Origin of the sequence: Cytobacillus sp. FSL R7-0680 (genome assembly GCF_038009245.1) — a bacterium.
Classification (GTDB): Bacteria; Bacillota; Bacilli; order Bacillales; family Cytobacillaceae; genus Cytobacillus; species Cytobacillus kochii.
On record NZ_JBBPAO010000002.1, the window covers coordinates 1 to 57,671 of the forward strand.

The 57,671-nt window shown below is 35.6% G+C and carries 62 protein-coding genes and 1 riboswitch; of the genes, 22 read left to right on the top strand and 40 right to left on the bottom strand.

All coding sequences use genetic code 11. The features are described from left to right. Window positions 1-276, bottom strand: a 276-nt coding sequence (locus MKY26_RS22065; protein WP_341099249.1) for a hypothetical protein, incomplete at its 3' end; no start/stop codon positions are given. Window positions 277-567: 291 nt separating this feature from the next. Continuing rightward, the gene (locus MKY26_RS22070; RefSeq protein WP_251162903.1) at window positions 568-1,191 is read right to left on the bottom strand and encodes a DedA family protein; all 624 of its coding nucleotides are present in this window, start codon (window positions 1,189-1,191) and stop codon (window positions 568-570) included. A 618-nt stretch (window positions 1,192-1,809) separates the two neighbouring features. On the opposite strand from MKY26_RS22070, the gene MKY26_RS22075 reads away from it, so the two are divergent. Both MKY26_RS22075 and MKY26_RS22080 read left to right on the top strand, forming a co-directional pair. After that, window positions 1,810-3,348, top strand: a complete 1,539-nt coding sequence (locus tag MKY26_RS22075) for an AbgT family transporter (RefSeq protein ID WP_095370225.1) — start codon at window positions 1,810-1,812, stop codon at window positions 3,346-3,348. A gap of 48 nt (window positions 3,349-3,396) precedes the next feature. Further along, the gene (locus MKY26_RS22080; RefSeq protein WP_095370226.1) at window positions 3,397-4,605 is read left to right on the top strand and encodes a M20 family metallopeptidase; all 1,209 of its coding nucleotides are present in this window, start codon (window positions 3,397-3,399) and stop codon (window positions 4,603-4,605) included. 46 nt (window positions 4,606-4,651) lie between these two features. On the opposite strand, the gene MKY26_RS22085 is transcribed toward MKY26_RS22080, so the two are convergent. The 4 genes from MKY26_RS22085 to MKY26_RS22100 form a co-directional block, all read right to left on the bottom strand. Further along, window positions 4,652-5,026 (bottom strand): VOC family protein, encoded by a 375-nt coding sequence (locus MKY26_RS22085; RefSeq protein WP_095370227.1) that lies wholly within the window; start codon window positions 5,024-5,026, stop codon window positions 4,652-4,654. Between the two features lie 54 nt (window positions 5,027-5,080). Next, the gene (locus MKY26_RS22090) at window positions 5,081-5,311 is read right to left on the bottom strand and encodes a hypothetical protein (protein WP_322909995.1); all 231 of its coding nucleotides are present in this window, start codon (window positions 5,309-5,311) and stop codon (window positions 5,081-5,083) included. Between the two features lie 355 nt (window positions 5,312-5,666). Continuing rightward, window positions 5,667-6,905 carry an MFS transporter gene (locus MKY26_RS22095; protein ID WP_095370229.1) on the bottom strand — a complete coding sequence of 413 codons (1,239 nt, stop codon included), beginning with the start codon at window positions 6,903-6,905 and terminating at the stop codon, window positions 5,667-5,669. Between the two features lie 359 nt (window positions 6,906-7,264). After that, the gene (locus MKY26_RS22100; protein ID WP_307318676.1) at window positions 7,265-7,501 is read right to left on the bottom strand and encodes an Lrp/AsnC ligand binding domain-containing protein; all 237 of its coding nucleotides are present in this window, start codon (window positions 7,499-7,501) and stop codon (window positions 7,265-7,267) included. Between the two features lie 234 nt (window positions 7,502-7,735). After that, window positions 7,736-7,780: riboswitch (PreQ1 riboswitch) on the top strand. 52 nt (window positions 7,781-7,832) lie between these two features. Here MKY26_RS22100 and queC point away from each other — a divergent pair. From queC to queE, 3 genes are read left to right on the top strand one after another with little or no spacing between them, the layout of a single operon-like run. After that, entirely contained in the window at window positions 7,833-8,492 is a 660-nt protein-coding gene (queC, locus tag MKY26_RS22105) for a 7-cyano-7-deazaguanine synthase QueC (protein WP_328199613.1), read from the top strand. Beyond that, window positions 8,489-8,965: a 6-carboxytetrahydropterin synthase QueD gene (gene queD / locus MKY26_RS22110; protein WP_340978149.1), complete on the top strand. Its 477-nt coding sequence runs from the start codon at window positions 8,489-8,491 to the stop codon at window positions 8,963-8,965. The genes queC and queD overlap by 4 nt, the downstream gene beginning before the upstream one ends. After that, entirely contained in the window at window positions 8,958-9,674 is a 717-nt protein-coding gene (gene queE, locus MKY26_RS22115; RefSeq protein WP_095370231.1) for a 7-carboxy-7-deazaguanine synthase QueE, read from the top strand. The genes queD and queE overlap by 8 nt, the downstream gene beginning before the upstream one ends. Before the next feature lie 421 nt (window positions 9,675-10,095). Here queE and MKY26_RS22120 read toward each other — a convergent pair whose 3' ends face one another. Further along, window positions 10,096-11,838: a helix-turn-helix domain-containing protein gene (locus tag MKY26_RS22120; RefSeq protein WP_341099253.1), complete on the bottom strand. Its 1,743-nt coding sequence runs from the start codon at window positions 11,836-11,838 to the stop codon at window positions 10,096-10,098. A gap of 109 nt (window positions 11,839-11,947) precedes the next feature. On the opposite strand from MKY26_RS22120, the gene MKY26_RS22125 reads away from it, so the two are divergent. After that, window positions 11,948-12,559: a DUF3298 and DUF4163 domain-containing protein gene (locus MKY26_RS22125; RefSeq protein WP_341099255.1), complete on the top strand. Its 612-nt coding sequence runs from the start codon at window positions 11,948-11,950 to the stop codon at window positions 12,557-12,559. A gap of 68 nt (window positions 12,560-12,627) precedes the next feature. Here MKY26_RS22125 and MKY26_RS22130 read toward each other — a convergent pair whose 3' ends face one another. Further along, window positions 12,628-13,398, bottom strand: a complete 771-nt coding sequence (locus MKY26_RS22130; RefSeq protein WP_307318596.1) for a sulfotransferase family 2 domain-containing protein — start codon at window positions 13,396-13,398, stop codon at window positions 12,628-12,630. Between the two features lie 158 nt (window positions 13,399-13,556). Between MKY26_RS22130 and cysC the strand changes: the two genes are divergently transcribed. Together cysC and sat are read left to right on the top strand one after the other, a co-directional pair. Beyond that, window positions 13,557-14,153, top strand: coding sequence for an adenylyl-sulfate kinase (cysC, locus tag MKY26_RS22135; RefSeq protein WP_322909990.1), 597 nt, complete (start codon window positions 13,557-13,559; stop codon window positions 14,151-14,153). Between the two features lie 16 nt (window positions 14,154-14,169). Then, complete coding sequence (sat, locus tag MKY26_RS22140; RefSeq protein ID WP_341099257.1) at window positions 14,170-15,312, top strand: sulfate adenylyltransferase; 1,143 nt, start codon at window positions 14,170-14,172, stop codon at window positions 15,310-15,312. A gap of 243 nt (window positions 15,313-15,555) precedes the next feature. Here sat and MKY26_RS22145 read toward each other — a convergent pair whose 3' ends face one another. Beyond that, window positions 15,556-16,476 (bottom strand): LysR family transcriptional regulator, encoded by a 921-nt coding sequence (locus MKY26_RS22145; protein ID WP_341099258.1) that lies wholly within the window; start codon window positions 16,474-16,476, stop codon window positions 15,556-15,558. Window positions 16,477-16,604: 128 nt separating this feature from the next. Between MKY26_RS22145 and MKY26_RS22150 the strand changes: the two genes are divergently transcribed. Both MKY26_RS22150 and MKY26_RS22155 read left to right on the top strand, forming a co-directional pair. After that, on the top strand, window positions 16,605-17,651 hold the full coding sequence (locus MKY26_RS22150; RefSeq protein WP_322909987.1) for a 2,3-butanediol dehydrogenase: 1,047 nt from the start codon (window positions 16,605-16,607) through the stop codon (window positions 17,649-17,651). 199 nt (window positions 17,652-17,850) lie between these two features. Continuing rightward, entirely contained in the window at window positions 17,851-18,717 is an 867-nt protein-coding gene (locus MKY26_RS22155; RefSeq protein WP_095370240.1) for a sulfite exporter TauE/SafE family protein, read from the top strand. A gap of 47 nt (window positions 18,718-18,764) precedes the next feature. Here MKY26_RS22155 and MKY26_RS22160 read toward each other — a convergent pair whose 3' ends face one another. After that, a complete protein-coding gene (locus MKY26_RS22160; RefSeq protein WP_095370241.1) occupies window positions 18,765-19,526 on the bottom strand; it encodes a kanamycin nucleotidyltransferase C-terminal domain-containing protein in 762 nt (253 codons plus the stop codon). A 665-nt stretch (window positions 19,527-20,191) separates the two neighbouring features. Between MKY26_RS22160 and erm the strand changes: the two genes are divergently transcribed. Beyond that, complete coding sequence (erm, locus tag MKY26_RS22165; RefSeq protein ID WP_224935020.1) at window positions 20,192-21,049, top strand: 23S ribosomal RNA methyltransferase Erm; 858 nt, start codon at window positions 20,192-20,194, stop codon at window positions 21,047-21,049. A 266-nt stretch (window positions 21,050-21,315) separates the two neighbouring features. Here the strand turns inward: erm and MKY26_RS22170 are convergent, their stop codons facing one another. From MKY26_RS22170 to MKY26_RS22200, 7 genes are all read right to left on the bottom strand, one after another. After that, window positions 21,316-21,444, bottom strand: a complete 129-nt coding sequence (locus tag MKY26_RS22170) for a hypothetical protein (protein ID WP_263624095.1) — start codon at window positions 21,442-21,444, stop codon at window positions 21,316-21,318. A gap of 84 nt (window positions 21,445-21,528) precedes the next feature. Next, the gene (locus tag MKY26_RS22175; protein ID WP_341099260.1) at window positions 21,529-21,984 is read right to left on the bottom strand and encodes an N-acetyltransferase; all 456 of its coding nucleotides are present in this window, start codon (window positions 21,982-21,984) and stop codon (window positions 21,529-21,531) included. Between the two features lie 136 nt (window positions 21,985-22,120). Next, entirely contained in the window at window positions 22,121-22,576 is a 456-nt protein-coding gene (locus tag MKY26_RS22180; protein ID WP_095370246.1) for a DinB family protein, read from the bottom strand. Window positions 22,577-22,602: 26 nt separating this feature from the next. Then, the gene (locus MKY26_RS22185) at window positions 22,603-23,298 is read right to left on the bottom strand and encodes a DsbA family oxidoreductase (protein WP_322909986.1); all 696 of its coding nucleotides are present in this window, start codon (window positions 23,296-23,298) and stop codon (window positions 22,603-22,605) included. Between the two features lie 15 nt (window positions 23,299-23,313). Next, on the bottom strand, window positions 23,314-23,895 hold the full coding sequence (locus MKY26_RS22190) for a TetR/AcrR family transcriptional regulator (protein ID WP_322909985.1): 582 nt from the start codon (window positions 23,893-23,895) through the stop codon (window positions 23,314-23,316). Window positions 23,896-24,141: 246 nt separating this feature from the next. Continuing rightward, window positions 24,142-25,068 carry an AEC family transporter gene (locus tag MKY26_RS22195; protein ID WP_322909984.1) on the bottom strand — a complete coding sequence of 309 codons (927 nt, stop codon included), beginning with the start codon at window positions 25,066-25,068 and terminating at the stop codon, window positions 24,142-24,144. 87 nt (window positions 25,069-25,155) lie between these two features. Next, entirely contained in the window at window positions 25,156-26,052 is an 897-nt protein-coding gene (locus MKY26_RS22200; protein WP_322909983.1) for a LysR family transcriptional regulator, read from the bottom strand. Window positions 26,053-26,176: 124 nt separating this feature from the next. On the opposite strand from MKY26_RS22200, the gene MKY26_RS22205 reads away from it, so the two are divergent. Next, entirely contained in the window at window positions 26,177-26,842 is a 666-nt protein-coding gene (locus tag MKY26_RS22205) for an O-methyltransferase (RefSeq protein WP_095370251.1), read from the top strand. 64 nt (window positions 26,843-26,906) lie between these two features. Here the strand turns inward: MKY26_RS22205 and coaA are convergent, their stop codons facing one another. The 6 genes from coaA to MKY26_RS22235 all read right to left on the bottom strand — a co-directional run bounded on the left by coaA (window position 26,907) and on the right by MKY26_RS22235 (window position 31,715). After that, complete coding sequence (gene coaA / locus MKY26_RS22210) at window positions 26,907-27,857, bottom strand: type I pantothenate kinase (RefSeq protein ID WP_095370252.1); 951 nt, start codon at window positions 27,855-27,857, stop codon at window positions 26,907-26,909. A gap of 365 nt (window positions 27,858-28,222) precedes the next feature. Continuing rightward, a complete protein-coding gene (locus tag MKY26_RS22215) occupies window positions 28,223-28,939 on the bottom strand; it encodes a hypothetical protein (protein WP_095370253.1) in 717 nt (238 codons plus the stop codon). Between the two features lies 1 nt (window position 28,940). Next, the gene (locus tag MKY26_RS22220; protein ID WP_095370254.1) at window positions 28,941-29,816 is read right to left on the bottom strand and encodes an ATP-binding cassette domain-containing protein; all 876 of its coding nucleotides are present in this window, start codon (window positions 29,814-29,816) and stop codon (window positions 28,941-28,943) included. Then, complete coding sequence (locus tag MKY26_RS22225; RefSeq protein WP_095370255.1) at window positions 29,809-30,177, bottom strand: GntR family transcriptional regulator; 369 nt, start codon at window positions 30,175-30,177, stop codon at window positions 29,809-29,811. Before MKY26_RS22225 ends, MKY26_RS22220 begins: the two co-directional genes overlap by 8 nt. Before the next feature lie 176 nt (window positions 30,178-30,353). Beyond that, entirely contained in the window at window positions 30,354-30,776 is a 423-nt protein-coding gene (locus tag MKY26_RS22230) for a CotD family spore coat protein (protein WP_233435294.1), read from the bottom strand. A gap of 108 nt (window positions 30,777-30,884) precedes the next feature. Next, a complete protein-coding gene (locus MKY26_RS22235; RefSeq protein WP_095370256.1) occupies window positions 30,885-31,715 on the bottom strand; it encodes a class I SAM-dependent methyltransferase in 831 nt (276 codons plus the stop codon). An 88-nt stretch (window positions 31,716-31,803) separates the two neighbouring features. Here MKY26_RS22235 and MKY26_RS22240 point away from each other — a divergent pair, with 88 nt between their 5' ends. Together MKY26_RS22240 and MKY26_RS22245 are read left to right on the top strand one after the other, a co-directional pair. Next, window positions 31,804-32,385: an LOG family protein gene (locus MKY26_RS22240; protein WP_322909981.1), complete on the top strand. Its 582-nt coding sequence runs from the start codon at window positions 31,804-31,806 to the stop codon at window positions 32,383-32,385. Between the two features lie 98 nt (window positions 32,386-32,483). Beyond that, window positions 32,484-32,918: an organic hydroperoxide resistance protein gene (locus tag MKY26_RS22245; RefSeq protein ID WP_095370258.1), complete on the top strand. Its 435-nt coding sequence runs from the start codon at window positions 32,484-32,486 to the stop codon at window positions 32,916-32,918. Between the two features lie 36 nt (window positions 32,919-32,954). Here the strand turns inward: MKY26_RS22245 and MKY26_RS22250 are convergent, their stop codons facing one another. From MKY26_RS22250 to MKY26_RS22260, 3 genes are all read right to left on the bottom strand, one after another. Then, window positions 32,955-34,400, bottom strand: a complete 1,446-nt coding sequence (locus tag MKY26_RS22250; protein WP_095370259.1) for an MDR family MFS transporter — start codon at window positions 34,398-34,400, stop codon at window positions 32,955-32,957. Between the two features lie 367 nt (window positions 34,401-34,767). After that, complete coding sequence (locus tag MKY26_RS22255; RefSeq protein ID WP_251162892.1) at window positions 34,768-35,607, bottom strand: YitT family protein; 840 nt, start codon at window positions 35,605-35,607, stop codon at window positions 34,768-34,770. A gap of 250 nt (window positions 35,608-35,857) precedes the next feature. Continuing rightward, window positions 35,858-37,315 (bottom strand): SulP family inorganic anion transporter, encoded by a 1,458-nt coding sequence (locus tag MKY26_RS22260; protein WP_322909980.1) that lies wholly within the window; start codon window positions 37,313-37,315, stop codon window positions 35,858-35,860. A gap of 189 nt (window positions 37,316-37,504) precedes the next feature. Between MKY26_RS22260 and MKY26_RS22265 the strand changes: the two genes are divergently transcribed. Further along, window positions 37,505-38,044 (top strand): recombinase family protein, encoded by a 540-nt coding sequence (locus MKY26_RS22265; RefSeq protein ID WP_095370261.1) that lies wholly within the window; start codon window positions 37,505-37,507, stop codon window positions 38,042-38,044. A gap of 108 nt (window positions 38,045-38,152) precedes the next feature. Next, complete coding sequence (locus MKY26_RS22270; protein ID WP_095370262.1) at window positions 38,153-38,479, top strand: hydrolase; 327 nt, start codon at window positions 38,153-38,155, stop codon at window positions 38,477-38,479. Between the two features lie 39 nt (window positions 38,480-38,518). On the opposite strand, the gene MKY26_RS22275 is transcribed toward MKY26_RS22270, so the two are convergent. Genes MKY26_RS22275 through MKY26_RS22285 form a run of 3 tightly spaced genes read right to left on the bottom strand, consistent with a single transcriptional unit; the run spans window position 38,519 to window position 40,997 of the window. Next, window positions 38,519-39,598 carry an LLM class flavin-dependent oxidoreductase gene (locus MKY26_RS22275; RefSeq protein WP_341099266.1) on the bottom strand — a complete coding sequence of 360 codons (1,080 nt, stop codon included), beginning with the start codon at window positions 39,596-39,598 and terminating at the stop codon, window positions 38,519-38,521. After that, entirely contained in the window at window positions 39,598-40,542 is a 945-nt protein-coding gene (locus MKY26_RS22280) for a ring-cleaving dioxygenase (protein WP_095370264.1), read from the bottom strand. The genes MKY26_RS22275 and MKY26_RS22280 overlap by 1 nt, the downstream gene beginning before the upstream one ends. Before the next feature lie 11 nt (window positions 40,543-40,553). Beyond that, on the bottom strand, window positions 40,554-40,997 hold the full coding sequence (locus tag MKY26_RS22285; protein ID WP_095370265.1) for a MarR family winged helix-turn-helix transcriptional regulator: 444 nt from the start codon (window positions 40,995-40,997) through the stop codon (window positions 40,554-40,556). Between the two features lie 153 nt (window positions 40,998-41,150). On the opposite strand from MKY26_RS22285, the gene MKY26_RS22290 reads away from it, so the two are divergent. Further along, window positions 41,151-42,038, top strand: a complete 888-nt coding sequence (locus tag MKY26_RS22290; protein WP_307318637.1) for a diacylglycerol/lipid kinase family protein — start codon at window positions 41,151-41,153, stop codon at window positions 42,036-42,038. Window positions 42,039-42,107: 69 nt separating this feature from the next. On the opposite strand, the gene MKY26_RS22295 is transcribed toward MKY26_RS22290, so the two are convergent. Then, complete coding sequence (locus tag MKY26_RS22295; protein WP_095370267.1) at window positions 42,108-42,704, bottom strand: isochorismatase family protein; 597 nt, start codon at window positions 42,702-42,704, stop codon at window positions 42,108-42,110. 268 nt (window positions 42,705-42,972) lie between these two features. Here MKY26_RS22295 and MKY26_RS22300 point away from each other — a divergent pair, with 268 nt between their 5' ends. Then, window positions 42,973-43,134 carry a hypothetical protein gene (locus MKY26_RS22300; protein WP_157733771.1) on the top strand — a complete coding sequence of 54 codons (162 nt, stop codon included), beginning with the start codon at window positions 42,973-42,975 and terminating at the stop codon, window positions 43,132-43,134. 389 nt (window positions 43,135-43,523) lie between these two features. On the opposite strand, the gene MKY26_RS22305 is transcribed toward MKY26_RS22300, so the two are convergent. From MKY26_RS22305 to MKY26_RS22320, 4 genes are all read right to left on the bottom strand, one after another. Next, on the bottom strand, window positions 43,524-44,738 hold the full coding sequence (locus tag MKY26_RS22305) for a Bcr/CflA family efflux MFS transporter (protein ID WP_095370268.1): 1,215 nt from the start codon (window positions 44,736-44,738) through the stop codon (window positions 43,524-43,526). Next, window positions 44,728-45,435 (bottom strand): YjjG family noncanonical pyrimidine nucleotidase, encoded by a 708-nt coding sequence (locus MKY26_RS22310; protein WP_322909977.1) that lies wholly within the window; start codon window positions 45,433-45,435, stop codon window positions 44,728-44,730. The genes MKY26_RS22305 and MKY26_RS22310 overlap by 11 nt, the downstream gene beginning before the upstream one ends. A gap of 20 nt (window positions 45,436-45,455) precedes the next feature. Further along, entirely contained in the window at window positions 45,456-46,142 is a 687-nt protein-coding gene (locus MKY26_RS22315) for a Crp/Fnr family transcriptional regulator (RefSeq protein ID WP_095373514.1), read from the bottom strand. A 208-nt stretch (window positions 46,143-46,350) separates the two neighbouring features. Beyond that, window positions 46,351-47,250 carry an NAD(P)/FAD-dependent oxidoreductase gene (locus MKY26_RS22320; RefSeq protein WP_341054591.1) on the bottom strand — a complete coding sequence of 300 codons (900 nt, stop codon included), beginning with the start codon at window positions 47,248-47,250 and terminating at the stop codon, window positions 46,351-46,353. Between the two features lie 417 nt (window positions 47,251-47,667). On the opposite strand from MKY26_RS22320, the gene MKY26_RS22325 reads away from it, so the two are divergent. Together MKY26_RS22325 and MKY26_RS22330 are read left to right on the top strand one after the other, a co-directional pair. After that, window positions 47,668-49,632 (top strand): bifunctional 2',3'-cyclic-nucleotide 2'-phosphodiesterase/3'-nucleotidase, encoded by a 1,965-nt coding sequence (locus tag MKY26_RS22325; RefSeq protein WP_445293145.1) that lies wholly within the window; start codon window positions 47,668-47,670, stop codon window positions 49,630-49,632. A gap of 91 nt (window positions 49,633-49,723) precedes the next feature. Further along, window positions 49,724-50,776 (top strand): ATP-binding protein, encoded by a 1,053-nt coding sequence (locus MKY26_RS22330; protein ID WP_095370272.1) that lies wholly within the window; start codon window positions 49,724-49,726, stop codon window positions 50,774-50,776. A 37-nt stretch (window positions 50,777-50,813) separates the two neighbouring features. On the opposite strand, the gene MKY26_RS22335 is transcribed toward MKY26_RS22330, so the two are convergent. The 4 genes from MKY26_RS22335 to MKY26_RS22350 form a co-directional block, all read right to left on the bottom strand. Continuing rightward, window positions 50,814-51,107, bottom strand: a complete 294-nt coding sequence (locus MKY26_RS22335) for a MazG-like family protein (protein ID WP_095373515.1) — start codon at window positions 51,105-51,107, stop codon at window positions 50,814-50,816. A 14-nt stretch (window positions 51,108-51,121) separates the two neighbouring features. Next, window positions 51,122-51,604 (bottom strand): tetratricopeptide repeat protein, encoded by a 483-nt coding sequence (locus MKY26_RS22340; RefSeq protein ID WP_095370273.1) that lies wholly within the window; start codon window positions 51,602-51,604, stop codon window positions 51,122-51,124. A gap of 87 nt (window positions 51,605-51,691) precedes the next feature. Further along, on the bottom strand, window positions 51,692-52,549 hold the full coding sequence (locus tag MKY26_RS22345; RefSeq protein WP_095370274.1) for a putative RNA methyltransferase: 858 nt from the start codon (window positions 52,547-52,549) through the stop codon (window positions 51,692-51,694). Window positions 52,550-52,584: 35 nt separating this feature from the next. Further along, window positions 52,585-53,217: a class I SAM-dependent methyltransferase gene (locus MKY26_RS22350; protein WP_095370275.1), complete on the bottom strand. Its 633-nt coding sequence runs from the start codon at window positions 53,215-53,217 to the stop codon at window positions 52,585-52,587. Between the two features lie 350 nt (window positions 53,218-53,567). Here MKY26_RS22350 and MKY26_RS22355 point away from each other — a divergent pair, with 350 nt between their 5' ends. Beyond that, window positions 53,568-54,347, top strand: coding sequence for a PhzF family phenazine biosynthesis protein (locus MKY26_RS22355; RefSeq protein WP_341099272.1), 780 nt, complete (start codon window positions 53,568-53,570; stop codon window positions 54,345-54,347). Between the two features lie 179 nt (window positions 54,348-54,526). Here MKY26_RS22355 and MKY26_RS22360 read toward each other — a convergent pair whose 3' ends face one another. Next, a complete protein-coding gene (locus tag MKY26_RS22360; protein ID WP_095370277.1) occupies window positions 54,527-55,288 on the bottom strand; it encodes an SDR family oxidoreductase in 762 nt (253 codons plus the stop codon). Between the two features lie 189 nt (window positions 55,289-55,477). Here MKY26_RS22360 and MKY26_RS22365 point away from each other — a divergent pair, with 189 nt between their 5' ends. After that, window positions 55,478-56,083, top strand: coding sequence for a TetR/AcrR family transcriptional regulator (locus MKY26_RS22365; RefSeq protein ID WP_233435297.1), 606 nt, complete (start codon window positions 55,478-55,480; stop codon window positions 56,081-56,083). Between the two features lie 558 nt (window positions 56,084-56,641). On the opposite strand, the gene cyoE is transcribed toward MKY26_RS22365, so the two are convergent. Further along, window positions 56,642-57,562 carry a heme o synthase gene (cyoE, locus tag MKY26_RS22370; RefSeq protein ID WP_307317071.1) on the bottom strand — a complete coding sequence of 307 codons (921 nt, stop codon included), beginning with the start codon at window positions 57,560-57,562 and terminating at the stop codon, window positions 56,642-56,644. Window positions 57,563-57,671: the final 109 nt, after the last annotated feature.

Sequence of the window (57,671 nt, forward strand, 5' to 3'; positions counted from 1 at the left end):
GTATACATTACTTGCGCGCAATTCTCTGCCTTTTTCTTTTGTCTTGTGCGCGTATTCACTACTTACGCGCAATTCTTTGCCTTTTTCTTTTATCTTTTGCGCGTATTCATTACTTACGCGCAATTCTTTGCCTTTTTCTTTTGTCTTGTGCGCGTATTCACTACTTACGCGCAATTCTTTGCCTTTTTCTTTTGTCTTTTGCGCGTATTCACTACTTGCGCGCAATTCTCTGCCTTTTTCTTTTGTCTTGTGCGCGTATTCACTACTTGCGCTCAATTCTCTGCCTTTTTTCTTTTGCCTTGTGCGCGTATACGTTACTTGCGCGCAATTCCCTCCCTTTCCTTATCATTTATGCGCATATACGTTACTTGCGCGCAATTCTTTTCCTTCTCTTTTGGTTTTCTGCGCGTATTCACTACTTGTATCTGTCTCCGTGTGTGCCTGCTAATATGATTGGTCACATTCTGCAAATAACTGATCGACTTTTAAATTTCGAGAATTTTTGTTTTTAAAATAAAAAAGCAATGACCTCACTAATCAATCAGTTGAAGTCATTGCTTTTCATTTTTATTTTTTTCCTAAGAAATCTGAAAGGGATTCTGCTTTTTGATTTTTCCTTCTTTTTATAAGCAAATAGATGACAAACAAAATAACGAGTACTATACCAATTGGAACAAGATATTGGTTTAGTATTGGTTTTACATCTGACCAATTTTCGCCTAATTGTACACCTAAGTAAACATAAAAGAATGTAATCGGGGTCATCGCTAATAATGTATATAGTGAGAAAACCCAAGGATTCATTTTTGCCATCCCACAAGGGACAGAAATCACTGTTCTCACCCCTGGAAGAAAACGAGCAGAAAAAGCAACAAATGCCCCGTGTTTAGCAAAAAACGCATCCGCCTTCTCTAAATTCTCTGGGGACATAAAAAAATACTTGCCGTACTTTTCTAATATAGGTCTACCACCGTAACGACCCACTGCATATAATGTAAGCGGGCCGACAACACCACCTAAAGAGCCGGCAATGACTACACCCCAGAACAACATGTCTCCTTCAGACACCCAAAAACCAGCCAACGGCAAAACAACTTCAGCCGGAATAAATTCAATACAAAGAGCAAGAAAAATACCTATATATGATAAATCTTTAAACCAATTTACAAGATCTAATATCAATTGTTCCATCCTATACCTACCTTTTATTTATAAACTGTTTATCATGCTGTAAACAATGTCCTATTCTTTTCACCAATACCATATTATAAGAAAAAAGAAAGAAAGGGAAGTAAGAACCTTATTCCTTAATTAGAAATAAAGAAATGGTAGGTTTTCCTTCCAAGAAAAAATAAAGCTCTTAATGGCCATAATAGAATCTCAGGGATCCACAAGACGATTTCAAATAAAACATCCCAAATGGATTCTTTCTTCTTTTTGCTCTTTTTTCTTTTGATCAACCTCATTAATCAAACACCCTCCCATCATAATGATGTACGAATCCCACAAGTGAAAGTTTCAACTTCTAACCATTTATTACAATTTTCACAAGAAAACCCTTATTACTTACTATTTAATTTCCATAGTCTTATATTTTTCACCACTTAAATTCATTAGTGAGATAAAGTGTTAGAAATTACATACTTCCTATGATATATGTAGGTTTGTCTACTTCTTTTAATCATCAGAAAGTGTATAATTTTGTAGTATAATCTAAATAAATATATTTTTTTTAGAGTTCATCACATAGTTTTTTCCTCGTAATACCCTTATAATTTTCAAAAAAGTTAATCAACAAGGAGGGTATATATGAGCGCAATTCCAAAACAACAAGCACCTTTACCTGCTAAAAAGAAATTAACTGATCGATTCCTCGATAGCATTGAAAGAGCAGGAAATAAATTACCAGATCCTATCACACTATTTGTAATCATGTCAGGTATGATACTTATTTTATCTTTTTTACTTGCTAAGATTGGTGTTTCTGCTACTGACCCTAGTTCTGGAGAACCGATAGAAGTAATTAATCTTCTCAACCGAGCAGGGATAGAACAGATTCTCACCAATATGGTTAGCAATTTCACCTCCTTCGCTCCACTAGGACTAGTACTTGTCACTATGCTTGGCGTAGGCGTTGCAGAAGCCACTGGTCTTATACAACTTGTTATGAAAAAATCAGTTTTAAGTGCACCTAAGAAGCTCATCCTTCCAGTCGTTCTTTTTACAGCAATTGTGGGTGGCGTAGCCGCTGATGCAGCATTTATTGTATTCCCACCTATTGCTGCACTTATCTTTATGAGTGTCGGCAGAAGCCCGCTAGTAGGTTTAATTGCTACGTATGCTGCAGTTGGTGGTGGTTTTTCAGCTAATATTCTACTAAATTCACTTGATGTATTGTTAGCTGGTATTACCGAACAAGCTGCAAAAATGGTCGATCCTAATTATATCGGTAATCCGACAATGAACTATTATTTCTTGATTGCCTCAACCTTTCTACTCGTTGGACTAGCTACGTGGGTAACCGTTAAGTTTGTCGAACCACGATTTAGTAAATACGATGGTAAAGTAGAAGCGATTGCAGAAATTACAAGCGCTGAAAAACGGGGATTAAAATGGGCTGGTATCACAGTTTTTGCTTATATCGCCATTTTACTTATCGCTGTTATTCCTGAAAATGGATGGTTAAGAGATGCTGAAACAGGTTCTTTTATCAATAGTCCATTTATGTCAGGTATTGTACCGATTATGCTATTCTTATTCTTACTACCAGCTATTGCTTTCGGCATCGGAGCAAAGACGATCAAATCTGATAAAGATGTCGCAGATAAAATGTTCAAATCCATTGCTGATTTAGCTCCATTTATTGTATTGGCATTTGTCGCAGCGCAAATGATTGCTTTCTTTAATTGGAGTAATATTGGTCCTATTCTTGCTATTAAAGGCGCTGAGCTCTTACAAGCAATGAATTTCACAGGATTACCAATGTTAATTGGTTTTATTATTATTTGTGCATTTATTAATCTTTTAATTGCCAGTGCATCAGCCAAATGGGCACTTTTAGCCACTATTTTTGTACCAATGTTTATGTATTTAGGTTATAGTCCAGCATTTACACAAATGGCTTACCGTATTGGTGATTCCATAACGAACCCGATTACGCCAATGCTCGCCTACTTTGCTATTTTATTATCTTTCGCTAGAAAGCATGATAAATCAATTGGGATTGGAACATTAATCTCTGCCCTATTACCTTACTCAATTTGTTTTGCCATCGGATGGATTATTCTGTTCTCCATTTGGTACCTTCTTGGATTACCAGTTGGACCTGGTGACTCAATTTTCCTATAATTATACTATTCAATTATTTAAATCTTTTTGAAAAGAGGCGTTCACGTAATGGAAAAATTATTTGCTTTATTAAAAGAGTACGAAGAAGAAATGATTTCTATCCGCCGGTTTCTACATGAATATCCTGAAATCTCGTATCAAGAAGTGAAAACACCTGCTTATATAGCCGATTATCATGAAAACCTCGGTCATGACGTCCGTACCGGTGTTGGTGGCAGGGGTGTTGTGGCTACGCTTCGTGGTGGAAAACCAGGTAAAACAGTTGCGCTTCGAGCTGATTTCGATGCATTAGCCATTCAAGAAGAAAATGACCTTCCATATAAATCAAAAATCGACGGTGCGATGCATGCTTGTGGCCATGACGGACACACAGCAACTTTACTCGTTTTAGCTAAAGCACTTAATAAAATCCAGGAAGACATTGAAGGAACAATTGTTTTTATTCACCAATTCGCTGAAGAAATTGCCCCTGGTGGTGCAATTTCTATGATTGAAGATGGTTGCTTAGATGGTGTTGACGCCATATTTGGCACACATATTTGGTCAACCTTCCCTCTTGGCACGATACAAGTTAAAGAAGGACCTATTATGGCTGCAGCAGACCAATTCGATATTCTCATCCAAGGACAAGGTGGTCATGGATCTGAACCACATTTAACAAAAGATGCAGTGATGGTTGGCTCCCAATTTGTCGCAAGTGCACAGCAAATTGTTTCTCGCCGAGCGAACCCTCTTCATCCAGCAGTCGTCTCAGTTGGTCATTTTGAGGCATTAAACCCTTTTAATGTCATTGCTGATACAGCTAAACTAATCGGTACAGTAAGAACCTTTGATGAGGATACACGTGATTTAATAGAAAAAGAGCTTGATAACTATTTAAGTTCAACATGCCAGCTATTTGGGGCAACTTATGACTACCAATACAAACGGGGCTACCCCGCTGTTGTTAACCATGCAGAAGAGGCAACTTTTATTGCGAATATCTCTAAGGAAATTGAAGAAGTAACAGAAGTAGTAGAATGTGCTCCGCTTATGGGTGGAGAAGATTTCGCTTATTATCTCCAACATGTAAAAGGAGCATTCTTCTTTACAGGGGCACAGGATCCTAATTGGCAAATTACCTATCCCCATCATCACCCACGATTTAATATTGATGAGCGCTCCCTTCTTATCGCAGCTAAAACACTAGGAACAGCTGCTTTAAAGTTTCTTGAAGGAGCAACAACAGAAACAACTCAAGATTCACTAACCAAATAAAAAAATGAACCCAGTCCGCTTCTTTTTTGCGAACTGGGTTCATTTTTTACTTATTGCATAGCATCAATACATTTTCATCAGGGTCAGCAATGAGGAAATAAGCCAAATCACCTACCCATTCCATTTCTTTTACTATTTTTATATCATTTGAGATGACAAATTGATAAGCCTTATCAATATCACTGGTGTACAAATTAAACATCGCATGTGAAGCCGGTTTAAAAACAAAGCTTGGGTCTTTTGTATGATCATCAAGGGTCAATCCTGTTTCACCTGTAACAGGTAAATTAAATACAGGAGATTGAATTTTTTCCTGATTAATTGTTAACCCCATCAAAGTCGCATACCATGTGGCTGAGTACTTTAAGTTCGATACATGAATAAAAACATTATTAATCTTACTATCAATCGTTAAACTCATTAGAAACACCTCCATCTTAGTACGAGCATTCGTTTTACTAAAAATCATATCTTATTATGAGAAATAATCTACCAATATACCGGCAATTATAATCTGCACACCAAATGAAAAATGTACCTTCTGATTGTTAATGCCCGTTCGTTCCAATATAAAAATCACTCCACCTGTTAAGAAGATATAGAGTAAGCTATTGAAAAAGGAACCATTACCTATGAATAGTTGATAGAGTTTAGACATTAGCCCCATCGTCAATAAGATTAAAGGAATTCTAAGCTTCCACCTCATTCCTTTACACCATCTTTCACGAAACAATCTTAAAGCCAGTTCTTATCTTTTTAATAGACTTTTCCTGAATACTTTACTTCTCTTCTCTCCTAAAAAACTCCTTCCCTTTTATTCATGAAGTACCTCAGAATAGATTAAGAATAGCATTGACTTTTTTATCCCTTCTGCTTTTTTAAATCGTAAAGATTGTTGCTTTTATGTAGAAATACTTTGGTATCAACTGGAAATTATTAAAATGACATAAGAAATAAGCAAGTTAAAAATAGAATTCTCATGCCTTTAAATTATAGAAATTTTTAAACACGGTACTATAAGGTAGTATTTGCATTATTTATAGATTTATCGCGGCAGTTTTTTAGATTTCAGCGTCTTCTATTCGAGCTTTTCGCATCGATGAAAGACTAAACCATAATCCGCATAAAATGAGGCCACCTATCGAAATCCATAAAGCTGTTTTGAAACCTAGTCCGTCAGCGAGGGTTCCTCCTAGTGGAGCGCCAATAACGACTGCACTACGGTTGATGGATCGTAGTGTGGCATTCATACGACCTTGGAAATGTGATGGCGTGACATATTGTCGATATCCCATTTCAAGAGGACCTTCAATTCCCATAGCAAAGCCATAAAAGAGCTGGCCTATAATCACAAACATGAGAGCTATGTACGACGAATCGGAGTTGTTAGCTGCTGGAGCTAGAGCCATCAAGATCACTGCTGGGCCATAGAGAATTCGAGAAAAAGCCATTGCACGCCCGATACCAAAGCGCACCCCGGCTCGAGAAGATAGTGAGGTTCCTGCGACAGCACCAACACCTGCAGCGGCAAGGACATACCCTAAGAGTAAGGCATCGAAGCCAAGTTCAATTAAAAAAATGGATACTAGAATCGTCATCGTCATGCTATGAAAGAGAAACCAGGCGTGGGTGTTTAGAGCGAGAGGACGAAGGTATTGGTGTTGATAAACCCATCGCAAACCTTCCTTGATTTGCTGACCAAGTGATCCAGTCTTCACTTTTTTTGAGGTCTGGTGTTTAATTGATGCTATTAATACACTCGAAAACAAATACGATAAGGCATCAAAAAGAAGGGCAAATGGTGCGCCAATCAATGAGACAAGTCCGCCCCCAATGGCTGGACCGCTCGTTTCAGCAACCGCTGAGCTTTGTTCCAATCGTGCATTTGCACGTGTTAATAAAGGACGAGGAACTAATTGTGGCACAAAGGACTGGTAGGCAGAATCATTAAAAAGAGACAAAGTACCAAAGAGCACCAGCAGGAACATGAGTAAGCCAATACTGATTACTTCTGTAATAGACATAAAGCAAATGAAGGTAAGAATCATGCCGCGTCCTATATCTGTTACCACCAATACCGTCTTTCGGTGAAAACGATCAACCAAAACCCCCGCTATTAATCCCAATAGTACATACGGAAGCCATCTAGATGCTGAAACCCAGCCAACATCAACAGCACTGCCTCCCATATTACTAACCACTAATACCTGAAGAGCCAAAGTTGTAATATATGTGCCAAAGCTTGAAGTTGTCGATGCAATCCAAAAACGAACAAAGCTTCTATGCTCCCTTAATTTCATCAGGACTTCACCTCTTTTGCCAAATTATCCATCTTATAAATATAGTAATCTATTCTCGACTTTCAAAAAAGTGTAAACATAGAGTTTTATATGGGACGGGCCTTGGGGGAATTATGGGTTGCCCTCGTTTTTTATGGAACAAAAAGTAAGTTAGCTGAAGAAGGAATGCTAAAAAGGCAATATCATTTATAAGATTTGCTATTTTTAATATAATTTTGTATTCCCTTTTTATTCTCCCTACAAGAGTATATGACCTTGCAATGATGACTTACGAGAGCCTTTAGTAATATATCCATAATCAAAACAAATACATTGGAAAAGATGATCAATAATACAGCACTTTTTCTCATCAAAAAGTCTTACTGTATTAATCTACTCTCAACAGGTGAAGAGAGTCTAATCAATGTGGAGGTCTGTCCAAATGACATGGAAGCATCAATAAAGTTTTCCAAAGATTGGACAGAATCAGTTAAAACTTTAATTAAATAATTATATGATCCAGCCAGTTGATGACATTCAATAACACTAGAATGATTTTTGCAAAACTCTACAAATTGTTCACATTTGGTATTGTCGTATAGTATAAAAGCCCTTATGGGTTATTCTACTTTTTCTGGATTAATGATTGCTTTATAGCCAACTATTATCCCTTTTTCTTCAAGCTTCTTAACTCTCTCATTTTTTATATCTTACCTAGTAAATTGAAGGTAATACTAAGTGAATTTTTGCTGAACAACAACAATCGAAGCGAAAAGAGCCTAAAAAAAGACGAATACTGCTCATTATTTATGTTATAATGACTAGCGACAACTTAAGTCAAATTCCGCTTAGCGGTAGAGGTTCTAGCTAAACCCTCTCAAAAAAACTAAGGAAAAACAGCGCCATTTTCTTAGTGGTGCTGTTTTTCTGTTTAAAAGGAGATTAATTATGAAAAAAAATGAAAAAGCCATTGTCGTATTTAGTGGCGGGCAAGACAGTACTACTTGTTTATTCTGGGCTTTGGAACATTTTACTGAAGTAGTCGCTGTAACGTTTGATTATAACCAAAGGCATGCAATTGAGATTGACTGCGCCAAGGCAATTACAGCTGATTTACAAATTGAACATCATATTTTAGATATGACACTGCTAAATCAATTAGCGCCTAATGCGTTGACACGATCAAATATCGATGTCAAGAATGGTGAAGATGGGGCATTACCTTCAACCTTCGTACCAGGTAGAAACTTAGTATTTCTATCCTTCGCTGGCATTCTCGCTTACCAAATAGGGGCAAGGCATATCATTACAGGTGTATGCGAAACAGATTTTAGTGGTTATCCGGATTGTCGTGATCAATTTATTAAATCATTAAATGTCACTTTAAATTTATCTATGGAAAGGCCCTTTGTCATACATACGCCCCTTATGTGGCTAAACAAAGCGGAAACATGGGCGATGGCTGATGATTTTGGCAAACTTGATTATGTTAGAAATAAAACACTAACTTGTTACAATGGTGTCATCGCAGACGGATGTGGCGAATGTCCTGCTTGTGAGCTTAGAATGCAAGGCTTGACTCAGTATTTGCAGGTGAAAATGTCATGAAGGATTTATATGGCTTTCGTATAGTTGAGGAACTCCAGAAAATAGATGAGGATATTCAGAAAGACCAATTAAAATATCATCACAAAAGGGTACTCGTGAGTAAATCCTTTACATTTGATGCAGCCCATCATCTTCATGCTTATGAAGGGAAATGTAAAAATCTACATGGTCATACTTATGAAGTCATATTCGGTATTAGTGGCTTTACTGATGATCGTGGAATCGTTGTTGATTTCGCAAATATTAAGCAACTTTGGAAAGAAGAAATTGAAATTCACCTCGATCACAAATATATTAATGAAACACTACCACCCATGAATACAACAGCAGAAAACATCGTTGTATGGGTTTACGAAAAAATGAAAGAATCACTAATAGATAGCCCGCAACAACTTAGAGTGGAATATGTCAAACTCTATGAAACTCCTACAAGCTTTGCTGAAGTAAGAAGGGAGTGGATGGAAGATGAGTAAAATACCTGTAATGGAAATATTCGGACCAACCATTCAAGGTGAAGGCATTGTTATTGGCCAGAAAACAATGTTCGTTCGTACTGCTGGATGTGATTACGCTTGTACTTGGTGCGACTCTTCATTTACTTGGGATGGTTCTAGTAAACATTTGATTAAACAAATGACAGCAACAGAAATTTGGCATGAGTTAAAAAACATCGGTGGAGATTACTTTGATTTTGTAACTATTTCCGGAGGCAATCCAGCATTACTAAAAAACCTAGGTGAATTAGTGACGCTTCTTAAAGACAAAAAAGTGCAGACGGCTTTGGAAACACAAGGTAGCAAGTGGCAAGATTGGTTTAAGGATATCGATTTTTTAACATTATCCCCGAAACCACCAAGCTCACAAATGGAAACAGATTTCAATAAGCTAGATGAGATTATTGCTCAACTTGAAGAAAAGCAACCCAATTTAAAAGTTGTGGTCTTTAATGAAGAAGATTTAGCTTATGCAAAAAAAGTCCACTTACGCTATCCAAAACTTTCCTTCTGCTTACAAGTTGGCAACGATGACAGCATGACAACCAATAACGATGTGCTAAGAAGTAACCTACTAGCTAAATATGAATGGTTACTAGAGAAAACAATGCATGATAGTGAGTTTAAAAATATAAGAGTTCTCCCCCAATTACACACATATATATGGGGAAATAAGCGCGGCGTTTAACGATTGTTTTTCTCCTATTTCATATTGGTTCATCTGATGACCCATATGAAATAATGAGGTGAATCCAATGACCAAACAAATCATAAATAGTATCTACCTCGCTTCTATGATTACACATATACCATGGCGCTGGTTAGGTATATATCTGGTGGGGCTACCAGGACTTTGACCTCCTGGATGGACTTCTTGGCCTTTAGACCTCATAAATTACAATTAATTAGACATATACTTTTTTCACCTTAAAATCAAACACGAATGCATTCTACTTAGGGAGCATGTTTTTGCATACCGAACATAGAATGACATTCGTGTTTATTTTTCATTACTATCCTAGCATCACTTTTTCTGCAGCAGACTTACACCTTTCTTGCCATTGCTAACGTAAATCTTCACTATCTAGAGCCTTTCATTTATTTTTATTTTACAAATGCTTTAGTTGATAAAGATCAAGTGCTATTTTCACATTCATACAATCCTCCAATGAATCAAGATTAATATTAAGCTTCTCTTCTATTTGCTGAATGCGGTAATAGACTGTATTAGGGTGTAGATGCATCTCTTCGGCTGTTTTCACTGCGTTTTTATCTGTTTGTAAGTATGCGGTAAGCGTTTTTAGCCAATCATTTTTATTTGCTTGTACAATCCCTTCTAAGAATATCATCACAAAAGCAGTAGCATCATCATCTGATACATCGTTTAAGTATCTTCTATACCCTATCTCTCTAAACCCTATGACTTTACTGGAATTTGTTCCTTGCTCAACTAAAAAATCAGGCATGATTTGTACATCTTTAAATGAAATGTCAGCTTGTCTTAATGAATCGACAGGTCGTCCTATATATATTAAATTCGGATGATAATACCGTTGAAGTCTCTCTGACCTCGTTTTTAATTCTTCTTCCCTATTCAATATAGAATCTTTAGAAGTGAGCATCACATAAACCATATCCCTACCTGGAAAACAAATAGTTAGAAAGCGATCCTGAAATACTCTTTTCACCTGATTTTCTATTGAACTAAAGCTCTCTAATACTTCATCATTCATCAACCGTTCGATACCAATAAAGATACACTTGTCTTCGATACTAATCCCATATCTCTTCAAAGCTCTTTGTACTTCTTGAGTAAAGTTATTTTTCAATATATCTTTTAATAATTCTTCTTTTTCCGTGAGTTGATGCTTCATTTGTTCTTGTTGTTTCATTTGTTCAATGGCCATAATAGATGCTGCGTGCTTAAAAGCCAATTCACCAATTAAATCTAATTCCTTCTCCTGTTCAATTACCACCAAAAAACCAATTGTACCGAAAGAAGACATCACCCCGATTGCTTGACCTACCCATTCTTCTTTTTTATAGATATCAAGCAATCTTGGAATACTTAATTTCTTTGCATTTTTCTTTAACCATTCTTTTATATAGAAATGATGATCTTCAGAAGGCGGATAAGATGTTTTCAAGCGGTAAAGTGAATCAAAGTAAAGAATCGATCCGCTGAACTTTTCCGCTAGCTTCTTTACTAAAGAAAATGTACCGTCCCCTTTTAAAGCCACATGATTCAACTCATTATGTAAAGACAAAATGGTTTCTAGTTCTTTTGTTTGTTTTTCCTTTTCTTGAAAAGCTCTAGCATTTACTATAGAAATTGCAATTTGGTGACCGATGGCTTCTAAGAACGCTAAGTCCTCATCACTAAAAAAACCATCGTTTTTAAAATTATCTATCGTTAAAACACCGATTTTCTTATTTTGATGAATCAATGGCACAGACATACAACTTACAGGAATGGCTGCATGTACGGTTGACTCTAAATAATAATGCAAAGTTTGATTACGCATATTTCCCATTGCCTCTTTAATCTTCTCTGCCGTATGAATCATTTTGCTACAACCCTCTTCAAAAACAGAGCCACTAATACCTTCACCTGCTAAAAGCTTATTTTGTAAATACATCTCCTCTTTAAAGTTGTAGGCTCCTTCTATTTCTAAATATTCCATCTCTTCATTCCATATAAGAAAGAAGCCCGCATCGGCCTTGTCTATTGATTCAATAACGGCCTCAATAATTTCTTGTACTAATTTTGTTAAACTCGTATTCGATGTAATATTTCTTGATACGTTGATAAATGTATTTAATCTTTGTTTTATTTTTTCATTTTCATACACAGTTATCATCCTAAATTGTTGTCATCATTTTATTATCATATATAAAACTTATCATCGCAACATAACGATTCATTCCCCTTCATATGTTAGTTCCTAGGAGGTGTATGTGATGAATACATTTAAAATACCAGTTGGTATTCAACCGATTCATATCAAACATGATCGTGTAGATATTTTCAAACCACAAGTATCTTCTTACACGCCACCAGCTGCCCAACAAAAAATGAATCATGCCATATCAGATAGCCTAAATCAATTAATGAAAGATCAAGGTTACGGACAACCACAAACTGAATTAACTGGTGGATTTGACTTAAAAAACAACCAAAAAGGTGTCTTAAGTTTAACTCTTACAGTTTATTCATACTCAGGGGGTGCACATGGCCTTACTTTTACACGCGGGTTAACATTTAACAGTTTGACTGGTAAGCAATATACACTTGGAGAACTCTTTAAAAAGGATAGTAATTACAAAGTAAGGCTTAACACTCTAATCAAACAGCAGTTGCAGGAAAGAGGTTTAACCACCGACCTTCTCGTACCCTATCCCGGAATCACAGATACACAATCCTTTTATACCGCTGACCTCACATTGGTCATAATCTTTGATGTGTATAGCTTACTTCCATATGTTTATGGGACAATTTATTTCCCAATTTCACTTTATTCTTTGCAAGATATGATTAATGATGAGGGTCCGTTAGGTAAAATGTTTTCTTAAATTAGAAGGAATCCTCAGATGTACTTTTCTCACAACTGAGGATATCTCTTCATTTGATAGCCAAAAAGTCAATATTCCCCTAGCTTATATCCATAAAAATGCAGATCGACCGCAAAGATTTCCTCTACTAATGCCTTCGTTTCTTCGTTCAATAAACTATTAACTGTAGGTAAATCTTCATCATAGACAAAACTAATCACTCTGTTTGCATAATCACCCTCTAGCTTCATTCTTGATGAAAAATGATGTGAAGATCGTGCAATCTCATTCATTGGAGAGGCTTTTAGCCCTGCAATTCTTTCTAAATCCATTAATTCGTGTTGTAAATTCTCTAATCTCACATAATGAATAGGTGTCTGTTCCTCTCCAATGGTATATTGAGGTGCAATATGTTTGTCTAATTCATGTATACTTTCGCCGAAAGATTTCAATTTTAAGAGATAGCTTGTAAAGGACATACCTTCTAGAACAGTACTGCCTAATTGTTTAATTAGCCAATCCCCACTCAATGCATGATAAAAGGAACTAACCGCTCTCCTATATGGATTTCTAACAATTTTCACAATTGGTTTTTCACCATTTATAAGTTCCTCTTTTAATTCAACGTCGTAACCTGATCGTTTTCGAAGGACAAATTCACGATAGTTATGCGTCATTTCGACATTCAACTGAGACAAATCCCCAGCAGCTCCAATATGGTACATAAACCACTTATTTACAATTGTGCACCCGTTTTTCGGTACCCATAAGAGAACGTATGGAAAGTTGGTAGAAAAAAGCGGGATATAAAAAGGCATCATCATATTTTTTGCTACTATTTCAGGCATTCTTTTTGTCAATGTTCGTCGAACCCCTTTCTCCTACTTATAGAATATGAGAAAGGGAATAAGCGGTTACGAATTTGGTGATTTTCAGGCGAATGACCTGTACAAGCTGACCTGAAATACATATGCATAATAATAAGTGAGACAAATATCAGATTGGAGGTTATTTTTAAATGGATAGTAGAAAACACATCACTTGGTCTCAATCACAAGTCTCAAAAGAAAATCGGCAAAAATTACACAATCATAAAAGTTGTATGGTTTGGTTAACTGGATTATCAGGTTCTGGTAAATCAACCATAGCAAATATTGTACAAACTAAATTATACGAATTAAATATGAGTACTTATCTATTAGATGGTGATAACTTACGGCACGGTATCAATAAAAACTTAGGATTTAGTAGTGAAGATAGAAAAGAGAATATTCGACGCACAGCTGAAATAGGCAAATTATTTGTAGATGCAGGTATTGTTGTTTTGGCAGCACTAATTTCCCCGTTCGAGGAAGATCGAAAGCTAGCCCGCTTTCTTTTTACCGAAGATGAGTTTATTGAAATATATGTGGAATGTTCTTTAGAAGAATGTGAATTGCGAGATCCTAAAGGACTTTACAAGAAAGCCCGTTTAGGAGAAATCAAAAATTTTACTGGCATTGATCAAATATATGAACCTCCGCAGTCTCCAGACCTTGTTATTTCGACTAACTCAAAATCACCTGAAGAGTGTGCAAATGAACTTGTAAACTACTTAATTGAGCGACTTAAGTGAAGGAGGAATAATAGAAATGACAAACTCTATTCCACATGGTGGACATTTAATAAATAGAAAAAGCATAAATGCAAACACGAGCCATATCACTAAGCATATCAATCTCGATGTTACCTCTTTATCTGACCTTGAACTAATTAGTAATGGTGCTTATAGCCCTTTAGAAGGTTTTCTATGTTCAGCTGACTATTATTCTGTCCTGCATGAAATGAGACTAGCCAATCACCTTATCTGGAGCATTCCAATTACATTACCTCTATCAAAAAAAGAAGCCAAGTTGTTAAAAATCAATGATAAAGCGAATTTAGTCTATGATGGTTGTGTTTATGGATATATTGAAATTAACGATATTTTTCTGCCAGATAAACAAAAAGAAGCCAGTATAATTTATCAAACACTCGACCGCAATCACCCAGGTGTCGACAAACTTTTTAATCGTGGTGAAGTTTATGTGGGTGGCAACGTCACATTGACAAAAGAAATCAAAAAACCATCTTTTCTTCAAGGGTTTCAATTAGAACCAGCAGAAGTAAGAAAATATATTGCTACCCAAGGATGGGAGACGGTTGTGGGATTTCAAACAAGAAACCCCGTTCATCGCGCACATGAATATATTCAAAAATTAGCATTAGAATTAGTCGATGGCTTACTGCTTCATCCCCTTGTTGGCGAAACAAAAAAAGATGATATTCCAGCAGAAACAAGAATGAAAAGCTATCAAGTTTTACTAGCACATTATTATCCGCAAGAAAGAGTTTTATTGTCATCTTATCCACAGGCAATGAGGTACGCGGGCCCAAGAGAAGCACTTCATCACGCGATTGCACGAAAAAATTATGGATGTACACATTTTATTGTTGGCAGAGACCATGCTGGTGTTGGTGATTATTATGGCACATATGATGCCCAGAAGATATTTTCAACATTCCCTAAGGAAGAACTAGGAATAACCATATTACCTTTTGAACACACCTTTTATTGCATTAAATGTGATGGCATGGCCTCACATAAAACATGTCCCCATGATACTTCTTTACACCTTCATCTTTCAGGAACAAAGGTAAGGGAAATGTTAAAACAAGGAACTACTCTCCCGAAGCAATTTAGTAGGCCAGAGGTTATTGAAATAATTATGGATGCTATGAAAAAGAAGGATTAAAGAATGTTTTGGGTTTTTCCATTCCTCATGGAGATAACTTCGTCTCAAATATAATTCTGTAGACCCTTTCATACATGCATTTGCTATTGGTACCTTGTCCTTATAAGCCAGGAATTAAAATCTCAACCAGCTCTAAATAGTTATCATGTATATAGTATTTATCTAAGGGTTCCTGGCTGATTTCAAACAATTAGTACCATCGCCTTTGAGCAAATACCTCCTTCATCTTTACCTATGCTGCCATTAATCAATCCGCTTATCTGCAGGATTTGTTCTTAGCTTATTGGACATCCTCTTAATAAACTCCCTTATAATTCTTGAAAGCCCATTATTCTTATGATAAATATAACCAAATGCATACGTATTATTAAGTGGGGGAGCGAATTCGACAATAACAAACTCACTACTTTTTGATAAACCGACATCTGTCTTAAAAGCATAATCAAATCCAATGTTGATTGCTGTATTGTTCTCTAGTGAATTCTTAATCGTATCAATATTATTTGTTATAAGACGAATATCTAAAGCGGGTAAATTAAACCTTTTCATAAAATCAGATATATAAATATCATCATACAAGATGATTGGTTGTCCTTTAAGCATTTCTTCAGTAATTTGGCTGTATTTTGTTAGTTGAGAATTCTTATTTATTGCAGCTACCATATGTCCATCCAATAACTTATTAAAGATCAACGTACGATATTTATGTTCTTCCTTCTCGTTATAAGTAATAAGGCCAACATCAACCTCACCATCTTGAACTTTTTTAATAATTGCTTCTGTACTATTCTCATAAACAGCCGTTTTAATATCCGGATAATCCATTTTTAGTTTTGAAATAACTTCCACCAAAATGCCCATGGGGCCAGGGTAAGTAGCAACTCTTATTTCCCCACTCATTGTATTTGTATAAGCTTCTGCTTCATCAATAAAATCTTGATATGCTAATAGGACATACTTTGCTTTTTCGATAAGTTTATGCCCTTCCTCAGTAGGTACAGATCCCCTTCGTGAACGATGAAACAAAGTAATATTTAATTCACCTTCTAAACTTTTAATCGATTGACTTAATGCAGGTAAAGTCAAATGTAATTCATCTGCTGCTTGTTTTAAAGAACCTGTTCTAGCTATCACAACAATATATTTCAATTGTTCAATATTCATAAGAAGCATCCTCTTTAGTTAAGTTTTGATTAACCTTAGTTAATAATAACTAAATTTATCATAAGGTAAATTAGTTGTATACTTTTAATCGTAACAAATTATACAAAATATTTAGGGGATGTAATGATATGAAAGCATTAAGATGGCATAACCAAAAAGACATTCGTCTAGAAGATATTGACGAACCTATCGTTCAATCAGGGCAAGTAAAAATAAAAGTCAAATGGTGCGGTATTTGCGGAAGCGATTTACATGAATATCTAGGCGGACCTATTTTTATACCTGTTGATAAGCCACATCCATTAACAAATGAAACAGCCCCGATTACACTAGGACATGAATTCTCTGGAGAGATTGTCGAAATTGGCGACAGTGTAAGTAAGCTCAAAGTTGGTGACCGAGTAGTAGTAGAACCAATTTTTGCGACACACGGACACCAAGGTGCTTATAACTTAGACGAACAAATGGGATTTTTAGGCCTAGCAGGAGGTGGCGGTGGTTTTAGTGAATACGTAGCCGTTGATGAAGAGCTACTTTTTAAACTGCCAGATGATCTCTCTTTTGAACAAGGAGCCCTTGTCGAACCTGCTGCAGTAGCTCTCTATGCAGTACGATCTAGTAAAGTGAAAGCTGGAGATAAGGTAGCTGTATTTGGCTGCGGCCCAATCGGTTTACTTGTAATAGAAGCTTTAAAAGCCGCTGGCGCAACAGATATTTATGCTGTTGAACTTTCACCTGAACGACAGGCAAAAGCAAGAGAATTAGGGGCAACTATAATAAACCCAGCCGAAGTAGATGACACTGTTGCGGAAATTGCTAGATTAACTAATGGTGGTGTGAATGTCTCTTTTGAAGTTACTGGCGTACCAGTTGTACTTAAACAAGCAATTCAATCTACTGGAATTGGTGGGGAAACAATTATCGTAAGCATTTGGGAAAAAGGGGCAGAGATCCTTCCAAATGATATTGTAATGAAAGAACGGACTGTTAAAGGAATCATCGGATATCGTGATGTTTTCCCTGCCGTATTATCACTTATGCAAAAAGGCTACTTCCGAGCCAGCCAACTCGTTACGAAGAAGATTACCTTAGACGAGGTAATTGAAGAAGGTTTTGAAACATTGGTTAAAGAAAAAGCACAGGTCAAAATTTTAGTAAAATCTGAACAATCATGACATTACCGCCCTAGCCAGCTATTTTAGCTGGCTACTTTTATATGAATTTAGATTCATTTCTCTTTAGCAAAATCCTCTATATCATTTCCCCATAAATGAGGTATTCCATTTGAGAAACACCTCATCTCATACACTTTCCATGCACTCTTGTACAAAAAAATCATATGTTAAATTAGATTACTTTTAAAGGGGAAGGACTATGAGGAAACTAATTATTTTTGCCTTTATTGGTTTTTTTGCACAGTTAATAGATGGCTCCCTTGGCATGGCGTATGGCGTAACTTCATCAACTCTTTTACTTACTTTTGGAATCGCTCCTGCTGTCGCCTCAGCATCTGTCCATTTAGCCGAAGTTGTAACGACTGCTGCCTCAGGTGCATCACACATAAAGTTTGGCAATGTTGACAAACAAGCGGTTTTTCGTTTAATTATTCCGGGATCAATTGGTGCATTTATAGGGGCTTGCTTCTTAAGTCAACTACCTGGTGATGTGGTTAAACCTTATATTGCTGGATTTCTACTTCTTTTAGGTTTATTTGTTTTTTTTCGGTTTCTTTTCCAATACGAAGTAAAAAGACAAAAACAAACTTTACATTTATCGCGAAAGCAAGCAATTCCACTTGGACTTATTGCCGGCTTTGCAGATGCAACAGGTGGTGGTGGATGGGGACCAATTGCCACACCTGTTTTACTATCCAAAAAAGGGATATCTGCTAGAAAAGTAATTGGCACAGTGGATACTAGTGAATTCGCCATTGCACTGTCTGCTAGCGTTGGTTTTTTCATTGCTTTAGGCTGGGAGGAACTGAATTGGACTTGGGTCATTGCTTTAATGATCGGTGGCATTATTGCTGCTCCTATTGCAGCTTGGTTAGTTAAAGTGTTGCCACCATATCTATTAGGAGTACTCGTTGGTGGATTTATTGTCCTTACTAACGCCAGGACGATCTTATTGACCTTCCAAACGCCTGATATATGGATTTATCTAATCTATGTCGTTATTTTCTTACTTTGGATTAGTGGTATTATTTTTGTCATCAGCAAGAATAAAAGAAATAAGAACTAGTCTCCATTACAAAAAAAGTCATCTTCTCTCGTTTTGGAAGATGACTTTTAAAATGGAAAAGAATGTGAGCGATAGTTAATTCCAAGTTCATTGAACCACTGATTGATTCCAGTCCAAAGATGCTCACAAGCTTCATATACAATTTCACTAATGTCCCAATCTCTTTGAAGAATAAGTTTCACTAATTGTTCATAGCCATGAGGTTTGGTGGCAATTCCTAATGATTCTTCAAGCATCCTTGTTTTTGAACGAAAATAATAACGATTAGCTAAGCCAATTAACTTAGCACCTTGTTCACAAAACTCCACTGCATTTAACAACAATGATGTTTCATCCTGAAGGAGCCTTAAGTTTCTTATTTTAGCCATCTTCACGTACAACTCTTCAATCATACACTTTTTCATTACATCTTTTATCTCGTAGCTAGATATTTGCAGGGGGATGCTTTTCATTTTTGAGAAAAACATAATCGGATCATAGATAGGCATCGTATGTATGAAACGTGCAACGTTTAATGACCAATCTGAATTTATTTCTTTCGCAGACGTTATGTATTGCTGTTTTTGCAGCGACTCAATGGTTACCTTAAACGGCGGATAAATAAACTGAAAATCATCGATTCGTTGTCCATCAAAAACAATCACTTGAAAATTTATATCTGAATAAGGACCATCCTCATCAAGGGCAAATGAGCCATAGACACCGATAGCCATGATTTTCTCATCATATACTTTTAATAAACGTTCCTTCACAATATCGATGAATCTGTCTTTTTCAATTCGAGATGTTGGTTGTGGAAGTAAAAACATGATATCACTGCTTTCGTTGACTGAAGATTTCCTTTAGAAAATGATAATAGGATAGGCATTCACAATATAGGATGATATTAACCGGTATACTTCTCTTCTATTATCGGTTAAATTTGAAAATAAGTCATCATTTTTGCAGAAAACTTACTTTGTCAGTTTGGCTCTTTTTACTCTATGGCTCTATGAAGGTATATATTGATAGTGAAGTAAAAATACAACTTCCATAAAAACTTTGCACGGTAAAAAATTCAAAATATTTTGATTTATTTTGAAGAACGAGTTATAATAAACAATGTATCATTAAATTATTATAAGGAGGATTATTAAAAATGGGTCATTCATATGTCAGACTTCGTATCTCAACTTTGAACTCATAAATTTAATACGTTCAAAGGCTCTGTTTTGTGTATACAGAGTAAACGGGATTAGTCTGCCCTTTTTAAATAATCTTCATTTCCTACAAAAAATATGTAATGTGAAGAAAGGCTGAGTTATGCTTTTCTTTTTTTACGTATGATTACCTTTCTTTTTTAGCAAAAAGTAGGTTTATTTGGTTGCGACTATCTAGGATTTCCCCTTATCTTATGAAGATAGGCTTTCTTCCCTCTACTCTGAATCACAGGCAGATCCCTTTGATTTATTAATTTTCGAAGGGAAGAGATAGTATGACGAGGAAGAGTAAGAAGACCCATAAATACTGTGAAAAAAAATTAAAAAGTATGAAGTTCCCCAATTTTTCTGGCCAGCATCTGATGAGTAATAAGAAATTACTTAATGAAATTATTGAACGAGCAAATATAAATAGTAGTGATATAGTTTTAGAATTAGGAGCTGGGAAAGGAGCTTTAACCTCATTATTAGCGAACAGTGCAGGAAAGGTCCTTGCAGTAGAATATGATTTGAAGTATGTCGAAATTCTAAAGAAAAAAACGGCACAGAATATTAACACGCAAATTATCCATAAGGACATTATGAAGGTTTTTTTACCCAATGAGCATTTTGTCGTTGTCTCGAATATACCCTACTCCATTACAACTCCGATAATGAAGATGCTTTTAAATAATCCATCAAGTGGATTTCAAAAAGGGGTCATTGTAATGGAGAAAGGGGCTGCAAAACGCTTTACCTCAAAGTCAGTCAAAGATTCTTATGTGTTAGCTTGGAGAATGTGGTTTGATATACACTATATCAAAGACATCTCAAGAAATAATTTTTCTCCCCCACCCAAAGTAGATTCTGCAATGGTTCTAATAACTAGAAGGAAAGAACCCATTGTCCAGAAAAAATATTATTTAGCTTTCCTTGGACTGGCACAATATGCCCTAAAGCAATCTAATGCCCCTTTAGATATTGCTTTGCGAGGAATATTTACACTTCCACAGTTAAAACATATAAAAAAAAGCTTAGGTATTTCAAATGGAACACCCATTGGTTCTTTAACAAATACGCAATGGGGGATTGTGTTCAATACGATGATTAATTATGTTCAACGACCTTTATGGCCAAAAGTTAAAAAGAAGTAACTGGCTGAGGAAGAAACGAGTTATCTCTCTAATTCAAAGAAATGATTGAAAATTGAAATGTAATTATTGTACACCTATGTAAATAATTAGACCCATAAACCTGATGTTCTTCGTTTTAGTTATTTTGTACTCTAAGGAATGTCTAACTTTTGTAGACATTCCTTAGATCAATCTAATAATATTTTCCCCTTCTAAAACAAACCCGCTCCCTGCTTAAGTACGATGTTTCACAATGTGTTCATGTAATGTTTAAATTAAAGAGTTTCTTATGAGTCGCTTAGTACAATTTTTTTAGCAGATTGGTTTTTATTGAGGGATGGCTTTAGCTCAGCAATTAAGATTGCAATCATAATTAATACCGCACCCGTAACGGGTTTCAATAGAGAATTGTGCATTCCGCACATCCTATAATGTGTAAACCCGACTAGCAGACCAAAAAACTACTACAGTAGCTAGTGACTGCAGCATTCACATTAAATTTAAGCGATAAAACGAATCATGGCAATCTCGTCACAAGCATCATTTTTAGGGCATGACATACAATCTACCCAAACCTTCTCTGGTAGTGAATGGCGAGACACTACAGTAAAATCACATTTAGCAAAGAATTCTTGCTCATAGGTTAATGAGATAAGCCTTTGTATCCCTAATTTCACAGCTTCTTCTGCCACTTTATTGACTAGCAGACGGCCGATTCCATTACCCGTATATTGATCATCTACAACAAGGGAGCGAATTTCAGCTAGATCTTCTCCCAATACATGTAAACCGGCAACGCCGACAATCTTCCCCTCTTCTTTCATTACATATAAACACTGTAAATGTTGATAGAGTGATAGATATGACCTTGGCAGGACAATGCCCTTATCAGCGTATACTTTGATTAATTGATGAATTTGTTTCACATCCGTACTAACTGCATTTAAAATTTCCATTGCCGTGAACCCCTTTTATGTGTAATATAATAAAAATACATCATAACGGATTTTTATTCAATATAATAATATGAAAAAAGGGAAAATTCAAATAAAAAATACAGATAGCTAAAAAGCTATCTGCAACTTTGTATTATTATTTTTCAACTATGCGCTTCATTGCATGAATTTGACCTAGATGATTTGCTTCATGGTAAGCAGACAACATTGCTAGTTGGCCTACAGTTTTTTGCCCTAATATTGCCTCAGGTAATTCTTGATTGAATACATCATTGGGGATTTTATTTATTCGAACGATTTGATCTTGTAGTTGATCAATTAAAAAATTTACAGACGGGACTTCTCCTGTCCAATCACTCGGCTTTGTGCCGTAACCAAATAACTGCAAATAATTCTCAGAAAGATGATCTGTGTTGTTTGGATAATTCATTATGAATTGCTCAGTCACTGTTAGAACATGTCCAATATGCCAATGGATTGTGTTATTGAAGCCTTCAGGTTGAACATCTAATAAATCTTGCGGGATGTTTTTTACTTCTCTTAATAGATTGTTTCTTGTTAATTCTAGTTGATACTTGATTGCTTCACTCATTTGTTAAACACTCCTTAAAATAAAATTTAACAGCTGCCATCTGTGCAAGCATCGCCTTGTTTAATTACATTCAATGGTTGGCTTTGCTTTTCCTCTTCGATTACTTTTGTTAATACTTCAGAAAAAACATTTGAAGGTTGAGCCCCTGAAACGGCATACTTGCGATTAAAGACAAAGAATGGAACACCTTGCACACCTAACTGCACACCCTCTTGCATATCTGCCTCTACTTCTTTTTTATATTGATCAGAAGCTAGAACAGATGTTACCTCTTCTTTATCTAATCCTACAGCTGCTGCGATATCAACTAATGATTCTATTTCCCCTACATGTTTTCCTTCGACAAAATAACTTTTAAGTAATTGCTCTTTCATTTCGCTCATCTTACCTTTTTCTTTTGCTAGGTGGATTAGGCGATGAGCATCTAAGGTATTTGTCATTTTAGCATCGTTTAGATGATAATCTAAGCCTACCTCATTCGCTTGTACCGTTACTTGTTTTTGCATTTGTTCAACTTGCTCAACAGACTGGCCGTATTTCTTTGCCAGCATTTGATTCATCGTTTCTGTAGTATTTTGTGGAGCATTTGGATCCAATTGAAAGCTTTTATACACCACTTCTACCTCATCTTTTTGATTGAAGCCATCAAGTGCATGTTCAAACTTTCTTTTGCCAATATAACAGAAAGGGCAAGCAATATCTGACCAAATTTCTACTTTCATTCTATTCCCTACTTTCTATAAACCTTTTAGTATTTGTTTAGTGACTGATACTGCATCCATTACACGATCACTATTTGTTTTCGTACTGCTCATTACATTTATACCTTGAATGATCACCATAAGAAACCGCGCCAACAACAAGCTGTCTGTATGCGAAGTTATTGATTGATCTTTCTTTCCTCTATCAATAGCACTAATAAATACTTCTTCTATTTCTTGAAATTGCTCATTAATGAGCTGACTAAACGCTTGATCATGTGGACCCATTTCAATCGCTTCATTGCTTGTCATGCAACCACATGGTAAACCATCCTCTGCATGAACAATTTTTAATAAGAAGGTTTCTATTGCCTCATAACCATTATCGCCATTTTGTATGATGTCCTGAAGTTGTTTGAGCTGTTCCTCATGATACATACGAAAGGCGGCTATAAATAAGTCATATTTATTACCGTACGCTTGATAAATACTACTTTTACTTAAACCGGTGACTTCTTGTAGATCAGAGAGAGATGTTGCATGATATCCTTTTTTCCAAAACAAGATCATGACAGCTTTTAATTTTAATTGCGGATTAAAATTTAATGGACGAGCCAAAATGTCCTCCCTCCTTAATAAATGTAGTATACCAATTAAGTACCGATTAGTCCAAAACTAAAGTTACGACATATATATAAACAGATCCTTTTCTATGCAGGTCTGTATAGAAAAAATTCCTTATAGCAAAAGGTTAATATTAAATGACCCGCATTGAAAATATAATTACAATTTTAGGAGAAGACGCCATACTTCCAAAAAATTGCGGCATGCTATAACAAATAATTGTTGATTGAAACCATTATATTATACATATAAAAGGTAAGATAAATAGATAACTAAAGATACAGTTAAACTGCTTAATAATGTAGAATAGAGCACAATTTGAGCAGTCAACTGAGGTTCCACGTTATATTCAAGAGCAATTGTAGCTGTATTTCTTGAAGTAGGAAAAGCACTGGCAATAAATAATGATTGTGCTAAAATCCCTTCAATTCCAAGAAGTGTAATAATAAGAAATGAAAGAGCTGGTCCTAATAATAAACGTCCAATTAAGCTCCACGTAATCACACGATGAAACATTTTTAATTGTATTTGTGATAACTGTGCACCTAACAATAATAAAGCTAAACCAATAAAACCAGCTGCCAATTGATCTAAAGGAATCTCTATAAAAGTGGGAAGAGGGATGTTGAATAATAAGAAGAGATATCCTAATAGAAGGGCATGAATCACAGGCAATTTTACGAGCGACAATAGAAGTGAACCTATCGATCGGCTAGTTGAAAGAAGATTATACATACCATATGTAAAGGTTAAAATATTTTGCACTACAATTATAATAATTTGTACGGAAACACCTAGTGGATTAACAGTAAAAACAAGTTGACTCACAGGCAAACCATAATTATTAGAATTCATCAAGGAAATACTATTTTTTAACGTGGCTGCCTCTCCCTTATTTAAAGATAAACACTTCGCCATGATTTGCCCGATAATCATTAAAGCCACCGTAAAAATAAACAAATAGCTCAACAGTTGGCCTAATAAACTCGCATCAAAAGATGAGCGATAAATATGTAAAAAGATAGCTGCTGGCATAAAACAATTGGTTACTAACGTAGATAGTTGCTTCAATTGAAAAGAAAACTTTCTTTGCAAGAAAGCACCTAATGCCAATAAAAGAAGAATAGGGAAAATAATTTGCAAGAATATCTCAATAAAAAATGTCATATAGAAAAACACCTTTCCATTATAAACCTTCTATTCTTAGCTTAAGCAACACTAGGCCATAAGTAAATTCAATATTTATTATGTTTTTCAATAATTTTTTCTAATGTTCTGTTTGCATTTCTCAATAAATTGTTTGACAAGGATGGATTGTTCCTCGTTTTTACGTGTACAAATGGCAATTCTATGTTGTACAGAAACGCCCTCTACATAAACCCTTGCTAGTTGCCCATTTTTGATATGGTCTTTGACAACGAGTGAGGAAATAAAATTTGCTCCATATCCGGATATGACCGTAGAAATTGTTTCACTTAGTCCATCAAATTGCAGGGCAACCTTCGGCGGATTTAATTGGTTAGCATAACAAAGCGAGACCAAATGCTCACGCATGGAACTGCCTTCTTCTCGCATAATGAATGGCTCTTTGACCATTTCTTCAAGTTTAATCGCTTGATTGGCTAATCGATGATTTGCCCCTACAACAAACCATAGTTCATCTTCTAATAATTCGTACCAATCAACATTCTCCGGGCGTTCACCAATTCCACCATATATAGCAATATCTGCTTTATAATGTTGAAGTTGATCAAAAGCATCTTTCGTATTACTTGTAGAAATGACCAAATTGACCTTTTCATGTTCACGCTTAAAACTGGCTGCTAACTTAGGTAATAATAAGTTTGCAGGTAAATAGGTGGTAGCAATCCTTATCGTTCCTTCCTCACCATTACGGTAATCATCTATAAATGCTTCAATTTGCTTTTCTAAAGAAAACAAATGCTCTGCTTTACCAGCCAAAGCTATACCAAATTCAGTAAGAACGGCTTTTCTACCATTTTGTTGAAATAAAGGCACACCAATTTCATGTTCGAATTTCTTAATTTGGCTAGAAACAGCCGGTTGGCTAATATTTAATTGCTCAGCCGCTTTAGTGAAACTGCCGATTTTTGCCACTTGATAAAATAATCTTAATCCATGTGTGTTCATTCAATCACCCTTTATTATAATTATTATTTATAAAACTATAAAAATAATATATTTTTTTTATTATAAATCATAACATATACTTAAAATAAAGAAACATACATTTTTCATAAAAGGGGAGATAATGATGGAAGATAAAATTGTGTGGTCTGATGTGGATGATTACTTAATCGACAAATTAATTACTATTGATAGTGAGCTCGAAGATATACTACGAGCAAATGAGGAAGCAGACTTACCTGCCATTGATGTATCACCAACTCAAGGAAAGCTTCTTTACTTAATCACAAAGTTACGTTCCCCTAAAAACATTCTAGAAATTGGCACCCTTGGAGGCTATAGTAGTCTTTGGTTTGCAAAAGCACTCAATAAAGGGGCTAAAATTTATACATTAGAAGCTAATTCAAAATATGCCAATGTTGCTCGTAAAAACATTGAACAGACTCCATTTTCAGATCAAGTTGAAATCATTGAGGGTAAAGCTTTAGAAACATTACCTATTCTTGATGAAAGAGAAGTGCAATTTGATTTAATATTTATCGATGCTGATAAAGAGAATAATCCAGCATACTTAAATTGGGCCTTAAAATTAGCTAATAAGGGAGCAGTAATTATTGCCGACAATATCGTTAGAAATGGAGAAATCATTGAAGAACATAGTACGGACCCTCGCATACAAGGTGTACGCTCCTTCTTCGACCTTCTTGAAAATCATCCCCAAGTAGAATCTACAGCTATACAAACAGTTGGTCAAAAAGGTTACGACGGATTTGTATTAGCCATTGTTAAATAGAAAAAAACTGAGTGATGATTATCACTCAGTTTTTTTATTAGTACAGGTATTGTCGGGATTCCTTTTATAGCTTTCTAACTTTTACTTCTGTCACACTATGGCCTTCGCCTTTTTCAATAATTAAATCAGCACGGTTCTTCGTGGGTAATATATTCTTCTTTAAATTTGTATGATTCGTTTCCTTCCAAATTCGGTCAGCAATTGCTAAAGCTTCCCCTTCACTCATTTTGGCAAACTTATTAAAATAAGATTTCGGATTTTTAAAAGCCGTACTCCTAAGTAGTTGGAATCTTTCTTTGTACCATTTCTCAACATTCGCTTCCTCAGCGTCGATATAAATAGAGAAGTCAAAGAAGTCTGAGATAAAGGGCTTATCTTTACCTCTCACATTTTTAGGTGGCTGTAAGACATTAATTCCTTCAACAATGACAATATCAGGCTCCGTAAGCGTTTGCATCTCATCACGAACAATATTATACGTTAAATGTGAATAGACAGGTGCCTGCACAACTGATTGACCCGATTTTAATTCAGAAAGAAACTTGAAGAGCTTACTAATATCATAACTTTCTGGGAAGCCTTTCTTCTTCATAAGTCCCTTTGATTCTAATATTTCATTTGGGTAGAGAAATCCATCCGTTGTTACTAGGTCTACCTTAGGCTGTTCAGGCCACTCCGAAATCAAATATTGAATCATTCTAGCCGTTGTACTTTTACCAACTGCCACACTTCCTGCAATACCAATAATATAAGGAACCTTCTTTGTTTCCATCTGTAAGAAATGATTGCTATCTTTATGCATGTTTTTTGCATTTAAATAGTACAAATTCAAAAGTTGGGAAATAGGCTGATATACTTCTGTTACTTCTGACAATGATAATCGGTCATTTACCCCTTGTAATGACTGCAAATCCAAATCCTCTAAAGGAATGGTTGATCTCCTACTGAGTGCTGACCATTCACTTCGATTAAAAGTTAAATAGGGTGAGTAATCCTTTGTTAATTGTTTATTCAACTTTTTGTCCTCACTAACCTTAACATTTTCAATTCTTGAGTTTATTTTAACATATCATACAGTTTTTTCAGCTTTTTTATTTTTCCAAATGGAAAAAATCGATTTTTCAAGCGTTTATCTATTATCCCGTACTACAACGTCACTATGCTTCTTACTTTACTCCGAATATAAGATTTTAATCATATCGTCATTACTTTCCCCATTCTTTCACTCCACATTCCAATTACCATATCTAACCTTAATTTTCGTCTTTTTCTTACATGTCTTATATGGTTTCACCCCTCATTCTCATTGTTGTTAGGTGTTCACTATATATCATCGAAAAAAAAGCACTGCGACATGCAGTACCTTTTTCAATATAATTGTTAATTATTCTTTAATCTTATCCCTACTAAATGGCCACCTCTTTCCAGTGGGCCGTTTCGCATAATCAAGTAGGATAAAGCCATACCGCATAAACCAGCGAATCCTAATATGTGAATGAATGTAAGTAAATGATTAATAAATAAGTCAATTATTTTACCCATTCCTTCATTTGTAAACCAAACAACCAATATGCCACCGAAAATCGTTATCCCAATTAATAGCCTAATTGTACCTAAATAAAACCATAGACTATTGACTAATAATAAGACACCAAATAAAAACACACACAGCACAACATCAGCCCACCAATAAAGAACTGGATTATCACTTTGAAATAATAAGCCAACATGTTGCAATTGAACTGGATTAACATTGTTCTCTGATAAATATAAATTTAACTGATACATCACATTAAGAAAAGCCGTATTAATACAGATAAATAAAACTGTATTAATTATTGTACTTAAAAGATACTGCCGCCTTGTTCCTCCTAGTGAAAGAACATACTTATATGTTTTATTATAGAGTAAAAACGGATAAATGAGAAAAAATCCATATATAGGTCCAAAAATCGCACCAGTGAAATTCTCACCAATTAAATAGCCACTAATAGAAAATAGAATAAGTATGCTCACAGTAATAGAGAGAATAATAATTGTCTGTTTCTTCAAATCTTCGAACATTAATTTAAACGGTCCATTAAATGTAGAGAACATGTTAATCTCTCCCTTCCTGCGTCATTGTTTTTTGCACCAGATAGTCTTGCAACGAAACATTTTCTAGACGAACCTTATTTGCATTCGCGATTGTGTGCCATTCATCTGTTATTACATCATCAATCATTACTTGCATTTGGTTACGTAACTTTTTCTGTTGAAGTATTTGGTGGTGACTCTGCACTAGCTTTTGCACTTCTTCTACAGGCCCAGTTAACATGAGCCCCCTTCGCTTTAACTCTTCCGTATCGGTATAACTAGCTAATGTTTTGTTATGAATAACAGCTATTTTCTCACATAGTGGTTCAATTTCCTCTATATGATGAGAGGAAAGTATAAACAAACGTGGATGGTCTTCATATGTCTCTAACAATACATCATAGAATTGTTTTCTTCTAAATGCGTCTAACCCATTTGTCGGTTCATCCATAATTGTTACTGGCGCCTTACTAGCCAAGCCAATGACGATTTTTATCATTGTTTGCATCCCTTTAGAAAATTTCCTTATCAGCTTCTTCTTAGGTAATTCAAATAATTCCACCAGCTCTTCAGCATATTGCTGATCCCAATTTGGATTGAAATACGCTCCAAACATTAATGCATCTTTCACATTCCAAAACTCAGAAAACGGATGATTTTCCTGCATATAAGCAATATACTTCATCCCTTCTGAATGATTGTAGGGCGAGATTCCATGAATATCAATGACGCCATTTTTGGGTTTCTCCAAACCTGCCAACAGCTTCATTAATGTCGTTTTACCTGCGCCATTCCGACCCCAAAGTCCCATAATAATGGGCTCTTCTTCTACTAAGTTTACATTCTTTAAAGCAAGTGTGGATCCGTAGTTAAAATCGATCCCTTGAATCTTAATCATTATTCCCCCCCCTTATAAGTCGAAGAATTTCTTCTTCTTTTAAATGGATGCGCTTCGCTTCATCTAACATAGGTAGCACATATTGTTTATAGAAATCTGCTTGCCTTTCTTTTAATAACAACGCCTTCGCTCCTTTCGCTACAAACATACCAACACCTCGCTGTTTAAATACCAGCTCCTTATCTACAAGAAGCCCTAAACCTTTTTGTGCTGTTGCTCGATTGATTTGATAAAACTGAGAAAGCTCTGTCGTCGAAGGTACTTGATCTCCCTCTTTTAAGTGACCATCAACAATATCATCTGCTATCGTTTCCGCCAATTGTTGAAATATTGGCTTAGAATCATCAAAGACTGATTTCACTTTTAACCCCTTCCTACCTAGTTGATAGGTTGATTACTCGTGTAACCAACTATACATCATTTTATGTACCTTGTAAAGTCAACGTGAATACTATTTGTAATAACCTTTTGATCACTATCAAGAAAATATAAGAAAAATAAAAAAGAACTGCCATTAATGACAGTTCTCAAAAAAATTTACCAAGGTCTTTTAGGACCCCAACCGCCTGTTTGACAAGGGTTGTAAGGCTGACCACACATGATATGTTGTTCTTTACACTCATTTACAACGGATTCAGTGTGTGGGAAGTAATGTTTGTGCGTAATACAGTGTTTATTAACATTTGTAGTATGACTAGGGTGTACATGATTGATATTTGTGTTTGAATAATTCGGCTTTACATATTGCTGAGTTGGAGAAACTTGAGTTGGACCTTGTTGTGCTGGTGAATGAGATGGGGATAAGAATTGCGGTTGACCACCCCATGGACCAGTTTGAGCACCTGCTACTTGGTGAGGCAATTGTGCACCTGTTTGCGCACCTGCCACTTGATGAGGCAATTGTGCACCCGATTGCGCACCTGCCACCTGATTTGGGTTATTCCATTGTTTATAGCTCACGCTAAGACCTCCATTCTGTTTTATTCCTTAATAAGGTATGTTGGAAGGTGATAAGTTGTCTAATACAAACACCTATATTAAGTACAGAAATTTCATTCGGTCCAATTGCTATTTAGCTGTAAACGCATAAACAGATAATGGCGTGATTTCATTCGTCACGCGAAAATCTTCTAACATGGACATTTGTGACAAGATAAGCGACCTTAGCTTTTCAGGTATTTCTCCTAATTGCTCTAACTCAGTATGCAAGTCCCTTACTAATTTAGTCACTTCCCATTTTGCATCTTGCAGCTCTGGTGAGAAAATAATATGTTCTTTCTCTATATCCCAGCCTGCCTCTCTCACCACTTTTTGTATATCAAATGGGGTAAACAATGTACGAATATTAGCATCACTTTCTTTTTTGAAAGACTCATATTGGGCTTGAATAAGAACGGATAATAAATGTGGATACTGTTCAACCACACTTATTCTCGTATCCCACTCAGCGAAACATAAGTTCTTTCCCCATTTTTTCACTTTTTTCATTAATGCGGCAAACTCCTCAATTGAGTTCATATACCATGCACAATGTGAAAAAACGATATGATCAAAAGATTTTTCCAAGAACTCAATTTGGTCAGATAATAAATCCATATGGAAATCGATATGAATTTGTTTGCCAATTTTTGAATTTAACAAATAAGATATGGATTCACCGAGTGTAATAGGGGTTCCATAAGTAGGAGAAGCAATATCAATACCGTGAACAAACCCTTCCTCACCGACTAAATAAGCTAGTACTGCTGTGGTGTCACCTTGGCCACTACCTATTTCTAAAACACGATCGCCTTCTTTAATGCCCCAAAATTCTGCCAATTTCAACCGATGTACTGTTTGTACCTTTTGTATTTCAAAATTTGTCGCCATACAATCTGTAATGATGTCGACACCATTCATAGGTCCACCTGCCGCTTCAAATTTTATAAGAATATTTGCTATACTTTAGATAAGTATACTTCATTAAATAAAAAGGGGGTAGAAAAATTTGCAAGCACTCGCAGTCTTTTGTGGTTCAAGCCAAGGGGCACATCCCTCTTATATGAAAGGGGCACAGGTTTTAGGAGAGCAATTAGCTAAAAGAAGCATCACACTCATATATGGCGGTTCAAGTATTGGTTTAATGGGGGCAGTAGCAGATAGTACATTAGCCAACGGCGGAAAAGTAATTGGTGTCATTCCTAAATTCCTTCAAGATAAAGAAATTGCCCATCCGAACTTAAGTGATCTAGTCATCGTTGATTCTATGCATGAAAGAAAACATAAAATGGAAGAACTTGCCGATGGATTTATTATGCTTCCAGGTGGCTGCGGAACATTAGAAGAATTTTTTGAAGTATTTACTTGGGGACAGTTAGGATTACATCAAAAACCTATTGGTATCCTCAATATTGATCACTATTTTGACCTCTTAATTTCACTGATTGCTCATATGAATGAACAACAATTTTTACAGGACAAATTTTTAAAAATGGCACTAGTTAGCGAGAGTCCTGCTGATTTAATTCAGCAATTTTATACTTATACGCCTCCTGAGGTCAAAACATTTATTAGAAAGAGCCAAACTTAAACCCTCATTTTTTTGAATAGATTTAAAAAAAATGTGTAACTCTTAAAAAAAAGGTTATATATATAGTACAATCTATTTCTAAAAAGGAGACGATCCAAATGGCTAAGAAATTATTTACAGCAACAGTTACAGTAAGTGGTGGTCGAGAAGGTACAGCGGTATCGGAGGATGGTAACTTTAATGTCGCAATAGCAATGCCAGGAACACCTAGAGCGAAAGAAATGCCCGAAGCGACAAATCCAGAACAATTATTCGCTGCAGGATATGCTGCTTGCTTTGAAAGTGCCCTGCAAGGTGTATCTAAAATGGATCGGACACCGATAGATACGGAAGTAATTGGCAATGTCAGTCTCTTTAAGGATGAAAAAGAAGGCTATAGCTTACAAGTGAAATTAAATATTAAAGCAAAAGGAACCGATCAAGCGACATTAGAAAAACTGGTTCATAAAGCGCATGAAACTTGTCCGTATTCTAAAGCTGTACGCAATAACATCGAAGTCATCTTAGAACCGCATGCAGTAGAACAATTATAGTAAATCAAAGTTAAAAAACTCGCCAAATGGCGAGTTTTATTTTGTTTCATCCTCAACATATACTCTTTTTACAAAGAAAGATAAAACCAGTCCGATGATTGAAGCAATTAGCCCAAGATAAAACGCTGTTTGAACACCAGTTGTTAGTGCTTCAGCTGCGATAGCTGTATTTGCCATACCTTCTTTAGGTATATAGCTGGATTGGCCTGCTGCCATTAAACTAATAGCAACGGCAGTACCAATAGCACCAGCAATTTGCGATAGTGTATTCATAATAGCGGATCCATCTGGATAATGCCTTCTTGACAGCTGATTTAATCCATTCGTTTGAGCTGGCATCATAATCATCGCCACGCCGATTAACATCACCGTATGAAGGAAAATAATCAAAGCTGAACTCGTTTCCGTCGTTACTCTAGTAAATAAAAAGGTCATAATCGTTGTTAAAACGAAACCAGGTATAATTAAATACCTTGGACCAAACCGGTCAAAAAGTCGCCCTGTAACTGGAGACATTAAACCGTTAATTAAACCACCTGGTAGTAATACAAGACCTGCTGCTAGTGCAGTTAGTAATAATCCACCTTTTAAGTAGAGTGGTAATAGGATAGCAGACGATAAAATCATCATCATACATAAGAAAACCATAATGGTTCCTAAAGAAAACATTGGATGAGCGAAAACACGTAAATCGAGCATTGGCTCTGGGCTACGTAACTGGCGGATAGAGAATAACAATAAACTAATTACACCAATTACAATTGGTAAGAGTACCAAAGGACTAACCCACGAACCATTTCCCTCTCCTGCACTACTAAACCCGTATACAACGCCACCAAAACCAATCGTCGATAATAACAATGAAACAAAATCAATTCGGGGCTTCGTAATGGTAGAAACATTTTGCATAAAAGCCATTCCAACAACTAAAGTAATGATTAATATAGGTAATGATAACCAAAATATAGAATGCCATCCCCATTGATCAATTAATAACCCTGAAATGGTCGGACCGATAGCAGGTGCACACATAATGACTAAGCCCATAAGTCCCATCACACTTCCACGCTTATTCGCAGGGAAAATAAGTAGGATCACATTCGTCATTAATGGTAATAGCAATGCTGTCCCTATCGCTTGGATCACACGACATATTAATAGCATAGGAAAACTGATTGATAACGCGCCAATCAATGTACCAATAATCGAGAATATAAGGGAAGCAGCGAATAATTGCCTCGTACTGAACCATTGAATAAGTAATCCCGAAACTGGTACTAAAACACCAAGTACTAATAAAAACCCTGTTGTCAGCCACTGAACCGCATGAGGTTCAATCTGATAGTCCACCATAATATTCGTAAAAGCCATATTAAGTGCCGTTTCACTAAATAATCCAATAAAAGCAGCAATCATTAACACAATTGCAATCGGCAAAGGCTTGATCTCGACTTGTTGTAAATCATTTATCTTCTCTGTCATTTTCTTTCTCCTTCTATAATATCTCGAATAAAACACCATCCCTCCTATTCTACATGATTCACGCCGAATTTGCCTATCAGTTAGCTCATCTTTTCAATTTGCAAATATATGCCACTTTCGTCTCTATAGAAAAGTCAATTTCCTTTTAGTGTTCTAAATGACGGTTATATAAGACGGTTGCGCTAAGCTCTTCTGCTTTTTCAACAAGTTTGACTTCTTTTAAGCCACTTGAGGTAACTACGCTTCTCCTGAGAGCCGTAGTCTCTCCTTTTTTGAGAATCATATTCTAAATGGTTACACTCTAATACTCCAACATATTATAGACTTTCAACTTTCCAAAAGAAAAAGCCAGCTCATCGCCGACTTCTCATCCTTTTGACATATCTCCAAACCCCTCACCAAACACATCGCGTACATCATGTATGGCAACAAAGGCCGTGTGATCCGTTGCTAAAACAATTTTTTTCAATTTCATAATTTCTTGTTTACTAATGACAATATATAGTACTTCCTTTGCTTGCTTTGTATAATATCCTCTTCCGTTCATTACTGTTACTCCACGGTCGAGTTTTTGATTGATTTGTTGGGCAATCGTGTCTGACTCTTTTGATATAATTGTGACAGCCTTTTTAGGATTTAATCCTTCAATAATAAGCTCCATCACTTTTGTACCGACATATAACATAATAAGTGTAATCATTACTTTCTCTGCACCAATAATGAAATAAGAACTTAAGACAACAAGAATATCAAAAAATAATAAGCTATAACTAATACTCCATCCTAAAAACTTATTTGTCATCTTCGCAAGAATGGTTGTTCCAGCTGTAGTACCACCAACACGAATAATTAATCCGATACCAACTCCAGAGAATATTCCTCCAAAAATGGCATTAACTAATATCTCATTCGAATCAATGTTCCACCCTTCAGTTAAATGTAAGGAAAGAGAAAGCGAAATAACAGCAATAATCGTATATATAACGGTTTGTTTCGTTAAAAATTTATAACCTGCAATCAATAAAATGGCATTTAATATGAAACTCACTAATCCTGGAGACCATTCAAAAAGATAATAGAATATAATTGTCAATCCAGTAACTCCGCCTTCACTAAGTTCACTCGGGATGACAAACAGATTAATAGCTAATGCAAAAAGAAACGCACCAAAGACAATGACAATACTATCCCATATATATTTTTTCATGGCTTCTATCCTCCATCATTCAATTCGCTCTCCATTTGAGGCACCACTGCATTTTATCATGGGGTGATTAGTGACGACAATAGATTTTAGAAATAATGAATGAAAATCATTCATTAAAAAATAATTATGAATTATCTTTTAACTCAAAGATAAGGGAAAAAAACTTATCATTACTTTCTACAATTAAAAAGTTGCGAGTGCCGAGCACCTCGCAACTTTTTTACACATCTTAAATGATGATATAGTTTACCTAACTCTTTTGTATCTCATGTTGACTGACAGCTAATCGCTTAACTATTTGTTCACTATCATCGTTTAAACCTCGAACTTTAACGGAATTTCCGTTTTCTTTGAGCTTCAAGATCGCTTTATCCAACGCACCAACACCTGAATCATCCCAAATATGAGCTTGAGTGAAATCAAATACAATCGTCTCTTTTTTTACGTCAAAATCTATTTTTTCTAAAAAAGCATCAACAGAGACAAAGAATATTTGGCCTTGAACCTGATAATTTGTTAAACAATTTGTGTGGTCGATTGTCTTTGTTATTTTTACCTTTGATATTTTCGCTGCGAAGCATATAGCACTTAATATGACACCTGCAATAACACCTTTAGATAAGTCATGTGTGTACACAACGATCCCGACTGTAACTAACATCACTAACGAATCAGATAATGGTGCCTTTCTCAAATAAGCAAAAGAAGACCAATCAAAGGTACCTATAGAGACCATAACCATAATACCTACTAACACAGGCATTGGAATTTGGACAACGACTCCTCCTAACACAAGGATTAAAAACATTAATACAAGTCCAGCTATAAGCGTTGATAGACGTCCTCGACCACCCGACTTCACATTGATAACGGATTGTCCAATCATTGCACAACCTGCCATTCCCCCAAAGAAACCCGTTACAAAGTTAGCAATCCCTTGCCCTCTTGCTTCTTTATTCTTATCTCCAACAGTATCAGTCATATCGTCAACAATTTGAGTAGTTAATAATGACTCAAGCAACCCAACAATTGCCAAAGCAACAGAAAAGGGGAGTATAATCATCAATGTTTCTAAATTAAATGGGACATTCGGTATGAAGAAGCTTGGTAATGTTTGTGAAATCGCTCCTAAATCCCCGACCGTTTTCATATCAGCTTGAAAAAAGATAGCGGCTGCTGAAAGGAAAACGATCGCAATGAGTGGAGCCGGTATGACCTTGATAAATCTTGGTACAATATAAATAATTAAAAGAGTAATAGCTAAAAAGATGAAAGTCATATAAGACTCTCCTAAAATATGGGGCACCTGAGCCATAAAAATGAGAATGGCAAGTGCATTAACAAACCCCATCATGACTGCTCTCGGGATAAATTTCATTACCTTAGCTATTTTAAATACACCGAATAAAAACTGAATGACTCCTGTTAAAATAGTTGCAGCAAGTAAATAATCCAAACCGTATTCTTTTACTAAAGGAACCATTAAGAGTGCCATTGCTCCAGTTGCTGCAGATATCATTCCGGGTCTCCCACCTGTAACAGAGATAATAATAGCAATACAAACAGATGCATATAACCCTACCATTGGATCAACACCAGCTATAATAGAAAAGGCGATTGCCTCTGGGATAAGTGCGAGTGCAACTACAATGCCTGATAAAATATCTCCTCTAATATTTGAAAACCACTGTTCTTTCCATGTGATCAATCCTAAACACCTCATTCACGTCTTTTTTTAGGCAATGAGAAGATTTTAACACAAAAAGTTTCATAAAGGAACGTTTTTGGGATTAATTATGTCATATCAAGAAATTTTCAGGTGATGTGATATGATATCTTTAATTACGTATGCAACTATTAGTTCTTATTCATTTTAAGAAGAAAAGGAGCAATGATTATGTTCGCGGGATATTTACGACCTCTACATGATTTAGATATAGATGAGCAATATACTTACTTAAAAGATTGCGATATATACTTTCAAGAAGCACATACCTCACCAAAAAGAAGAAATAAATTAAAGGATTTATTAAACCATTTGCAAAAAGGTGATACAGTGATTGTCGCTAGACTGAACGTATTGGCTGACTCCACTAATCATCTCGCAGAATTATTAAATGAGTTAGATGAGCGAAAAATCTTTTTCCAAGCAATACATGAAGAAATCGATACAAGTGATGAAACGGGTAAGCATTTCTTACCAATGTTAAATAAGCTTATTTCCTTTCAAAGTGACGTAATCAGTGAAAATACCAGAAGGGGATTAACAAAAGCAAAAGAAAATGGAAAATCGAGTGGTAGACCAAAAAAGCCTGATGAGAATGTTAAAAAAGCGATCGAAATGTATCAAACAAAAAATTTCACTTTATTAGAAATTAAAGAACAAACAGGGATCAGTAAATCTACATTATACCGATATTTAGAACAATTAAGTTAAAAACAACTGATTCAATGGCATACTAATAAAAATAGTTATTTAATAGTTTGTTTATCTACAAGTCCAACAGGGAATAACATGACTATCCGAGAAAAAGGAGAGGTTTAAATGGACGGTAATAGAGAAGCTTACTATATCAACCTTGAAAACGGTACAATACTTGACACAATGGATGGTCATGATTGGCAGTTTAGAGTATATGCAACAGGTGCTGAAATTGCTGAGCTAAACCGCTTTTTAGATGAGAACTATAATGCAGAGTTAAAAACCTTTGCTAGAGCTCAAGTTCCTTTTCTTGAGTATCATAAAAAATCGCCTAACCCTGAATATGATCAAATTTTGATGCGTCTTTATGAGATGATCTATCAATTAGGTGATCAAGAGGCAAAAAATCATATAAAAGAGATGAATATTATCGATACTGATAAGATATAAAAAGAAGCCACCTTCAATAGGGTGGCTTCTTTGCTTCTATTAACTTTCGGACGACTTTTCTTCTTCTCTTGTATACTTCTTCACTGCTGGAATAATGTCATTCCCAATAATCTCTATATTTTTCATTACATCAGCGAAAGGTACTCCACCAAAATCGATTTGTGCTAAAAACCTTTGCATCCCAAATAATTCATATTGATAGAGGATTTTCTCAATAATTTGCTGCTTACTCCCAACCATTAAAGCATCCCTTACATCCGGCGCTTGTGTGAATTGCTGAATAGGGTAACCCCCTCCACCTCTGATCGCTTGAAAGCCACCATTTAGATAAGGATACATTCCTTCAAGCGCTTCTCTAGTTGTATCTGCAACATAAAACAAACTCGTTGTTGCAATTGGATATTGGTTGGCTTGGAATCCATTCTCCTCTAACGTCTGGCGATAAGCATCTACCGATATTTTGAAATTATCTGCTGGACCACCTAATGTTGTTAATACCATTGGAATGCCCATTTTACCTGCTTTAACGGCACTAGCTGGTGGACCGCCAACACCTCTCCAAATAGGAAGTGAACCATTCAGAGGTCGTGGAAGCACTTCAGCATTATCTAATGGCGCACGGAATCTTCCCGACCATGTCACCCTTTCTTCCTCATTCAGTTGCTTTAATAAAGCCAACTTTTCCTCAAAGATATCTTCATAATGAGCCAAGTCTATACCCAATAATTGATAAGCTCCTACTCTAGAACCTCGACCCGCGACAATTTCAGCACGGCCACCTGAAAGCAAGTCAATTGTAGCAAAATCCTCATATACCCTAACAGGATCAGATACACTTAATACTGTTGCTGAACTTGATAATTTTATTTTTTTCGTTGCCTGGGCAATCGCACCAAGTACAACGGTATGTGCTTGAGTTGTAAAATAAGTTTGATGGCTCTCACCTAGGCCAAATACATCAATACCTGCTTCTTCAGCTAATTGACTTGCCTCAATGATTTCATTTAGTCTCTTTTGCGCGGATATTCGTTTGCCTGTTTTAGCACTAGGAATGTGATCACCCAATGAGTACAAGCCGAACTCCAGACCATTCTCTTTATTTATCCGGTATTTTTCCATTATTCATTCTCCTCTATAGGTTTAAGCATCTTTTCTATTTCTTCTCGGCGTTCTTCGAGGAATGGCGGAAGATCTAAAGTTTCTCCTAAATGCACGAGATCGGTATCAATTGTGAACCCGGGACCATCTGTCGCAATTTCAAAAAGGATACCATTAGATTCTCTAAAGTATAGGCTTTTAAAATAATAGCGATCGATAATACCATTTGTTAAAAAACCTTTTTCTCTTACTTTACTTTCCCAATATTTCAGTTCCTCTTCGTCTTTTACTCGGATTGCTAAATGATGAACACTGCCTCGTCCTGGTCTCTCATCTGGTCCATCTTTTTCAATCACCACAATTTCTCCGAACGGTTCTCCTGCTAATGATTGATAGACCGTTAATTTTTCTTCTCGATAAGAAATAGAGTAGCCAAACATATTCACTAGCGTGTCCTGTAACTTCTCGGGTCTTCTCACTGTCATTTCAACTGGGCCCATGCCCATAATTTGATGCTCCTTAGGGATAAGTGATTGAGACCAACCTCTCCAAAATGACAGGCTTTGCTCAGAAACAATAAGCACTAATTGCAAGCCATCGGGATCTTCAAATGATAGACTGGGGCGTTGCGTATATTCTGTAATTTCTCCATGTTTTACTTTTAATTGCTTAAAACGTTCAGACCAAAACAGTAAACTCTCATAGGATGGAACAAGTAATCCAATGCGGGTAATACTATTTGTTCCTTTATGGGTTCTACCTGCCATCGGTATTTCAAAAAATGTTAATTCTGTGCCTGGACTTCCGATTTCATCTCCGAAAAACAGATGATACATAGAGGGATCATCCTGATTTACAGTCATTTTAACCCGTCTTAAACCAAGTATATTCTTATAAAAATGATTATTTTTATTCGCATCCTTTGTAATCATCGATGTATGATGATGACCTGCAATGTACGTCATTTAATCCTCTCCTATATAATGGATTTTTTCTTCTGATCACTATTTTTTTGTAGTTTTGATAATAACTGATAAAGAATCTTCTGCTCATCCTGTGATAGTGATTCATCAAAAAAGGAGGTTTGAAAATGTAATTGAGCCTCATATGCAGCAGCTAGTTTTGTCTTCCCTTTTGCTGTAAGAGAAATTTTTTTTGTTTTCCATTTTACTTCTTTTATAATCAATCCCTCTTTTTCTAGTTTTGAAAGCATTCTAGATACCCCCCCTTGGCTTACGGTTAATTTATCAGCTAGCTCTTGTTGGGTAATGGGTTCGTAAGCTGCTACCTGTGTAAGAACATCAAATTGGGAAGCAGTTAATTGATATTTTTTTAAAAATTCATTAGATAATAAGTTACTTTGATGTGTAAATCTAGCTATCCTCATCCATAATAAAGACCCTAAAGTATGCTTTTTCATTTTTAAAGTCACCTCGTTATATTTATCACTTTACCACTCAAATGATTTATCTTCAAGTAAAATATCTCGAATTAATAATATATTTTTTTCTATTTCATGCTACATTTACAAATAAAACGGGAAGTATGTACATATGAAAGGGGGAATGTAGTTATGAATACTGTAGCGATTATTTTAAATCCTAATGCAGGGAACAAGAAATTAATGAATCAAATTGAAGAAATTGAAACAGAATTAAAAGAAACTTTTACAAATGTGAAAATATATCAAACAAAACAGGAGGGTGACGGCGCTAAATACGTGGAAAAACTTGCGTCTTCAGTGGATTTAATTATCGGCGCTGGCGGAGATGGAACAATCTTTGAACTAGTCAATGCATTAGCACCATTGCAAGAGAGACCAGCATTTGCTATCTTACCTGGAGGCACATGTAATGATTTTTCAAGAACCATTGGCATAAGTCAAGAACCAATATTAGCCGCTAAACAGATTAAAGAAAAAAAGATAAAACAAATAGATATCGGTACTTTTAATAATCAATACTTTTTGAACTTCTGGGGAATTGGCTTAATTTCAAAAGTATCAGAGCAAATGGATAATAATAGTAAAAAACTTGGTAAAATGTCTTACTATATTCAAGCGTCTAAGCTTATTTTTCAAAACGAAGTCTTCCATTTAAAAATTGAAAGTGATCATTGCACCTATGATGATGATGCTGTCATGATGGTAATAGGAAATGGTTCTTATTTAGGCGGTATGCAATCCTTCTTTCCTCAAGCAAATATCCAAGATGGCTTACTTGATGTGTTAATTATTAAACAAGCCAGTATGCAAAATTTTTGGACCTGGTTCCAATCACAAGTAAAAGACGATTATCCAGATAAAAATAATGATGAAATCGTCTATTTCCGAACAAAATCATTAAAGATAGAAGCTCAACCAATTCAAAAAATTGATTGTGATGGAGAATTAATTGCCGAAACACCCACTTCAATTTCTATCTTACCTCAACATATGACAATGGTAGTCGGCGATGTTTGACTAGGAGAGTCTGCTCAACAAATATTTAGTAGGGCAGACTCTCTTGGCAACTCAGTAAGGATAAGTTTCTTATTTTAGTTGCTCTTGCTCAACTGCCCACTCCTTCCTGTATTCATTGTGAGGTGGGATAAAGACAGCTTCATGACTACCTCTTACGACTGAAAAATGATCAACATTATAGTGACCATGAAGGGTTTGATTATGGTGAGCAATTATTTTCTCAGCAGGTAAAACTGTTGAATCAATTGTCGAGTGTCCATCTTTAATTAAAGTAACATCAAAACCATTAACAGTTGCATATCGGACAGCTGTATCAATACAATATTCCGTTTGACATCCTGCAATAATTAGATGTTGAATATTCCTCTCTTTTAAGTAATTTAATAAACCAGTTTCGTAAAAAGCATTCGTCGCAAGTTTATTAAACATTTTTTTGGAAGATTTTTCAGGTACCTTAATTAAGTGATGTACTTGAAAGCCATCTCCACTCCCACCGCCTACATCTAGATCTCTTACAAATATAACGTCAATATCATTTTTCTCCGCTTGTTCAATTAATATATTTATTGTAGTAATCAGCTGCTCTTTTTGATAGACGGGCGTTTGACCGTTTTCCCCCTCAATTAATGCTTCTTGTGCATCAATTATTAATAAAACTTGATTCACTTCACATCTTCCTCTCTATTATTACTTAAACTATACTCATTCCTGCTCTGATTGAAATACTCCTTCTTTACTTAAAGAAAAATTGAAAATTAAATGAAGTTCTCTTTCTTCACTATCAATCAGGAAATTTGCACTGTATCTAGGAAAAAAATATAGGTATAATAATAAAGGTGGCAATAATGTAATGTATATAATAGACTGCCGTGCATATAATAATAGAAAGAAGGGACAACCTCTATTATTTTTCATTAAAAAGGAGTTTTCATATATGCTTGATTCAATAGAAAGACAATTGATGGAAAGAGAATTGCATTTTTTGCAAGATATGAAAAAACATATTACTAACCCCCAAGATCCAAGAATTCATATTATCGATGAACATATCTCTCTTTTGCAAGAAGTGATCGATACTGATCAAGTTGTCGATTAAATGTGATGGTTTCCCAATGTCAAAAAAACTTTCTAGAATCCGTAGTCTTTAAAAAACTTGTCCTTTTATTGCTTGAGCGAGACATTTATTTGATCCATAGATGTTTCTATGACAAAGAAAACTTCTAATTTCCTATGCCCTAAACCTACTTAACTCCTCCATTACCTACCCACTTTATACCTTTTAGTAACTATTGATTAATCAATACAAGTTCAATCTGTGCAGATTTTCCATGACTTTTTAAATAGGTGCTCAAATTCTAAATAAGAAGAGTTCCCCTCCATATTCTTCCTATCATTTGTCCATAAAGAAACTGCACCTCCATTTGTTAGATTCTAACAATTGAGATGCAGTCCAATTTGTTCAGATGAATGATTCATCCTATGCTTCTATACATTTATTTGTGTCTTTTCATCACGATTGGCAACAGTGAAGAAGAGGGTAAAACCAATAAAGGATGTAACGAACAAAATGGCTCCCATCGGTATAGCTGTTGATTCATTCAACCCTACTAATGGAGAAACCGTCGCTCCTACCACAAGAGGAAGCATTCCTAAAATGGCACTTGCACTGCCTGCACGATGTCCTTGGAATTCCATTGCTAATGTAAACGAACTTGTCAAAACCATTCCCATTGAGAGCATATAAATAAAGATTGGAATGACAATTAATGCAAGCGGTCCTTTTATAATCGTCATCAAAAGTAAGAATAATGTCGACGATGCAGCGACTGTGACCGCGATTTTTAACAATTTTTTCTCTGTCACTTTTCCACCTAAACGACCTACGATGGTGCTCCCGGTTATAATTGCAAGTCCATTTATGCCAAATAGAATACTAAATACTTGCGGTGAAACACCATAAATCCCTTGATAAACAAACGGTGTACCTGAGACATAAGCAAAACTTCCTCCATGAACAAAACCAACGATTAAAGCATAGCTAATAAAAGAACGGTCTGTACTCAACTCTGCCATTGTCCGAAACGTGGATTTCAAAGAGCTTGGTCTACGCTTCTCTACAGGTAAGGATTCCTTAAGTTTTAAAAATACAATTAAGAAAATGATTAAACCTATGATTCCTAAGCTTATAAATATCCAATGCCAACTCGCAGAAGGAAAAAGCAAAATGCCTCCCCCTGCAATGGGAGCGACTAACGGGGCAACCGCATTAATGACCATCAATAGCGCAAAAAATTTCGTTAGTTCTCTTCCACTAAATGTGTCTCTAACAACCGCTCTCGATAAGACAACTCCCGCAGAGGCAGTAGCTCCTTGCAAAAATCTTGCAATAACAAGGGTTGTAATATTAGGGGCAACTGCACATAAAAAAGAGGCACCAGCAAAAAGTAGAATAGAAATTAAAAGTGGTTTTCTCCTTCCTTTTGCGTCACTAATCGGTCCAATCACCAATTGTCCAAAAGCCAAACCAATTAAACAAGCCGTTAAACTCAATTGGACCATAGAAGCCGATGTCTCTAAGTCCGAAGCAATACTCGGAAAGCTTGGTAAATACATATCTATATTTAATGGTCCTAATGTCGCTAGCATCCCTAAAAGTAATGCTAGTATCAATCGTTCTTTACCCTTTGGATTATGAGTCAATGAACTCCCTCCTTTCTAATATAGGTAAGAGCTCAACTAACTTATTGATTTCATAAGTGGGTGTAATGTCTGTGTCATTAGCTACTTTTGCAACATTCATCCAACAAGCATCCATTCCAGCAGCAAGACCACCTTTTATATCAGCTACTAAAGAATCACCAATAATGAGTGCTTTTCCACAATTAAACTGATCTATACGCTGGAAACAATAATCGAAGTATGCTTTCATAGGCTTATGAAAACCAGTTTCTTCTGAGATAAAGATATTTTTAAAATAAGGAAACAACCCGGAATCACGTAACCTGCGATTTTGCGTTTGCGCTACACCATTCGTCATAATAAAAAGTTCATATTGTGTCGATAGTTGTTGAATAAGCGAAAGCGCTCCATCTAATTGTTCATGTCCTTCGGATAAGAAATTGCGGTAACTCCGTTCCATTGTTAAGCCGTCTACTTGCTTTCCATGAAGTCGGAAGAACTCGGTAAATCTCGTGTTTAAAAGTTCCTCTTTGCCAATCTCTCCCCGTTCATGCGCATGCCATAACCCTTTATTAAAGCGGTGATAATCCCCTTTTATGTCATCAGTTAATACGATATTTTCTTGTTCAAACAAACGCTCTAATGCCCTTTTTTCCGTATGTCTAAAATCTAATAATGTGTCGTCCACATCAAAAAATAAATATTGATACTTTTTCATATATAGCCTCTCCTGTTGTTTCATTCATATAGGGACGAACCAGCCATTTCCCGCAGGCCCTCCCAATCTTTAATCTGAATCCATTTGTCTTTTCTTTCAACTAAACCAAGTTCACTAAACTGTTGAATCACTCGATTTAAGTGGCGATAACTCGTTCCAATGAGATTAGCAGTATCTTTTAAATTTTTTGTACTATGCATACCCGTCACTAATGAGTGTTCCTCATCAAATGAATGCGATAATAAATAGCTAGCTAGTCTGACTTCTACTGGATAAAGCACATTCAATTTTAAAAAATTTGACTTTGCATTAAATTTATCCGTAATAACCTTTAGCAAAAACATAAGAAACGGTGAATATTGTTCGCAATGTTTACGGAGAAATTTATATGGGATTTTTATAACTGTTACTGAGGATACCGCTTCAACTGTATTGATAATATCAATGTTTTGGATATATTCAATATCCCCGATCAACTCAATCGGTGTTTGAAATGAAAGTACAAGTGTTTTTCCTTCCATAGATGTTGTAAATACTTTTGCTTTTCCTTTTACTACGATGTACAATGCCTTCGCCTGTTCTCCTTGTCTACAAAGCTGCTCTCCCTTTTCTACAGTATGCAAGCTCAGATGAGGATACAGCCTTTCCGGTAACACCTCGTGCAGATTATATTTATCCATATAAAACTGAACGTCCACTCGACTCATGTCCAACACCCATCTCCTCTTCATTCCTTTTCTTATTTAAAGATAACAAACATTTTTTGAAAAGGACATATGTCCCAATAATTCGTACTTTAATAAAAAAATAACAATAAAGAATGTAAGGAATCGATTATTTTTTATGAAGAAATTGTGGGAGGGTATGAAAGGGGGACAAACAATAACCTACAAAAAACGTGAGCCAAATGAAATCTTATTTAAAATCCTCATTTGCCAAATCACCTGAAACTGTTATAGCAGTACGCGAACCATCGCCAACAGCAATCGCTACTTGAGAAGGAGATATAAATGCAGCGTCACCAGTCGCATACACACCAAATATAGTCGTCCGATTATGAGTATCACGAACTACTCTACCATTTACATCTTTCTTGCAGCCTAATCCATATAAAATGGTGCCATTATGTTCCCATCTTGGACTGACAAAAAGGGAATCAACCCTTTCAGTTCTACCATTTGTAAAGAGTATAGCAGAAAGACTTCCTGCTTCTCCAACTAATTCCTTAATCGGAAAATCTATGATAAGGATTTGTTTACTTTGTAACTGATCCCTTGTTCTACTATCTATCGGAAAACCATTAGTACATACTACTATATGTTTAGTTATTTGATGAATAAGTTTGATCAAATGTAGCGAACCAAGATGATCGTATAAAACAGCAATTTTCTTCTCTCTCAACTCCCAACCATCACAATAAAAACAATTATGCACACTTTTTCCATACAAAGAGGCTAATCCTTTAATTTGGGGTAGTCTTTCTCTAATTCCGGTTGAAACGATGATTTTTCTTCCTTCGAATACTTCTTTATCTAACGTCACTATAACGAAAGATTGGTCATTTTTCCTTGCATGGATTACTTCATGATTTTTTATTGTAACAGAAGGGTAATGCATGATTTCCTCATAAGCTGTCTGTCTAAACTGTTCTACTTCTATGCCATCACGTGTCAAAAAACCATGTGAATAGGTGGTAAATCGGTTCCTCGGACGATGATGATCAAGTATCAGTACAGTTCTATTTGCTCGACCTAATACTAAAGCTGCGCTTAACCCCGCAGGACCACCGCCTATAATGATACAATCATACATCATGCTCGTCCAACCCCCTTATATATCATTCAGTAAAAGCTACTTTACCATCCTATGCAACGGCATTTTAAAATATCCTCTCCTTTTACTTAGAATCATATTTTGCATTCGAACATCGTTAATATTAATAACTAAACTGAATTCCATCAAAAAAATCTAAGTAATCGTGATGATGCACTGAAAAAGAAATGAAGAAAACATTTGAACTATTTTTTTGGAAATACTCACGATAAAAGTCCCCCATTATACAAAAATTCTTGTTCTTCTTTGTTATTCTAAGGAAATTCTATAACAAAAACCCTTCTTTTCTCCTCTATCAAAAAAAATAGAAAATAGTTACTATTATGTTGAAAAATAGATTATTTATTATATGGTTTCGAGTGAAGATAAAAAAATGAATACAGAGGAGTTGTGTCGATTTTGATAAGGAAAATTACTTTTTTATGTCTTACTATTATCCTCGTAATTTCTTCTTTACCAAGAATTTATCAGGCAGAGGCAGCAGAAACGAATCATTTTCCAAATCCTTTTAAAAGCAAAGTAGATATTCGCTTATTGGGGACGACTGATATTCACACCAACCTTTCCAACTACGATTATTATCAAGACAAAGAAGTGGAGGATTTCGGACTAGCAAAAACAGCCACATTAATTAAAGAAGCAAGGACGGAGGAGAGCAATAGCTTTCTTTTCGACAATGGTGATCTGATTCAAGGGAATCCATTAGGGGATTATAAAGCTAAGATCAATCCGATCAAACCTGGAGAATTACATCCGGTATTCCAAGCTATGAAGCTTCTAGATTATGATGCTGCTACTGTAGGGAATCATGAATTTAATTATGGATTATCATTTTTAAATGAAACATTAAATGATGCCCCCTTCCCTTATGTGAACAGCAATGTCTATCAAGTAAAAAAAGGGAAAGGGAAGGAAAAGCAGTATTTCCAGCCATACAAAATCATTAGAAAAATAGTAAGAGATGAGAGGGGATTTCCTCACTTATTAAATATCGGTGTAACTGGTGTTGTGACACCACAAATAACTGAATGGGATAGAGCGAATTTAGAAGGGAAAGTCTATACGAAAGATATCGTCCAATCTGTTAAAGAAACCATTCCTAAAATGAAAAGAGCCGGTGCCGATCTAGTTATTGTCCTCGCTCATTCTGGAATGGGAACGGAAAATTATGCAGAGATGGATGAAGATGCTACATATGCGCTAACAAAGGTAAAAGGAATCGATGCTATTATTTCTGGTCATAACCATAAGCTCTTTCCAGGAGACTTTTCAGACTTACCGGGAGTGAATGAAGAGAAAGGAACAATTAATGGTGTACCCGTTGTTATGCCTGGTAACTGGGGTAATCATTTAGGTGTCATTGATTTATCACTTACCACTTCCTTTGGACATTGGAAAGTAAACAATGTCCAGTCTGAATTGCGAAGCGTATATAATTCAGAAAGCGAAACCAATACAATTGCCGATCCAGACATACTCGATGCCATCCAACTTTCTCATGAACAAACTTTAGAATATGTAAGACAACCTGTTGGCAATACGACTGCCAATATTCATAGTTACTTTGCATTAATAAAAGATGATCCCTCCATTCAAATTGTTACAAATGCACAGAAATGGTATTTAGAAAAACAACTAGCTGGCACACCAGAAGAGGGTACTCCGATTTTATCTGCTGGAGCTCCTTTTAAAGCTGGCGGACGTAATGGAGCAAATTATTATACTTATATACCTGAAGGAACGATAGCGATTAAAAATGTCGCTGATTTATATTTGTATCCAAACACGGTTGCAGCCATTAAAATCACCGGCGCTGATATAAAAGAATGGTTAGAAATGTCTGCTGGTCAGTTTAATCAAATCTTACCTGGTGAGGAACAAACACAACCTTTAATAAATGAGCAATTTCCAACATATAACTTTGATGTGATAGACGGAGTCACTTATGAAATTGATGTAACAGAGCCTGCCAAATATGATACTGAAGGAAAGTTGATCAATGAAAATGCGAATAGAATCAAAGGTTTAAGCTATAATGGTTCACCGATTAATCTTGAGCAAAACTTCATTGTAGCGACTAATAATTATCGCGCAAGTGGGCAGTTCCCAGGTGTAAGAAACCAACAATCAGTTACTATGTATCCAGATGAAAACAGACAAGTAATCATTGATTACATTCTTGAGCAAGGCACCATCGATCCTACGGCAGATAATAACTGGACATTCACGTCTGTTTTAAATACACCAAATATTCAATTTGAATCGTCCATAGAGGCTAAAGATTTACTTAATGAAAATAGCCCCATTCAATATATTGGGCCAAGTAATAATGGATTTGGTCTATACTCCATCACAATAGAATAGAGAAGTATTGTTTTTATAAAGAGGCTTCGAGTAATTCTCTTAGCCTCTCTATTAAACTAACAATCATTTGAAAGGAGCGATTTTACATCAGATGACTACGACAAAGAACTTTTCTATCTTGCCCGAAGAGAATCGATTAAATAATATTCACCTCCACCAGATACTCCTAAATATTTCTGATGGTTGCTATTATTTAAACAAGGATATGCAACTTTTATTTGTTAATCGTTCAGCAGAAAATATGTTTAATATCGTAAAAGACGAAATACTAGGCAGAAATATTTGTGAGGCTATACCAGATTTATGTAGGAAAGTATGTAAACAGTTATATCAATCATACAAGAAGCAAAGAGGGATTAGTTTTGACCTCTCATACGCAAATACTAATTATTTTAAAGTGAAAACAATACCCGATACAAAAGGTCTTCTAGTGATTATGCAGGATATAACAGAGACGAAGAAAGAAAATGAAAGAAGAGCTTATTATGAAAAATTACGGTTGATTGGGGAAATGGCAGCTGGTGTAGCGCATGAAGTGCGTAATCCACTAACAACTGTGAAAGGCTTTCTTCAGTTAGTAGAAAAAAATGAAGATTTACTAAAATACCAAGAAATTTTTCTATTAATGATTAATGAAATTGATCGTGTCAATTCCATTATTAGTGAATTTCTAGATATGGCCAAGAATAAGCCTAGTCGAAAAGAGAAGGAACATCTCAACGAAATTATTCAATCTATCTATCCATTGCTAGAGACGAGAGCCATTAAAGAAAATAAAAAAATCCATCTTCAGCTGCACCCTTTACCACTATTAAATTTAGATCAAAACGAGATTCGTCAATTAATTATTAATATGGTAAATAATTCTTTAGATGCAATGCATGCGAAAGCATCTATACATATCAGTACATACTTAGATCGTGGTCAAGTCGTATTATCTATAACAGACGAAGGTACAGGAATTGCCCCTGAAGTAATGAACAAGATTTCTACCCCCTTTTTTACAACAAAAGAAAAGGGAACTGGTCTAGGGCTAGCTATCTCGTTTGCCATTGCCAAAAGAAATAATGCTAATATTGATTTTACTACAGACTCTTCTGGGACAACCTTTTCCATTCGTTTCACGATTCAAGATCATTACTAATTATTCAAAGGGGTTGATTTTCATTCAACCACTTTTTTTATTCCCAAGTTCTGCTGCGATTAATTTCACTTTTTTGTACAAAGGCTTTCTCTAAATCTATATCTAATTTATTCGCTAGCTCGCACACATTCCATACTACATCATATAGCTCTAAACCTAGGCGTTCTTTCACCACTTCCTTATCCTCTTCCCATGAAAGTGATAATACTTCCTTTGCCACTTCACCTACCTCCGTCATTAGAAAGAGTGCACGAGCCTCGACGCTGTTTTTATCAAAGCCTTTTTCTTTACTAAATTGTCCAACCTCTTTTTGTAACTCTGCTATATTAATCATTCGATGCTTACCTACTCCCATGTTTTATTCAATTGCTCGCGATAAAAATGAATCGCTTCTTGATAAGCAGTAATTGATTCATCCCTTGAAGTATTAGCCAATAATCTCAACAAATGATTCATCGCTAATTCATGTTCCCCTAAGTTATATAAAGTCATCGCTAAAAATGTCACTAGTGCTCCGTTATGGGGAAATTGATGGAATCCTTCCTCTAATACTGCTTTAGATTTTTCATATTCCCCTAACGTTCTAAGTGTACTGCCTAAACCAATATAAGCCCCTTCCAGGTCCTCTTTCAATCCTTTTTGAATGGCTTTTTCATAGAGGGGCACGGCTTTTCTTTCTTCACCGAGCAAGTCGTAACTCCAAGCACTTTGGTATAAAAGGTTTGCATCATCGGGAAAAGATTCCAACATCTTCAAAAAAAGCTGATTAGATAATAACCATTCACCTTGCTTTCTTAATCTTAACGCTTCCATTATCTCATCTTGCATACTTGCCTCCTCCCTTCATTTAGACTCTATGAGGCAGAATGTTTAAATAAATCCAGGGATTATAATGTATTTCCCCCAGCTTCAATTTTATTTTATTTTTCCGACGATCACTTCAAGGTCAACCGTAATTTGATTATGATCACCCTCAATAAATAACCTCTTCGTATTTTCTTGCCCACTCCATGTGAGGGGTGTCATTTTTACAAGTTGTTTCTTCTCTTCACTACTAAGTTCTACAGTGTAATGCAAACTTTTTTGACTGATAACATGAAAATGTTCTTTAAACAATTGTAGTATCTCTTGATTATCATAGTGATTATTTTTCGATAACGCACTTCTTAACTCAAATAAATAATTAGGACGGGGGACAACCTTAATTACGATGCCACCCTCTCGTAACACCCTTTTAAACTCCTGATAATTAGAAGGTGATAGAATATTTAATAGCACATCTACAGAATGGTCGGTGAAGGGTAGATTCGCCAAATCCCCAACAAGCCATATCCACTCATCATCATTGCCCGCTGCCATTTTAACTGCTTCTTTAGCAATATCTAAACCGACTCCTACATACTTTTGCTCAGTTACATTTAGCTTTTCTAAGATCATATGTAAATGCGAGCCTTCACCGCAACCAGCATCAGCAATCATCTGTCCTGGACTAAGCTCCTTTATATGCGAAATGATTAATTGTTGTAACGGATTGTATAGTTTTGTTTTTGTGATGATTTGTTTTCTTGCTTCAAATAACTCCTTATCATAATGACTGTTTACTTTATGAGTTAGGACGTTGATATAGCCCTGCTTTGTAATATCAAAACTATGAAGGTGGCTACAGATTAGTCGGCTATTGTCTTCTACCTTCAAATCTCCCTTACAAATAGGACATCTTAATGGTGAATGCAAACGTGTTATTTGCTCAATTCTCTTCTGCTTTTTATTCATGGTTCATTCCTTTCTCAATTTAGTGGGTTATATAGTTAACGTCGAACTAATAATACGCCTCCACAATGAGAGATTTGCTTATAATCTACTTTAAACTTTAATGCTATTAATTCTTCCTTTATTTCCTCATAGACGGTATAAAATTCACTATGATCCCAATCCTCATAACTTCTGTTTTTACATTGATCATGCGCACTTCTTGTTTCAAAGGCAATATCTCCAATAATAATTGACCCTCCTTCATGTAACGAAAAGGAGAGCTGTTGAATCCATTCAATTTTTTTTCTATCTGTTACATGATGAAGTGCATAGGTAGAGATAATGGTATGAAATTTTTCCTTCTCAAATTCGAATGGAAGACCTTCTTCCATATTTTTTTGAAAAAGATTAGCGTTAGGCATTTTTCCCTTAGCAATGGCTATCATTTCTTTTGAGAAATCAATTCCATAGATGTTATGACCGTCATCGTACAATCGCTTTGTTAATGTCCCCGTGCCAAACCCTACATCTAAAATGGTTGATGACGGTTTATGTCCTGCCATATGATATACAAGATTAATTACATCTTGATAACCAGCAAAAGGATAAGCCTCTTTTCCCTCAGATAATCTTACGGATTGATCATAATCCTTCGCCCATTCATCGAACCCTCTATGATTTAATACCAATTAACATTCCCCCGTACCTCTATTATTTTGTCACCTGCACATATTTAATAATTACTTCCTGTTTCATCTCGAACACTTCTCTCCATTTTGAATATTTTTAGTTTATCACATGCCACGTGAATAGTGGGATAACCGGTAATAAATTGCTTTAATACTGTCTCGACAAAAGTTTTGTGAATGAACGAATACAATAAGACAATCTTTATTATTCAATTATAAATACCATAAGCAGTTTGATTAGAAACTCCCCCGCGCAAATTAGTTGAGGAATAATTTATAATTAAAATGAATGGTGTAATAAAATTTCTATGAATGTTTAAAAGTATCTCATTGTAAAGGAGATTTTGGAATTGAGAATACCGATTTATCAAATTGATGCATTTACTAATGAACGTTTTAGAGGAAACCCAGCGGCGGTATGTCCGTTAAATGAGTGGATCAAGGATGAACTCATGCAAAAAATTGCAAATGAGAATAATTTATCTGAAACAGCCTTTTTTGTAAAAAAGGAGAATGAATATGAGTTAAGATGGTTTACTCCAAAAGGAGAAATAGATTTATGTGGGCATGCCACATTAGCATCAGCTTATGTCATAAACTCATATTTAGATGAGAATTTAAAAAATATAAAGTTTACAACTAAAAGTGGAGTTCTAGAGGTTATTAATGAAGACGGCCTTTATACTTTATGTTTCCCTTCAAGAAAAGGGAAACAATCTAATCCCCCAGAAGCTTTGATTAAAGGTTTAGGTAAAGTACCTGAAGAGGTCTATAAATCTAGAGATTACATGGCAGTATTTGAGACAGAGCAGGATATTTTAACTCTTGAATTAAATATGGATGAACTAAAAAAATTAGATGGTTTTGGTGTAATAGTGACAGCTAAAGGAAAAGAAGTAGATTTTGTATCAAGATTTTTTGCTCCAAAGGCTGGAGTAGACGAAGATCCCGTTACAGGATCTGCTCATTGTACTTTAGTTCCTTTTTGGAAAGATAGATTGAATAAAGATAAGCTTATCGCATTACAATTATCAGAAAGAGGAGGAAAACTATATTGTACTGATTTAGGTGAGAGTGTAAAAATAGCTGGAGAAGCTGTAGCTTATTTAGAGGGGTATATAGAGGTTTAAAAAGAGTTTCTAAATTTATGTTCTCCAACAACAGACAGCGTTAGTACAACCATAAATGATTTTGGTTGTTATTGTAAATGAGGCCATTTGTTGTACAAAGGGAGGATAGATTGAGCATATTTTCTATACTCAACTATCCTCTTTAAACAAGTATTATATCCATTAATATCAATAGTATATTAGAATGCTGCTGTCCAACCAGCATCAGCAGTAATGACCGTACCATTCACGAAGCTAGATTCATCCGAAGCTAAGAATAAAGCCACTTTCGCAATTTCTTCCGGCGTACCAACACGTGGCATGACTGCAGACGCTAAACTTGTACGACTCATTCCGAATTCATTTGGTTGTTTTAAGGCTGACGCAATATTTGTTGCCACCCCACCCGGTGCAATAGCATTACAACGGATTCCTTCTTTTGCATACATGAAACCAGTGTTTTTTGTTAAGCCAACAACTGCATGCTTAGATGCACCGTAAGCTGCACCAGCATGCGCACCGTTTAAACCACCTGTTGAAGCTGTGTTTACAATCACGCCTTTTCCTTTTTCGAGGAAAATCGGAATAGCTTTGCGCATAGCTCGCATCACACCTTTTGTATTGATATCAAAGATAAGATCCCATTTTTCATCTGTAATATCTCCTACAGGTTCCATTGCATCCATGATACCTGCATTATTGACTAGAATATCTAACGTACCGAATTCTTTTACCGCAGCATCAATCATTCCTTCAACTTCATCTAATTTAGCAATATTCACACTAAGAGCTATTGCTTGACCACCATTTGATTTAATGGTGTCCACAACTGCTTCTACACCCTCTTTATTTAAATCGGCTGCAACCACTTTTGCACCTTCTTTTGCGTATAACTCAGCAATTGCTTTTCCCATACCAGATGCTGCACCTGTTACAATGGCTACTTGATCTTTTAGTTTCATAGAAAATTACCCCTTTCATTTATGCACTTTCATTAAAGCGCTATCAAAATAGTTTGTACTCTTTCAGTTTAATCTTCTATAATTTAAGTAACAATATGCAAAACAGATAGCATTTGTTCAATAATAAATACATTGGCTATCACTTGTATATTAATAAAAGTTAATCAACAAAGGGAAGGTGAATTGTTGATGAAAAATGATCGAAGAATTCATAAATCTAAAAAAGGGCTAAAAGATGCTCTTATTACTCTAATGGCTGAAAAAGAGTTTGAAAAAATCACAGTGACTGACCTTGTACAAAAAGCGGATTTAAATCGCGGCACCTTTTATAAACATTTTCAGACGAAAGAAGAATTATTGGAAGAATTAACTAACGATATACTAGATGACCTTATTCGGAGCTATCGCGAACCATATATCGGCATTGGAAAATTACATATTGAAAATTTAACAACATCAAGTGTAAAGATTTTTGAACATGTATATCAATACGGAAGTTTCTATTCAGTTATGATTCATTCTCACGCACTCTCCGGATTTCAAGATAAGATTATTTCCGTTTTAACACAGCTTTCCTATGATGAAATTGGCTTTGATCATATCCCAAATGCCATTAATCATGAATTATTAACAAACTATCATGTATATGGCCTCTATGGACTTATTATTTCCTGGGTAAAAGGAGGCTTTAAATATAGTCCGACTCATATGACGGAACAGTTGATAGAAATGCTGAATTATACCTCTAAGCTGCCAATCGTTAATATTAAACAGAAGGAAGAAAGAAAACCTTAAAACATTCGGAAGTCAGGGCGCTACTTTTACGCCATTAACCATGTATTGATGAAAAATTCAATTCGCTCACCTGAAGGATCCGGTAGCATCTGATCTATAAATAATGGTTAAAGAAAATAACTCGGCGACTTGACACTACTTTTAGTCGCCTACTCGTCAGGTATCCAATTAATTTTTTCTACCGTCATGGATTTTTGACGCGTTTCTTACCTTTTCCTATCAAATTTTTCTCTCGACACGGATTTTTGACGCGGTTCTTACCTTTTCCTATCAAATTTTACCCTCGACATGGATTTTTGACGCGGTTCTTACCTTTTCCTATCAAATTTTTCTCTCGACACGGGTTTTTGACGCGGTTCTTACCTTTTCCAATCAATTTTCACCATCGACATGAATTTTTGACACGCTCCCCCCCCTATTCTGATCATCATCACATGCACTAAATGCGAACTGGAAAGAACAAACATCGAACTGCCCACTGCCCAACTTGCACAGCAAATAAAAAAACTCGAACACTGTATTGTTCGAGTTCAAATGATGCTAAGATCGCATACTTAATTACTTCAAATTAAAAATAATCCCTACTAAAGAATAAATAATTACCGTTGAAAAAAGGACTGTCATATGGATAAGTGAATAGGCGAATAAAGCGTTTGCCCATTTCTTCGGATCCATCTTCTTATAACCATAGATACTAAGAATTAACCAACCAATACCAAGTAACAATGATACAAGCGTTAACCCAGGGCTTAATGGCCAAAATAAAAAGCTTGTTAAAATTAACAAAACAAGATAGACATTTGTCTGTAAATAGGTGCGACGTATTCCTTTTACAACAGGTAACATCGGAACATTTGCCGCTTTATAGTCATCATGTTTACGAATGGCAATCGCATAAAAATGTGGCATTTGCCAAATAACTTGAATGACGAACAAGCCTAATATTGCCGGGTGTAAAATATCTGGATGAATAGCAGCCCATCCAATTAAAGGAGGCATTGCTCCGGAGATACTCCCAACTTCCGTATTATAAATGGTTCTTCTTTTTGTCCACATAGTATAAGGTACAACATAAAAAAACCAACCTAAAAAACCGAGCAATCCTGCTAGCGGAGTTGCTAATGATAACAAAATAATACCTACTAATCCCATCACTGTCGCTAGAATTAACACTGATTTAGTAGTGATATCTCCTGTTACTGTTGGTCTAGTCTTCGTACGCTCCATGATAGAGTCAATATCTCTATCATAAATATTATTGAAGGCACCGGCAGAGCCGATAATAAAAATAGAGCCAAATAAGGCAAATAATATTGCTGGTATTTTGTCTAAAATACTATAATCATACGTATATAAGGCTAGCGTTAACCCTGCGAACATCGGAAACAAATTGGATTTAATAATCCCTGTTTTAATGGTAGCAGCTAGAATTCTTGTAATTGGTTGACGCTTTTCGAGTTGCTGCATTGAATTATTCATGCTAATACCTTTCTCCATAACAAGAGGAACTTTCCCTTCCATAAGAAATTTCAATTATATTGTAACACTAAAAAAGTATTTATAACTTTTTAAGTAAACCTTTTCACAA

Coding starts and splice junctions, on each gene's coding strand:
- MKY26_RS22320 (WP_341054591.1), bottom strand. CDS start 47,250: ATGATGTATGATTGTATCATTATAGGCGGTGGTCCTGCGGGGTTAAGC.
- MKY26_RS22220 (WP_095370254.1), bottom strand. CDS start 29,816: ATGATTAAGATTCAAGGGATCGATTTTAACTACGGATCCACACTTGCT.
- MKY26_RS22200 (WP_322909983.1), bottom strand. CDS start 26,052: ATGAACACACATGGATTAAGATTATTTTATCAAGTGGCAAAAATCGGC.
- MKY26_RS22345 (WP_095370274.1), bottom strand. CDS start 52,549: ATGAATAAAAAGCAGAAGAGAATTGAGCAAATAACACGTTTGCATTCA.
- MKY26_RS22125 (WP_341099255.1), top strand. CDS start 11,948: ATGAATACATTTAAAATACCAGTTGGTATTCAACCGATTCATATCAAA.
- cyoE (WP_307317071.1), bottom strand. CDS start 57,562: ATGAATAATTCAATGCAGCAACTCGAAAAGCGTCAACCAATTACAAGA.
- MKY26_RS22170 (WP_263624095.1), bottom strand. CDS start 21,444: ATGCACAATTCTCTATTGAAACCCGTTACGGGTGCGGTATTAATTATG.
- MKY26_RS22175 (WP_341099260.1), bottom strand. CDS start 21,984: ATGGAAATTTTAAATGCAGTTAGTACGGATGTGAAACAAATTCATCAA.
- MKY26_RS22365 (WP_233435297.1), top strand. CDS start 55,478: ATGAAAAATGATCGAAGAATTCATAAATCTAAAAAAGGGCTAAAAGAT.
- queC (WP_328199613.1), top strand. CDS start 7,833: ATGAAAAAAAATGAAAAAGCCATTGTCGTATTTAGTGGCGGGCAAGAC.
- MKY26_RS22195 (WP_322909984.1), bottom strand. CDS start 25,068: ATGACATTTTTTATTGAGATATTCTTGCAAATTATTTTCCCTATTCTT.
- MKY26_RS22310 (WP_322909977.1), bottom strand. CDS start 45,435: ATGAAAAAGTATCAATATTTATTTTTTGATGTGGACGACACATTATTA.
- MKY26_RS22185 (WP_322909986.1), bottom strand. CDS start 23,298: ATGAAAGTAGAAATTTGGTCAGATATTGCTTGCCCTTTCTGTTATATT.
- MKY26_RS22360 (WP_095370277.1), bottom strand. CDS start 55,288: ATGAAACTAAAAGATCAAGTAGCCATTGTAACAGGTGCAGCATCTGGT.
- MKY26_RS22085 (WP_095370227.1), bottom strand. CDS start 5,026: ATGAGTTTAACGATTGATAGTAAGATTAATAATGTTTTTATTCATGTA.
- MKY26_RS22215 (WP_095370253.1), bottom strand. CDS start 28,939: ATGTTCTCTACATTTAATGGACCGTTTAAATTAATGTTCGAAGATTTG.
- MKY26_RS22070 (WP_251162903.1), bottom strand. CDS start 1,191: ATGGAACAATTGATATTAGATCTTGTAAATTGGTTTAAAGATTTATCA.
- MKY26_RS22290 (WP_307318637.1), top strand. CDS start 41,151: ATGAATACTGTAGCGATTATTTTAAATCCTAATGCAGGGAACAAGAAA.
- cysC (WP_322909990.1), top strand. CDS start 13,557: ATGGATAGTAGAAAACACATCACTTGGTCTCAATCACAAGTCTCAAAA.
- MKY26_RS22340 (WP_095370273.1), bottom strand. CDS start 51,604: ATGCAAGATGAGATAATGGAAGCGTTAAGATTAAGAAAGCAAGGTGAA.
- MKY26_RS22090 (WP_322909995.1), bottom strand. CDS start 5,311: ATGAGGTGGAAGCTTAGAATTCCTTTAATCTTATTGACGATGGGGCTA.
- MKY26_RS22180 (WP_095370246.1), bottom strand. CDS start 22,576: ATGAGTGAAGCAATCAAGTATCAACTAGAATTAACAAGAAACAATCTA.
- MKY26_RS22280 (WP_095370264.1), bottom strand. CDS start 40,542: ATGACGTACATTGCAGGTCATCATCATACATCGATGATTACAAAGGAT.
- MKY26_RS22235 (WP_095370256.1), bottom strand. CDS start 31,715: ATGAATGGTGTCGACATCATTACAGATTGTATGGCGACAAATTTTGAA.
- MKY26_RS22270 (WP_095370262.1), top strand. CDS start 38,153: ATGGACGGTAATAGAGAAGCTTACTATATCAACCTTGAAAACGGTACA.
- MKY26_RS22250 (WP_095370259.1), bottom strand. CDS start 34,400: ATGACAGAGAAGATAAATGATTTACAACAAGTCGAGATCAAGCCTTTG.
- MKY26_RS22095 (WP_095370229.1), bottom strand. CDS start 6,905: ATGAAATTAAGGGAGCATAGAAGCTTTGTTCGTTTTTGGATTGCATCG.
- MKY26_RS22205 (WP_095370251.1), top strand. CDS start 26,177: ATGGAAGATAAAATTGTGTGGTCTGATGTGGATGATTACTTAATCGAC.
- MKY26_RS22080 (WP_095370226.1), top strand. CDS start 3,397: ATGGAAAAATTATTTGCTTTATTAAAAGAGTACGAAGAAGAAATGATT.
- MKY26_RS22300 (WP_157733771.1), top strand. CDS start 42,973: ATGCTTGATTCAATAGAAAGACAATTGATGGAAAGAGAATTGCATTTT.
- MKY26_RS22145 (WP_341099258.1), bottom strand. CDS start 16,476: ATGAATATTGAACAATTGAAATATATTGTTGTGATAGCTAGAACAGGT.
- MKY26_RS22275 (WP_341099266.1), bottom strand. CDS start 39,598: ATGGAAAAATACCGGATAAATAAAGAGAATGGTCTGGAGTTCGGCTTG.
- queE (WP_095370231.1), top strand. CDS start 8,958: ATGAGTAAAATACCTGTAATGGAAATATTCGGACCAACCATTCAAGGT.
- MKY26_RS22150 (WP_322909987.1), top strand. CDS start 16,605: ATGAAAGCATTAAGATGGCATAACCAAAAAGACATTCGTCTAGAAGAT.
- MKY26_RS22155 (WP_095370240.1), top strand. CDS start 17,851: ATGAGGAAACTAATTATTTTTGCCTTTATTGGTTTTTTTGCACAGTTA.
- MKY26_RS22075 (WP_095370225.1), top strand. CDS start 1,810: ATGAGCGCAATTCCAAAACAACAAGCACCTTTACCTGCTAAAAAGAAA.
- queD (WP_340978149.1), top strand. CDS start 8,489: ATGAAGGATTTATATGGCTTTCGTATAGTTGAGGAACTCCAGAAAATA.
- MKY26_RS22245 (WP_095370258.1), top strand. CDS start 32,484: ATGGCTAAGAAATTATTTACAGCAACAGTTACAGTAAGTGGTGGTCGA.
- MKY26_RS22255 (WP_251162892.1), bottom strand. CDS start 35,607: ATGAAAAAATATATATGGGATAGTATTGTCATTGTCTTTGGTGCGTTT.
- MKY26_RS22285 (WP_095370265.1), bottom strand. CDS start 40,997: ATGAAAAAGCATACTTTAGGGTCTTTATTATGGATGAGGATAGCTAGA.
- MKY26_RS22265 (WP_095370261.1), top strand. CDS start 37,505: ATGTTCGCGGGATATTTACGACCTCTACATGATTTAGATATAGATGAG.
- MKY26_RS22315 (WP_095373514.1), bottom strand. CDS start 46,142: ATGAGTCGAGTGGACGTTCAGTTTTATATGGATAAATATAATCTGCAC.
- sat (WP_341099257.1), top strand. CDS start 14,170: ATGACAAACTCTATTCCACATGGTGGACATTTAATAAATAGAAAAAGC.
- MKY26_RS22160 (WP_095370241.1), bottom strand. CDS start 19,526: ATGTTTTTACTTCCACAACCAACATCTCGAATTGAAAAAGACAGATTC.
- MKY26_RS22330 (WP_095370272.1), top strand. CDS start 49,724: ATGACTACGACAAAGAACTTTTCTATCTTGCCCGAAGAGAATCGATTA.
- erm (WP_224935020.1), top strand. CDS start 20,192: ATGACGAGGAAGAGTAAGAAGACCCATAAATACTGTGAAAAAAAATTA.